The 55,308-nt window shown below is 59.9% G+C and carries 59 protein-coding genes and 3 pseudogenes (1 of these 62 cut by a window edge); 40 read left to right on the forward strand and 22 right to left on the reverse strand.

What is annotated here, in order from left to right:
* Window positions 1–243: the 5' end (the start) of a sterol desaturase family protein gene (locus HJB91_RS16250; protein ID WP_221155419.1), read on the reverse strand. It extends 720 nt beyond the left edge of the window; the window shows 243 of its 963 coding nt (coding positions 1–243); it begins with the start codon at window positions 241–243; its stop codon lies off the left edge, out of view.
* Window positions 244–881: 638 nt separating this feature from the next.
* Here HJB91_RS16250 and HJB91_RS31270 point away from each other — a divergent pair.
* The 3 genes and pseudogenes from HJB91_RS31270 (at window position 882) to HJB91_RS30785 (ending at window position 2,254) form a co-directional block, all read left to right on the forward strand.
* Window positions 882–1,118: a hypothetical protein gene (locus HJB91_RS31270; protein WP_405048791.1), complete on the forward strand. Its 237-nt coding sequence runs from the start codon at window positions 882–884 to the stop codon at window positions 1,116–1,118.
* A 327-nt stretch (window positions 1,119–1,445) separates the two neighbouring features.
* Window positions 1,446–1,817, forward strand: coding sequence for a hypothetical protein (locus tag HJB91_RS16260; RefSeq protein ID WP_210628775.1), 372 nt, complete (start codon window positions 1,446–1,448; stop codon window positions 1,815–1,817).
* Window positions 1,818–1,937: 120 nt separating this feature from the next.
* Window positions 1,938–2,254: pseudogene (locus HJB91_RS30785) on the forward strand (succinoglycan biosynthesis protein exoi).
* A 92-nt stretch (window positions 2,255–2,346) separates the two neighbouring features.
* Here the strand turns inward: HJB91_RS30785 and HJB91_RS16265 are convergent.
* The 3 genes from HJB91_RS16265 to HJB91_RS16275 form a co-directional block, all read right to left on the reverse strand.
* Window positions 2,347–2,595 carry a hypothetical protein gene (locus HJB91_RS16265; protein ID WP_210628774.1) on the reverse strand — a complete coding sequence of 83 codons (249 nt, stop codon included), beginning with the start codon at window positions 2,593–2,595 and terminating at the stop codon, window positions 2,347–2,349.
* Between the two features lie 867 nt (window positions 2,596–3,462).
* A complete protein-coding gene (locus HJB91_RS16270; protein ID WP_210628773.1) occupies window positions 3,463–4,266 on the reverse strand; it encodes a heparin lyase I family protein in 804 nt (267 codons plus the stop codon).
* Window positions 4,267–4,395: 129 nt separating this feature from the next.
* Entirely contained in the window at window positions 4,396–9,726 is a 5,331-nt protein-coding gene (locus HJB91_RS16275; protein ID WP_221155421.1) for a DUF4082 domain-containing protein, read from the reverse strand.
* Window positions 9,727–10,346: 620 nt separating this feature from the next.
* Here HJB91_RS16275 and HJB91_RS16280 point away from each other — a divergent pair.
* A complete protein-coding gene (locus HJB91_RS16280; RefSeq protein WP_221146793.1) occupies window positions 10,347–10,697 on the forward strand; it encodes an ethanolamine utilization protein in 351 nt (116 codons plus the stop codon).
* 170 nt (window positions 10,698–10,867) lie between these two features.
* The gene (locus HJB91_RS16285) at window positions 10,868–11,206 is read left to right on the forward strand and encodes an antibiotic biosynthesis monooxygenase (RefSeq protein ID WP_221146794.1); all 339 of its coding nucleotides are present in this window, start codon (window positions 10,868–10,870) and stop codon (window positions 11,204–11,206) included.
* Here HJB91_RS16285 and HJB91_RS16290 read toward each other — a convergent pair.
* The 7 genes from HJB91_RS16290 to HJB91_RS16320 all read right to left on the reverse strand — a co-directional run bounded on the left by HJB91_RS16290 (window position 11,176) and on the right by HJB91_RS16320 (window position 15,134).
* Window positions 11,176–12,072 (reverse strand): alpha/beta hydrolase, encoded by an 897-nt coding sequence (locus tag HJB91_RS16290; RefSeq protein WP_210628769.1) that lies wholly within the window; start codon window positions 12,070–12,072, stop codon window positions 11,176–11,178. The genes HJB91_RS16285 and HJB91_RS16290 overlap by 31 nt on opposite strands.
* Window positions 12,073–12,273: 201 nt before the next feature.
* Window positions 12,274–12,894 carry a glutathione S-transferase family protein gene (locus tag HJB91_RS16295; RefSeq protein ID WP_221155423.1) on the reverse strand — a complete coding sequence of 207 codons (621 nt, stop codon included), beginning with the start codon at window positions 12,892–12,894 and terminating at the stop codon, window positions 12,274–12,276.
* On the reverse strand, window positions 12,887–13,369 hold the full coding sequence (locus HJB91_RS16300) for an SRPBCC domain-containing protein (protein ID WP_210628767.1): 483 nt from the start codon (window positions 13,367–13,369) through the stop codon (window positions 12,887–12,889). The genes HJB91_RS16295 and HJB91_RS16300 overlap by 8 nt, the downstream gene beginning before the upstream one ends.
* Window positions 13,366–13,695 (reverse strand): helix-turn-helix transcriptional regulator, encoded by a 330-nt coding sequence (locus HJB91_RS16305; RefSeq protein WP_210628766.1) that lies wholly within the window; start codon window positions 13,693–13,695, stop codon window positions 13,366–13,368. Before HJB91_RS16305 ends, HJB91_RS16300 begins: the two co-directional genes overlap by 4 nt.
* A 190-nt stretch (window positions 13,696–13,885) precedes the next feature.
* Entirely contained in the window at window positions 13,886–14,302 is a 417-nt protein-coding gene (locus HJB91_RS16310; RefSeq protein WP_221155424.1) for a GFA family protein, read from the reverse strand.
* A gap of 41 nt (window positions 14,303–14,343) precedes the next feature.
* The gene (locus tag HJB91_RS16315; RefSeq protein ID WP_221155435.1) at window positions 14,344–14,808 is read right to left on the reverse strand and encodes an SRPBCC domain-containing protein; all 465 of its coding nucleotides are present in this window, start codon (window positions 14,806–14,808) and stop codon (window positions 14,344–14,346) included.
* Window positions 14,805–15,134, reverse strand: coding sequence for a helix-turn-helix transcriptional regulator (locus HJB91_RS16320; protein WP_210628764.1), 330 nt, complete (start codon window positions 15,132–15,134; stop codon window positions 14,805–14,807). Before HJB91_RS16320 ends, HJB91_RS16315 begins: the two co-directional genes overlap by 4 nt.
* Window positions 15,135–15,424: 290 nt before the next feature.
* Here HJB91_RS16320 and HJB91_RS16325 point away from each other — a divergent pair, with 290 nt between their 5' ends.
* From HJB91_RS16325 to HJB91_RS16360, 8 genes are all read left to right on the forward strand, one after another.
* Window positions 15,425–15,727, forward strand: a complete 303-nt coding sequence (locus HJB91_RS16325) for a hypothetical protein (RefSeq protein ID WP_210628763.1) — start codon at window positions 15,425–15,427, stop codon at window positions 15,725–15,727.
* 14 nt (window positions 15,728–15,741) lie between these two features.
* On the forward strand, window positions 15,742–16,875 hold the full coding sequence (locus tag HJB91_RS16330) for a sialidase family protein (protein WP_221155436.1): 1,134 nt from the start codon (window positions 15,742–15,744) through the stop codon (window positions 16,873–16,875).
* Window positions 16,876–16,978: 103 nt separating this feature from the next.
* Window positions 16,979–17,545 carry a nutrient deprivation-induced protein gene (locus HJB91_RS16335; RefSeq protein WP_221155438.1) on the forward strand — a complete coding sequence of 189 codons (567 nt, stop codon included), beginning with the start codon at window positions 16,979–16,981 and terminating at the stop codon, window positions 17,543–17,545.
* The gene (locus HJB91_RS16340) at window positions 17,538–17,954 is read left to right on the forward strand and encodes a phage holin family protein (RefSeq protein ID WP_221155440.1); all 417 of its coding nucleotides are present in this window, start codon (window positions 17,538–17,540) and stop codon (window positions 17,952–17,954) included. The genes HJB91_RS16335 and HJB91_RS16340 overlap by 8 nt, the downstream gene beginning before the upstream one ends.
* A complete protein-coding gene (locus HJB91_RS16345) occupies window positions 17,954–18,964 on the forward strand; it encodes a YtxH domain-containing protein (RefSeq protein WP_221155442.1) in 1,011 nt (336 codons plus the stop codon). The genes HJB91_RS16340 and HJB91_RS16345 overlap by 1 nt, the downstream gene beginning before the upstream one ends.
* Before the next feature lie 330 nt (window positions 18,965–19,294).
* Window positions 19,295–20,098, forward strand: a complete 804-nt coding sequence (gene aac(3), locus HJB91_RS16350) for an aminoglycoside 3-N-acetyltransferase (protein WP_221155444.1) — start codon at window positions 19,295–19,297, stop codon at window positions 20,096–20,098.
* Between the two features lie 133 nt (window positions 20,099–20,231).
* Window positions 20,232–20,573 carry a hypothetical protein gene (locus tag HJB91_RS16355; RefSeq protein WP_168302381.1) on the forward strand — a complete coding sequence of 114 codons (342 nt, stop codon included), beginning with the start codon at window positions 20,232–20,234 and terminating at the stop codon, window positions 20,571–20,573.
* 140 nt (window positions 20,574–20,713) lie between these two features.
* A complete protein-coding gene (locus HJB91_RS16360) occupies window positions 20,714–21,244 on the forward strand; it encodes a YidB family protein (RefSeq protein WP_221146800.1) in 531 nt (176 codons plus the stop codon).
* 286 nt (window positions 21,245–21,530) lie between these two features.
* On the opposite strand, the gene HJB91_RS16365 is transcribed toward HJB91_RS16360, so the two are convergent.
* Entirely contained in the window at window positions 21,531–22,376 is an 846-nt protein-coding gene (locus HJB91_RS16365) for a dienelactone hydrolase family protein (RefSeq protein ID WP_405048816.1), read from the reverse strand.
* Between the two features lie 971 nt (window positions 22,377–23,347).
* Here HJB91_RS16365 and HJB91_RS16370 point away from each other — a divergent pair.
* From HJB91_RS16370 to HJB91_RS16445, 16 genes are all read left to right on the forward strand, one after another.
* Entirely contained in the window at window positions 23,348–23,584 is a 237-nt protein-coding gene (locus HJB91_RS16370; protein ID WP_210628754.1) for a hypothetical protein, read from the forward strand.
* 17 nt (window positions 23,585–23,601) lie between these two features.
* A complete protein-coding gene (locus HJB91_RS16375) occupies window positions 23,602–24,072 on the forward strand; it encodes a terminase small subunit protein (RefSeq protein WP_221155446.1) in 471 nt (156 codons plus the stop codon).
* Entirely contained in the window at window positions 24,038–25,609 is a 1,572-nt protein-coding gene (locus tag HJB91_RS16380; RefSeq protein ID WP_221155447.1) for a terminase, read from the forward strand. The genes HJB91_RS16375 and HJB91_RS16380 overlap by 35 nt, the downstream gene beginning before the upstream one ends.
* Complete coding sequence (locus HJB91_RS16385) at window positions 25,609–27,705, forward strand: hypothetical protein (RefSeq protein WP_221155448.1); 2,097 nt, start codon at window positions 25,609–25,611, stop codon at window positions 27,703–27,705. Before HJB91_RS16380 ends, HJB91_RS16385 begins: the two co-directional genes overlap by 1 nt.
* Window positions 27,706–27,721: 16 nt before the next feature.
* Entirely contained in the window at window positions 27,722–28,033 is a 312-nt protein-coding gene (locus tag HJB91_RS16390) for a hypothetical protein (RefSeq protein ID WP_210628750.1), read from the forward strand.
* Window positions 28,034–28,073: 40 nt separating this feature from the next.
* Window positions 28,074–29,102: a hypothetical protein gene (locus HJB91_RS16395; protein ID WP_221155449.1), complete on the forward strand. Its 1,029-nt coding sequence runs from the start codon at window positions 28,074–28,076 to the stop codon at window positions 29,100–29,102.
* Window positions 29,103–29,117: 15 nt separating this feature from the next.
* Complete coding sequence (locus HJB91_RS16400) at window positions 29,118–30,092, forward strand: phage major capsid protein (RefSeq protein WP_064817688.1); 975 nt, start codon at window positions 29,118–29,120, stop codon at window positions 30,090–30,092.
* Window positions 30,093–30,114: 22 nt separating this feature from the next.
* Window positions 30,115–30,900 (forward strand): hypothetical protein, encoded by a 786-nt coding sequence (locus HJB91_RS16405; protein WP_221124254.1) that lies wholly within the window; start codon window positions 30,115–30,117, stop codon window positions 30,898–30,900.
* 181 nt (window positions 30,901–31,081) lie between these two features.
* The gene (locus HJB91_RS16410; protein WP_221122605.1) at window positions 31,082–31,645 is read left to right on the forward strand and encodes a hypothetical protein; all 564 of its coding nucleotides are present in this window, start codon (window positions 31,082–31,084) and stop codon (window positions 31,643–31,645) included.
* Window positions 31,646–31,680: 35 nt separating this feature from the next.
* Window positions 31,681–32,385, forward strand: coding sequence for a hypothetical protein (locus HJB91_RS16415; RefSeq protein WP_221155450.1), 705 nt, complete (start codon window positions 31,681–31,683; stop codon window positions 32,383–32,385).
* Window positions 32,382–34,205: a hypothetical protein gene (locus HJB91_RS16420; RefSeq protein WP_221155451.1), complete on the forward strand. Its 1,824-nt coding sequence runs from the start codon at window positions 32,382–32,384 to the stop codon at window positions 34,203–34,205. The genes HJB91_RS16415 and HJB91_RS16420 overlap by 4 nt, the downstream gene beginning before the upstream one ends.
* Window positions 34,202–34,618, forward strand: coding sequence for a GNAT family N-acetyltransferase (locus HJB91_RS16425; protein ID WP_210628743.1), 417 nt, complete (start codon window positions 34,202–34,204; stop codon window positions 34,616–34,618). The genes HJB91_RS16420 and HJB91_RS16425 overlap by 4 nt, the downstream gene beginning before the upstream one ends.
* Window positions 34,584–35,588, forward strand: coding sequence for a tail fiber domain-containing protein (locus HJB91_RS16430; RefSeq protein ID WP_221155452.1), 1,005 nt, complete (start codon window positions 34,584–34,586; stop codon window positions 35,586–35,588). Before HJB91_RS16425 ends, HJB91_RS16430 begins: the two co-directional genes overlap by 35 nt.
* Window positions 35,585–36,286 (forward strand): hypothetical protein, encoded by a 702-nt coding sequence (locus HJB91_RS30790; protein ID WP_259669905.1) that lies wholly within the window; start codon window positions 35,585–35,587, stop codon window positions 36,284–36,286. The genes HJB91_RS16430 and HJB91_RS30790 overlap by 4 nt, the downstream gene beginning before the upstream one ends.
* Window positions 36,287–36,445: 159 nt before the next feature.
* Window positions 36,446–37,804, forward strand: a complete 1,359-nt coding sequence (locus tag HJB91_RS16440; RefSeq protein WP_221122609.1) for a hypothetical protein — start codon at window positions 36,446–36,448, stop codon at window positions 37,802–37,804.
* Window positions 37,805–37,854: 50 nt separating this feature from the next.
* The gene (locus HJB91_RS16445; protein WP_221122610.1) at window positions 37,855–38,415 is read left to right on the forward strand and encodes a DapH/DapD/GlmU-related protein; all 561 of its coding nucleotides are present in this window, start codon (window positions 37,855–37,857) and stop codon (window positions 38,413–38,415) included.
* A gap of 74 nt (window positions 38,416–38,489) precedes the next feature.
* On the opposite strand, the gene HJB91_RS16450 is transcribed toward HJB91_RS16445, so the two are convergent.
* Genes HJB91_RS16450 through HJB91_RS16475 form a run of 6 tightly spaced genes read right to left on the reverse strand, consistent with a single transcriptional unit; the run spans window position 38,490 to window position 44,965 of the window.
* Window positions 38,490–40,187, reverse strand: coding sequence for a hypothetical protein (locus HJB91_RS16450; protein ID WP_221122611.1), 1,698 nt, complete (start codon window positions 40,185–40,187; stop codon window positions 38,490–38,492).
* A gap of 59 nt (window positions 40,188–40,246) precedes the next feature.
* Complete coding sequence (locus tag HJB91_RS16455) at window positions 40,247–41,092, reverse strand: FkbM family methyltransferase (RefSeq protein ID WP_221122612.1); 846 nt, start codon at window positions 41,090–41,092, stop codon at window positions 40,247–40,249.
* A 28-nt stretch (window positions 41,093–41,120) separates the two neighbouring features.
* The gene (locus tag HJB91_RS16460; RefSeq protein ID WP_221122613.1) at window positions 41,121–41,861 is read right to left on the reverse strand and encodes an FkbM family methyltransferase; all 741 of its coding nucleotides are present in this window, start codon (window positions 41,859–41,861) and stop codon (window positions 41,121–41,123) included.
* Between the two features lie 5 nt (window positions 41,862–41,866).
* The gene (locus HJB91_RS16465; RefSeq protein ID WP_221122614.1) at window positions 41,867–42,643 is read right to left on the reverse strand and encodes a bifunctional 2-polyprenyl-6-hydroxyphenol methylase/3-demethylubiquinol 3-O-methyltransferase UbiG; all 777 of its coding nucleotides are present in this window, start codon (window positions 42,641–42,643) and stop codon (window positions 41,867–41,869) included.
* A 1-nt stretch (window position 42,644) separates the two neighbouring features.
* On the reverse strand, window positions 42,645–43,973 hold the full coding sequence (locus HJB91_RS16470) for a glycosyltransferase family 2 protein (RefSeq protein ID WP_221122615.1): 1,329 nt from the start codon (window positions 43,971–43,973) through the stop codon (window positions 42,645–42,647).
* Window positions 43,974–43,978: 5 nt separating this feature from the next.
* Window positions 43,979–44,965, reverse strand: coding sequence for a lysylphosphatidylglycerol synthase transmembrane domain-containing protein (locus HJB91_RS16475; RefSeq protein ID WP_221155453.1), 987 nt, complete (start codon window positions 44,963–44,965; stop codon window positions 43,979–43,981).
* A gap of 266 nt (window positions 44,966–45,231) precedes the next feature.
* Here HJB91_RS16475 and HJB91_RS16480 point away from each other — a divergent pair, with 266 nt between their 5' ends.
* The 4 genes and pseudogenes from HJB91_RS16480 (at window position 45,232) to HJB91_RS16495 (ending at window position 47,232) form a co-directional block, all read left to right on the forward strand.
* Window positions 45,232–45,486 carry a hypothetical protein gene (locus HJB91_RS16480; protein ID WP_221122617.1) on the forward strand — a complete coding sequence of 85 codons (255 nt, stop codon included), beginning with the start codon at window positions 45,232–45,234 and terminating at the stop codon, window positions 45,484–45,486.
* Window positions 45,461–45,607: pseudogene (locus HJB91_RS16485) on the forward strand (lysozyme); the annotation flags it as partial. The gene HJB91_RS16480 and the pseudogene HJB91_RS16485, both read left to right, overlap by 26 nt.
* Window positions 45,593–46,876: an acyltransferase gene (locus HJB91_RS16490; RefSeq protein ID WP_311044444.1), complete on the forward strand. Its 1,284-nt coding sequence runs from the start codon at window positions 45,593–45,595 to the stop codon at window positions 46,874–46,876. The pseudogene HJB91_RS16485 and the gene HJB91_RS16490, both read left to right, overlap by 15 nt.
* Before the next feature lie 155 nt (window positions 46,877–47,031).
* Window positions 47,032–47,232, forward strand: coding sequence for a hypothetical protein (locus tag HJB91_RS16495; protein ID WP_221122645.1), 201 nt, complete (start codon window positions 47,032–47,034; stop codon window positions 47,230–47,232).
* A gap of 61 nt (window positions 47,233–47,293) precedes the next feature.
* On the opposite strand, the gene HJB91_RS16500 is transcribed toward HJB91_RS16495, so the two are convergent.
* Window positions 47,294–47,977, reverse strand: a complete 684-nt coding sequence (locus tag HJB91_RS16500) for an isoprenylcysteine carboxylmethyltransferase family protein (protein ID WP_210628730.1) — start codon at window positions 47,975–47,977, stop codon at window positions 47,294–47,296.
* A 127-nt stretch (window positions 47,978–48,104) separates the two neighbouring features.
* Entirely contained in the window at window positions 48,105–48,641 is a 537-nt protein-coding gene (locus HJB91_RS16505; protein WP_210628729.1) for a hypothetical protein, read from the reverse strand.
* Window positions 48,642–48,843: 202 nt separating this feature from the next.
* On the opposite strand from HJB91_RS16505, the pseudogene HJB91_RS30795 reads away from it, so the two are divergent.
* From HJB91_RS30795 to HJB91_RS16535, 7 genes and pseudogenes are all read left to right on the forward strand, one after another.
* Window positions 48,844–49,046, forward strand: a pseudogene (locus tag HJB91_RS30795) (hypothetical protein).
* Window positions 49,021–49,485, forward strand: coding sequence for a lysozyme (locus HJB91_RS16510; protein ID WP_221146808.1), 465 nt, complete (start codon window positions 49,021–49,023; stop codon window positions 49,483–49,485). The pseudogene HJB91_RS30795 and the gene HJB91_RS16510 overlap by 26 nt, the downstream one beginning before the upstream one ends.
* A complete protein-coding gene (locus tag HJB91_RS16515; RefSeq protein ID WP_210628727.1) occupies window positions 49,485–49,847 on the forward strand; it encodes a hypothetical protein in 363 nt (120 codons plus the stop codon). Before HJB91_RS16510 ends, HJB91_RS16515 begins: the two co-directional genes overlap by 1 nt.
* A gap of 4 nt (window positions 49,848–49,851) precedes the next feature.
* Window positions 49,852–50,079: a hypothetical protein gene (locus HJB91_RS16520; RefSeq protein ID WP_210631674.1), complete on the forward strand. Its 228-nt coding sequence runs from the start codon at window positions 49,852–49,854 to the stop codon at window positions 50,077–50,079.
* Window positions 50,076–51,932 carry a hypothetical protein gene (locus HJB91_RS16525; protein WP_221155454.1) on the forward strand — a complete coding sequence of 619 codons (1,857 nt, stop codon included), beginning with the start codon at window positions 50,076–50,078 and terminating at the stop codon, window positions 51,930–51,932. Before HJB91_RS16520 ends, HJB91_RS16525 begins: the two co-directional genes overlap by 4 nt.
* 12 nt (window positions 51,933–51,944) lie before the next feature.
* Complete coding sequence (locus HJB91_RS16530) at window positions 51,945–52,373, forward strand: DUF1515 domain-containing protein (protein WP_221155455.1); 429 nt, start codon at window positions 51,945–51,947, stop codon at window positions 52,371–52,373.
* Window positions 52,374–52,555: 182 nt separating this feature from the next.
* Window positions 52,556–52,741, forward strand: coding sequence for a hypothetical protein (locus tag HJB91_RS16535; RefSeq protein ID WP_082240273.1), 186 nt, complete (start codon window positions 52,556–52,558; stop codon window positions 52,739–52,741).
* 164 nt (window positions 52,742–52,905) lie between these two features.
* On the opposite strand, the gene HJB91_RS16540 is transcribed toward HJB91_RS16535, so the two are convergent.
* Together HJB91_RS16540 and HJB91_RS16545 are read right to left on the reverse strand one after the other, a co-directional pair.
* Entirely contained in the window at window positions 52,906–53,106 is a 201-nt protein-coding gene (locus HJB91_RS16540) for a hypothetical protein (protein WP_210628724.1), read from the reverse strand.
* A gap of 403 nt (window positions 53,107–53,509) precedes the next feature.
* Complete coding sequence (locus HJB91_RS16545; protein WP_221155456.1) at window positions 53,510–55,009, reverse strand: DegQ family serine endoprotease; 1,500 nt, start codon at window positions 55,007–55,009, stop codon at window positions 53,510–53,512.
* Between the last annotated feature and the right edge of the window lie 299 nt (window positions 55,010–55,308).

Consider the following 55,308-nt stretch of genomic DNA (forward strand, 5'->3'; position numbering starts at 1 on the left):
AATCATTCCCGTCGCCTGAAGGACGAAATAGACGATGTCGGTGATTGTGGATTTGCTGCGTTCGAAGAAAACCCGACGGAACCCGGAATTGCCGAACCCCACATAGGTGAGTTCCACCGCGAAGACCGTCAGAACCAGGCCAATGGAAATGGCGAAACTGAGCGCCATTGCCTTACCATTCAGATAATAAGTGTTGTAAAAAAAGCTTCCAAGCTTGTGCAGGCAGTATTCGACCAGCACCATGGCACTGCTCCAAACACGAACCCTTACAGCTTGGTCCTGACGATGCGCTTTTGCCACATTGCTCAAAGGACGATCGGGGCGTCCTTTTGATGTATTACCGGCGGTGGAAGTGCAGTGCCGGGAGGCATGCAGGAGGGTCGAGGAGCACTCCGAAAAACTTCTGGAATTACATGGTCGGCCGACAGGCTCATGAAAAGAACTTAGGACGGGAACAATAATAGGCAGCGCCGTCGTAGGACCTTAGGCCGTGGTGAGATTTGTTCCACAGCAGCCTCTCGACACTTCGATGTGCGGCCCAGCGCAACCCATAACTGGCCCCGCCCTACCGAAGGCGGGGTTTTTTGGCATTGGAGTTTTGGCCGAAATGGTCCATTGATCCGGCATCGACTTTCCAGGAGGTTGGATGAGCGACAGCGGCAAGCCGGCGCTGACCAATTCGCCCCAGATGGCGACCACATGGAATGAATTGAGGAAACGGAGCTCCTCGAGATGATTGCTGGGCTGATCATCTGCGCCTCTCTGACGGCGGTCGACTGCGACACCGTGAAATGGGATGGGCAGAACATGAGACTGCTGGGGAAGGAGTTCCGTTCGTCTCCGGCATCGAGAGGCCGGAGATCGGGAGCCATGCCGAATGCATGAAGGAATGGAAGCTGGCCCTGATCGCCAAGGGCAGGTTAAAAGAGCTTTTGGCTGAAAAGGGTCTGAGGGTGGTGTTCAGCGGCTCGGTCGACAAGACGCCATCGCATCGGCCGCTCATCAACATCTACCGTACGAATGGTGAAGAAATCGGCAAGAAGCTGCTTCGGAAGGTTTCGCCAGGACGTGGAGCCCGAAGCAGCGAAATGATTGGTGCGACTGACGTCGGCTGCTGATTTGACGCCCGCCAAAAGGATGAGCCTCGGGAACCTTCATCGCGGCCCTACGTTAGTCCTGAGCGTGCGCTAGGCGCCCTCAACCGCCTTGCCATGCACGCTCACTGGCCCCGCGAGCCGCGCGGGGCTTTTTTTAAACGCGGGGTTCATCAGTTAATCTTGAGCCAATGCCGCAGCCAGGCTACAGCCCCGTCGCTCATCCACACAAGACAAATCCGAATCTGCATCGCCGTCAGTTAGATCACGGAACCGCCACCTCGCCGGAGCGTTTCTTGCTCACATCGGACCCTGCCAGATCCCGCTGGCACTCCCGAACTGGAGGTATTCATGAAAACGCTGATCGTCTCCATGGGCCTGTTGGCTGCGACTGTCTTTTCGGCTTTTGCAGCGGAACCGGCCAAAATGGTCGACACGAAGATGGGTAAGATCCTGGCAAACGCCAAAGGTATGACACTCTATACGTTCGACAAAGACGCCATGGGCAAATCAAACTGCGACGAGGCCTGCTTGAAGAAATGGCCGGCCTTCCACGCCGCCGCCAAGGCCAAGGCCGAAGGCGAATGGTCACTTGTCAAGGCGGCCGACGGCAAGGAGATGTGGGCTTACCAAGGAAAGCCGCTTTACACCTTCGCCGGAGACAAGAAGCCTGGCGATATGACCGGCGATGGCGTCGGCGGAGTTTGGCATGTCGCCAAGTAGTCCGGCGTACTGGAACCTTCAGGGCCGCTCAGCCCAAGCAGGTCCAGATAAGCCTTTTGGATAGATATTCGCCATGCTCTAGCGCGGCTACAATCCTCGCGCGAATGACGGGGATGCGGCATGCGTCAGGAGTATCGCGTTCCGCAGAAGAAATCGGTGCTGTTCAGGGCGCCGGGTTTGGTCATCGGCGCGGTCGCGTTTGGTGCAGCCGGCGGCTGGACCGCAAGCGACATGCTGGCCTCCTGGGGCGCTTCTGGCGGCTCCGGTCTATCGTGCAGGATCAAGGGCAACATCTCCATCGAGACTGGCGAGCGCATCTTCCATGTGCCGGGGCAGCGATACGACGAGCAGACGAAGATCAGCCCCACGTATGGAGAACGATGGTTCTGCTCGGAATTTAAGCTTGGGCCGCCGGCTGGCGGAAAGCGAAATCGTAATGAGCGGAGATGGCCTGAATTGGAAAGGCCGCTTGCGTGGCGACCCTGTCGGTCACCTGCCGGCGCTCGGCATTCATGGCCGATATCACTGGTCAATGATGAGATGTGGACGTCGGCGCGTTGACCTGCAGCGAATGACTGCTATCAAACTTCATGATCAGCAGCGTGACCAGCTCCTCGCGCGTCTTATGTCCTTCATTAAATAGGTCGACTGCCGAGCTGCAAAGAAGCTGCATTGATTGTTCCGTCGGCGCGGCGTGATTGTGCCGGAACCAAGTACGAACAGCATCCGAAATCACGTTCACGTCTTCCAGCTGAAGTAAGAGATTGAAGTCCGCCATATCATCCTCCCTAAGCGTCGCAACAGTTCGCTCGGAGCGCGATAAGAAAACCGTAGTGCATCAGCCTTCTAAGACCAACCGTCAGTGCGGTTTCGCACATTTATGCATTCGACCCTAAGTCAAAGTGATAAAGTCGTACTTATTGCAGTAAAGAAAACATCGTTGAGAATAGTTGTGCAGCGCCTAGGTGCGCAAAGCCAAAAAAAACCCCAATCTGCTAATCCCCGCTGAGCTGCGGGGCTTTTTTGCGTCATGCTTGAACAGCACTACAAAACCATGGCGCCCAATGCCCGACTTAAGTCCGTCTTTTTCTTGGTAAGAGTCGAGCTAGATTTTATTCATCCTTGTCAAGAGGACGCCAGGGAGGTTTAGCAATGTTGCTGTATCCAGTCAGAACCTCCCTGGCGAGACAAATAACGCCTTCTTCAAGTGCTCAATGAGAAGATGAAGCTGCGTTCTACTATGTCCAACACCGTATCGGAACATAGCCAGTCCCCTCTTTCGTTGAAGCAACAGGAAAGCACGGGTGTTCCTCCTGTGCGATCCGTGTTGTCAAGACTTGCCCCGTTACGGCGGGGCTTTTTTGTCGGCATCCTACCGGAGCCGCTCTACGCCCGATCATCTCGCCGCTGATTGAGGAAGCGATCGACAAGCTGATCGATCTTGACGAGACTGCCCGAGCCCATTTCCAGGAGAATTCGAAAGAAATCGCCGAGTGATGTTCAGTCGAGCTCATCCTCGGATCGTATCAAGGTGAGGGGTTCTAACACCCGCGGCCTTATGGCGCCGCCCACCTCCCTCCGTGCACTTCGGCTCCGCAAACTTCGTTGTTCGCGGAGCCGCCCCATCGCCGTCGATCCTGCTGAACTACTTCCAAACGAGAGCCTCACGCGACTTCGCCATGCTGACGTAGCGATAGTAGACCGTCGCGGGCACCACCAATTTGGTGCCAGTCGTGCAACACAGGTAGTTGCCGAAAAGAAAGTAATTTAGCTTATCGCATGAAAAACAGGTAACGCCGTGATAGTCCACGACCTGCTTCCCATCCAGAAACATCATGAAGCGTCCGTCGCCTTCCCTGGTCCATCGAACAAGGAGTTCGAAACGGTGCCAAGCGCCCGCCAGTTCGCTGATGGGCGCGACGCGCATGTCAAAAAGGTCAATACAGTCACCGCCGAACTGGGTCATCTGCTTCCCGCTTGGCTTTTCCATACTCCATGAAAGGAATTGGTCGTTGCTATGGGGATTGGTGGTCAGGGCCACGAGTTGGCATTGGTCCTGATCCTTGAATTCGACGAATATCTCGTGACCTCTGACCTGCTTCGAACCAATCGGAAAGTCGGGCACGAAATACATGTCCCAACCATACCATGCCTCCTTGGGTTGCTTGGCCTTGCGTCCCTGCTGAACCGTCGCGCGAGCCGACTGTTGCTCGCAGTCGTCCCGTACGCACGGACCTGGGTTGATCGAAAATTTGAACACCTTGGCCGCGTTGTACTGATCCAGCGGGTCTTTCACCATTGTAAAGCCGCCCGGCTGATTGCGCTCCGTCGTAACTCTAAACGGGTGGGTGAAGCCAGGAAGTTTAAATGTCCTTTCCGCACCGAATGAAAGATTTGCTGAAAGAACTGGCAGAAGTACTGCTACCAGGATTTTGCGGAGGAAGTTCAATATCCCAATATTCTTGAACCCTGAGCTTGACCGATTAGCTCTCGGCGGCATCGCCAGCCTCCCTCATTGTCTCGGCATCGCCTGTTACGCGTTCAATACTGCATAAGGGGGCTGCCGATGTGCTACGGCTCAAGTCGGTGCCAACAGGTTCCCGCCGGTCGGCACATTGGGGTCTGCCCAGCGACGGATGGTGCCGGTGCCCAAATCAGCACCGTAAAGCCAGCCGTCCGGTCCCTTCGCGATGTCTACCAGGTAGGGGACGCCGGTGTCGAAGACCTGTACGTTCGTGATCTGCCTGCTTGCGTTCATTGTTGCGGTGTACACATTTCCATTGACAAGATCCGCAAACATCAGGGTATCGTTGTTGTAGAAATCCCCGACCGTGATCGCGGAGGCGCCGTCAGGCGCGCCGTGGCTTCTCGATAGCAGCGGAAAAACAGCAGCCTGATCGGAAGGACTGTTTCGGTTCCCATTGTTGTAGAAGCTGATCGCCTGAGGGAGATCCTGGTAGCCGCCCGTTCGGCCGGGACCTTCCAGATACGGCCAACCGAAATTCGATCCGGCGGGACCGGTATTTATTTCCTCCCAACTGTTCCAGCCGACATCTCCGAGCACGGGCAGGTTGGTCACCGGATCGAAGGTGAAGCGATAGGCGTTGCGCACGCCGGAATAGAAGACCTTGGACTGATTGCTGTTGGGATCTGCGGGGTCATAGAAGGGGTTCCCCGGAACGCCCGCGCCGGTCATCGGATCTATCCTCAGGACTTTGCCGGACAGATTGTGAACGTCTTGAGCGCGAACCGTGCGAGGGTCCATGAAATTGTAAGACGTGCCGTCTCCGTTGCTGAAGTACAGCATGCCGTCAGGCCCGAAATGGAGAGCTCCATTGGAATGGGAGTCACTGTCCGTCGCCAGATAGTCCCGAATATTCTGGTTCTGGATTCCGGCGCGATCTGGATCGTTGTCCTGCGTTCCCACCTCGATCTGGCTTGCAGGGGCGGTAATGGTGGTGCCGTTAACGATGCCCGATGGCGGTATGTTCACAGCGCCGGTACTGTCGAGATCCGGACGGCTGGTGTATGCCCAGGTGCTATTGGTACCGGCCAGCACGACCATGCTGGCCGGATCGGCGATCATCGTGTTGGGGTTGACCGTAAGCCGAACGAGACGCGAAGGACGGTTCCCTTTGGTATCAGGTCCCGCCAGGCCGGTTCCATTCGCAGTTTCCGGCGGGTCGTAAGTGTAGAGCAGATAGACGTATGGATTTGCCGCGAAGTTCGGATGAATTGCCAGCCCCAGCATCCCCCGATCTCCGGGCGTATAGTTGACCTGGCTGGACAAATCGACAAGCGGCGTCGATCTCAACGTGCCGTTGTCCACCACCCGCACAACGCCATTCTGTTGCGCGACAACCATATAGCGGCCATCGGGCGTCCAATCCAGGGTCGTTGGCTCGGTCAAGCCGGACACCACGGTCTGGCGGACCAGATTGCCGAGGTTGCTGTCGTCGTCCAGGATGTTGACGGTCGCGGTCGTTTGGCTCCCCAGGACAGCGCCTGTCGGGTTGCTCAAGGTTACAGTGAAGCTTTCGTTGCTCTCGGCCGTCGTGTTGTTGAGCAGCGGAACAGAAATGGTCTGGATCGCCTGCCCGGCGGCAAATGTGAGCACGCCCGTTGTTGTCGTATAATCGGAGCCCGCGATCGCGCTGCCATTGCTCGTAGCATATGCAACAGTGGCCGCGGCATCGATGTTTCCACTGCGCTGAACCGTGATCGTGGCGGCGACCGCCGCCTCCGACAAGGTGATGACCGGATTGCTCACGGAGATGGTCGGTGCGGAGTCGTCGTCGACGATCGAGACCAGAACAGTCCGCGGCGCTGCCAGCGAGCCACCAGGCCCGGGATTCTGGATGCCGACGGAAAATGTCTCGGTCCCTTCGGCATCGGGGTCATTGACGATCGGGATTGCAAACGTCTTGCTGCTCTCGCCGTCCGCGAAAACAACTTGCCCGGTATTGGCTCGGCCATTGAAGGTCGGCGGCGTATAGTCCGCTCCAGCCTGTGCCGCTCCGGCTCCGCCGATCTCGTTGGTCGTGTACTCCAGTGTCAGCGGCCCGCTCGTGCTGCCTGTGCGAACGACGGTGATTGTTGCGGCGCCCGCTGTTTCACTGACGAAGATGGTGTTGTTGTCCCGCAAGGCAACGCTTGATCCAGCAGAAAACACGACATCGCGGAAGTAGTTTTCATTCTGGTAGACCAGGGTCGGAAACGTGCCGATGGTATCGTTGTAGACGCCGGCGCCGACCGGGGCGGTCAATCCGCCATTGCTGATCGGGTTGGCAAAGCCGTTCGAGGTCAGCGAATAGTAGCTGTTGGCATTGACCGAGACGACATAGGTGGTGCCCGCATTGATGACCAGCGGGCTTGCCAAAGTCTGCTGCTGCCATCCTGAGGCGGTCTCGTTGGTGAAGGTGACGCTTGCCAGTTGCTGCCCGGTAGCCGACCAGATGCGGCCGACATGCGTGCCGGTCTCGCTGGGGGCCTTGTAATAGCGGACCGCCTGGATCGAACCGGTATTGCTGCTGACGAAGCGCATCCCGACTTCCCAGTCCACTCCAGGCCCGTCGGTGAAGTTGGGTTGGGCCGGTGTCTGGGTGGTGAAGAGGCTGACGGGGCTGGAACTTACGGATGTAATCGGGGCAGTCGCCGCGCTCACGACGGTCTCGCCAGTGCCAAGCAGGTCGGTATAAGTGGCATTGACCCGCACGCGCTTGCCGACGAGACTGCTGCCCAGTGTCAGGCTTTGCCCGCCCGCGACGTCACTCCACGTCGTGCCGTTGTCGCTGCTCTGCCACAGATAGCTGACGCTTGCCGGCAGGCCATCGATGTCACTGAGGCTGGCGGTCAAGGTCTGGCCCTGGCTCGCTATGCCAGTGATCGAGATCACGCCGGGATCATTGACATTGGCGACTGCCGAGGGCGTCGCCGGGCTGGTGACATTTTCGCTGTTGCCCAGGTTGTCGATGTAACTGGCTGTTGCCCGCACGAAATTGCCGACCTGGGCCTGCTGCAGGGTCAGCGTCTTGGCAGTCGCTCCACCGATATTGCTCCAGGTGGTGCCGTTGCTGCTCTGCTGCCACTGATAGGTCACCGATCCCGGCACACCGTCCGCGTCGGTGACAGCGGCCGTCAACACCTGACCTTGCGTCGCGGTGCCGCTGATGCCAAGCACACCCGGGTGGTTGTCGGGATTCGCCGCCGCGGCAGAAAACACGACATCGCGGAAGTAGTTTTCATTCTGGTAGACCAGGGTCGGAAACGTGCCGATGGTATCGTTGTAGACGCCGGCGCCGACCGGGGCGGTCAATCCGCCATTGCTGATCGGGTTGGCGAAGCCGTTCGAGGTCAGCGAATAGTAGCTGTTGGCATTGACCGAGACGACATAGGTGGTGCCCGCATTGATGACCAGCGGGCTTGCCAAAGTCTGCTGCTGCCATCCTGAGGCGGTCTCGTTGGTGAAGGTGACGCTTGCCAGTTGCTGCCCGGTAGCCGACCAGATGCGGCCGACATGCGTGTCGGTCTCGCTGGGGGCCTTGTAATAGCGGACCGCCTGGATCGAACCGGTATTGCTGCTGACGAAGCGCATCCCGACTTCCCAGTCCACTCCAGGCCCGTCGGTGAAGTTGGGTTGGGCCGGTGTCTGGGTGGTGAAGAGGCTGACGGGGCTGGAACTTACGGATGTAATCGGGGCAGTCGCCGCGCTCACGACGGTCTCGCCAGTGCCAAGCAGGTCGGTATAAGTGGCATTGACCCGCACGCGCTTGCCGACGAGACTGCTGCCCAGTGTCAGGCTTTGCCCGCCCGCGACGTCACTCCACGTCGTGCCGTTGTCGCTGCTCTGCCACAGATAGCTGACGCTTGCCGGCAGGCCATCGATGTCACTGAGGCTGGCGGTCAAGGTCTGGCCTTGGCTCGCTATGCCAGTGATCGAGATCACGCCGGGATCATTGACATTGGCGACTGCCGAGGGCGTCGCCGGGCTGGTGACATTCTCGCTGTTGCCCAGGTTGTCGATGTAACTGGCCGTTGCCCGCACGAAATTGCCGACCTGGGCCTGCTGCAGGGTCAGCGTCTTGGCAGTCGCTCCACCGATATTGCTCCAGGTGGTGCCGTTGCTGCTCTGCTGCCACTGATAGGTCACCGATCCCGGCACACCGTCCGCGTCGGTGACAGCGGCCGTCAACACCTGACCTTGCGTCGCGGTGCCGCTGATGCCAAGCACACCCGGGTGGTTGTTGGCACTGACAATGGCTGCGGTCGGCGTGCTCGCCCGGTTGGCTTCGACACCACCCAGCTGATCGGTGTAAGTGGTCCTGACACGAACTTGCCTGCCCACCTGCGCCGCCTGGAGTGTCCAGTTCGGACCGGTGGCTCCGGCGATATCGGTCCAGGTCGTCCCGATCAACTGCTGCCAGCGATAGGTGATCGACACGTTGGCGAGCCCATCGAGGTCGGTAACGGCCGCAGTCAGGGCTTGTCCTTGAACGGGCGTACCGGTGATCGTCGCCACGCCTGCGTCGTTCAAGTTGGCGACTGCCGTCGTCGGACCGCTGGCGACCGTCTCGTTGTTGCCAAGGGCATCGGTGTACGTGGCGGTCGCTCGAACCTGCTCCCCAACCAGTGCTTGCTGCAGGCTGAGTGTTTTCGCAGTGGCGCCGGCAATGTTGCTCCACGTGCCGCCGCCATTGCTGCTTTGCTGCCATTGGTAGGCGACGATGGTCCCGGCCGGGAGCCCGTCAACATCGGTAACACCAGCCGCGATCGTCCGATTTTGAGTTGCGGCCCCGATGATGGAGACGATGCCAATGTCGTTGCCGGCAGGATTACTCGCGACGATCGGGGATGTGGCCAGGCTGGTTCGATTGTTTTCGGTTCCTCCCGACTGATCGGTATAGGTTACCTGGACGCGGACCTGCCTGCCGACCTGCGCTGCCTGAAGCGTCCACGTTGAACCGTTGGCGTTCGCGATGTTGCTCCAGGTGGTTCCGATCAGTTGCTGCCAACGATAGGTGATCGCCACGTTGGCGAGCCCATCCAGATCCGAGATCGCGGCGGCCAGGGCCTGGCCTTGTACGGGTGTACCGGTGATCGCGACTACGCCTATGTCGCTCACGTTGGCGACAGCGGTATTGGTGGTGCTGGCAACCAGTTCCTGGTTGCCCAAAGCATCGGTGTAAGCAGCGGTTGCCCGCACCCGCTTTCCGACCTGAGCCTGCTGCAAGGTCAGGGCGGCTGTGGCTGCACCTGTTATGTTGCTCCAGGTGGCACCGTTATCGCTGCTCTGCTGCCACTGATAGGTAATGACCGTCCCTGACGGTAACCCGTCAACATCGGTGACATTTGCCGCCAAAGTCTGATTCTGAGTCAGAGTCCCGCTGAGAGAAACGACGCCCTGCGCCATCACGCTACCTCCGCATCAACCTGTCAATGTTGCCTGCTAAGTCGTCGAGGCGTGGCCGCAGGAGTCCTGTGTCCCGCTTTTCCCACGCGCGCTGAACCCCACTGGGCGGACTATGCTCCGATCCTTTGGACTTTCCAATTAGCTCTTTCTTGGTAGAACTCTGTCAATCATCACACGCCTTGGATGCGCTGGAGCTCAGTTGCAGGTTGGCAAATGGATGCTGACGACGCGGCTTCTGCCGCTCCATGCGCCGATGAAGTCGAGGCTTTCGTGGCTCTGCGGCGTGGCCGGCAAGCGCCATGTCGATCCGATACGCAGGGCAGGGCGGCGCCTTTCGTTGTCGTTCGCCCAGGATCCGCGGCGCGTGATGGGCCAAGGCCATGGATTCCAGGCTCAAGGCCTGGAATGACGGAGAGCGGGGGTGCATTCCCACTCAACTCGCCGCCGGCGCAGCGTATCGCGCCGCTGGACCGGCGTCAGAGCACTTCGTTTCGGCGCGCCTTCGTTTGCTGGCGAGGCCTTCCGTCGCAGATCATTCCAATGGCGGGATATCGCGCCACGCTGAGGACTTGGCGCGGGAGATTTCCGCGTTACCTAAGCCGGCGGCATGGAGGTAGACAATGAAGATGCAGAAATTCGCGATCGCCGACGCTTCGCTGAAGCGTTCCCCGGGGCAGGAGGCAGACATTCTCGTCGGCAATCTCGTCGATGAGCGGCATGGCGGGCCGATCACCATCGGTTACGGACGCTACGCCCCTGGCCAGAGCCTGACCGAAACCATGGCGGTCGACGACGTGATGATCGTTCTGGAAGGGCGGCTTTCGATTTCGGCAGAGGCGGGAACGGTCAGCGCCGGGCCGGGCGAGATCGTCTACATGCCGAAGGGCGAGACCGTGACGATCCGCTCGCATGAGGAGGGCGCCGTCACCGCCTATGTCACCTATCCCCACTGGCGTCCGGCGCATGCGTAAGTCCCACGGCAACGAGATGCTTTTCCGCGGCCGCCTCGATTGATTTCCACGGCAGCTTGGGGTCGGGGACGGCGAAGGGGGCTGACGTAGCCTGTGCCGGTATTGGGTTGCGAATTGACCGCACGACGGATGGTTGCAAAGATGTCCACTCGTCGCAACGAGGTTTTGGCATGTCTATCGCGACCTTACCTGCACCGCCCTATTACGTCGTCTGCTTCTCGTCGCAACGAACGGAGGTCGAGGACGGCTACGGTGACGTCGGCGCTGCGATGGTGGAACTGGCAAAGCAGCAGCCCGGATTTCTGGGTTTCGAAAGCGCCCGCCGTGCTGATGGGTTCGGCATCATCAACTCTTATTGGAGGGACGAAGAAAGCATCCGGGCCTGGAAAGCGGTCGTCGATCACGTCGAAGCGCAACGCCGGGGCCGGGCAGACTGGTATACGCGTTATGAAATCCGTGTGGCGCTCGTTGAAAGAGCTTATGGATTCGAAGCCGAACCACCGCGATGATCTTCGCCCTCAGACCGGGTCTCGCCGAGAACCGGCTCCCGTTCGTGACGGGATCCAGGACCGTTTCCTTTCAGCGCTTCCACGAAACGGATGACGTCACCGACCAGGCCATCGCTGAAGATATCGTTGTGACCCGCGCGGTCATAGATCAGCATCCGCTTGGGCTCGGGTGCGATCTCGTACAGCGCCTGCCCTGAAGACAGTGGGATGCTGTCATCAAGCCGGCCGTGGAGGAACAACTTCGGTTGTCTGACCTTGCCTATGTTGAGGTCCGATCGAAACGGATCCTTGAGAAGAATTTCAGCCGGGAGGTACGGATAGCGCGCCTGCGCAACCGACAGAACCGACAGGTACGGAGACACGAGGATGACGCCCCCGGCCGGCCTGTTCGCGGCCGTGTTCACAGCAACGCCGGTGCCAAGTGACCGGCCGAGCACAACAATCTCGCTTCCGGCATGTGCTGAAAGCCAGTCGAACGCGGCGATGCCGTCCGTCAGCAGGCCCTGCTCGCTGGGTGAGCCGGTCGAGCCGGGATAGCCGCGATAGGAAATCGCCAGCAATCCAATCCTGCGTGCAGCCAGCGCCTGTGCGAGAAACGCGTAATTGTCGACGCGGTCGCCGTTGCCGAAAAAGAGGAGCACGCAGGGCTTGTCGCTGTCGCCCTGGCTGTACAGTCCCTGAAGCTTCTCCCCGTCGGGCGTTCTAATGTTGACCGACTCGCCCCAACGCGCATCCTCGGCACCAGATGCGGCGCCGGCTCCGGGATAAAGCAGGCTTCGCTGCGAAAAATAGACCAGAGCCACGATCGCCATGTAGGCCACGACCGCCATCAGCGGCAAGATCAGCAAGTATCTTGTGGTGCTCACGACAGAATCCACCCGCCGGTTTGGCAATTCCCAGGACGCCTTGCGGCGACCGCGGCCGGTTGCGGCGTGACGTTCTCGGCGAAGGGTCAATATATGCACAAAGCGTTGTTGAAGAGAAGATATCGAAATACGAAGATAAACTTCAATATTACCTCTGCGGTAACGCCTCTCAGGCTCGCAATAACCCTTCGCTCGCGCTTCTCAGGCTGGAAAAGGGTTTTGCCACGCATCCAGTTCTTCAAGCCGTCCGTACCATTTTTGCATATGCCGGAATTCGGCGAGCGGGATGTCGGCAGCGGTTGCATAAGGAAGTGCAGCTGCCAGTGCGAAATCCGCCACGGTCAGTGTCTTCCCGACGGCGACGCTGTTGGCGGCCAGATGATCGTCGAGCACCCGGCCATGGAGCCGAAAGTTCGTCTTCGCATCCTCGATCAGGGCGAGGTCAGGCTTCCCGCCGAACAACGGCTTGATCAAGCTTTCAAACCACAGCGTTGCCCCGTGCCGGGTGAAATGGCTGGCATCCCAGCTCAACCAGCGCAGCACGTCGATCTGCCGATGGTCATGCGGCCAGAAATCCGACGCGACTGCGTCAGACAACCGGCACATGATGGCGTTCGCTTCCCATAAGGTTCCGGCATCATCCTGCAGCACCGGGACCTTTCCGTTCGGGTTCAGCGCCAGGAATTCCGCGGTGCGCTGCTCTCCGCTGGCCAGGTCAACCCTGACGAACTCGACGTCGGCTTGAAGAAAACGCGCGGCGGCGCAGGCCTTCCGCGGATTGAGCGTCTCGCAATAGTAGAGCTTCATCGTCGCCTTACCCATGATTTTGCCCTTCGGCGGTTCCCAGAAAAGAGTTCAATCGCTCGAAACTTTGCGACCAACCGGATTCATGACCCTCAAGTGAGGATGCGCTTGCAAATCCGCTCTGCCGAAAAGTCATTTCCGTGCCTCCATCGCTTTCCCTGAAGGTGATGGTGACGATGGTTTCGGGGCTGGTTTCGCCGGTTCCGGTCTCCCAGGCATGTGTGAACACAAGCCTGTGCGGCGGCTCGACCTCCAGATATTTTCCGCCGACCCAATGCTCCTCTCCATCCGGGGCAATCAGACAGGCGCGGTGTTTGCCGCCGGGCCAGGCTTCCAGCCTGTCGCCCACTGCCTTGAAACCGTGAGGCCCACACCATTGCGCCAAGGCTTTCGGGTCGGTCCATGCCCTGAAAACGAGATCGCAGGGCGCATCGAACTTTCGCACGAGAACCAGGTCATGGCTGTTGTCTGTTGCGGTCTCTGGATTGGTCATTTTTCGTTTCCTTGTACCTTGGACAGATAGTCATCGAGACGATCAAAGCTTTCATCCCAGAAGCGCCTGTAATCGGCGATCCAATCTGCAATTGTCTTCAAGGCTGCCGGCTCGAGAATGCGGGGACGCGAATTCGCTTCCCGGCCGGAGCGGATCAACCCGGCCTGTTCCAGGACCTTGAGGTGCTTCGAGATGGCGGGCTGAGACAGTTCGAACGGATCGGCAAGCTCGGCCACCGTCGCCTTGCCGTTGGCAAGCCGCGCCAGAATTGCTCTCCGTGTGGGGTCGGAGAGGGCGGAAAAAATCGCATCAAGCCTGTCGTCCATGCATCACCAATTAGCTATATAGCCAAATGGTTATATTCTGTGCGACGGAATGTCAAAGGCAATTTATGCTGGATCGGCAATGACAGGAAGAAACTCGACCCCTGTTGGGCAAGCGACGATGTCGTGAGCGGCCCCTTCCCCGCTCGCGACCAAGCACCCGAGAGCACCATTTTGAGGCGCTACGCCAGCCTCACATCGGCGGCATCTTTTCGAAGTTCGGCACATCGGGGTCGACCCGATCCCAGGCGAGGCCGCGCACGGTGTAGGTTGCCATTTGCGGCCGATATCGCTCCGGCTCGTCGAGGCTGGCGGCGTGGATGGTGAAGAAATCGGGCATGTAGGAGAAGGTCAGATAAACAGGCGCGCCGCAGGCCGGGCAGAAGCCGCGCGTTTTAACGTTGCCGTTGTCGGCGACCATCTGCCAGTGGCTGGCCTCGCCTTCAAGCTTTACCGCCTGGCGGCTCGGGAAGGTCAGATAGGATCCGTGGCCGGTGCCGCTCGTCCTCTGGCAGTCGCGGCACTGGCAGTCGTTCATCGCAATCGGCTCGGCCGAGATCTCGTAATGAATGGCGCCGCAGGCGCAGCCGCCGGTATAGGGCTTGCTCATCGCTTTCTCCTGAACAATTTGGTGATGTGGCTGGCGCCGGATCAGTCGTCACCGCCGGCGAGGGTGCCGATATTCTTCACGACCTTCTTCCAGCCTTCGCCCATTTTCCGGTAGGCGGTGTCATTCTCAGGCAGCACGAAGCCGGAATGGATGAGGCGCAGACGCGTGCCGTTTTCGGCTCGGGAAAGAATGAAGGTGACGACGGTATCGAGCCGTGAGCCATATCCGACATTCTCCGCATGTCCGCCTTTCCAGGCATAGGAGAGACGCTCGTTCGGCTTCACCTCCAGCACCTCACAGTGAATGGTGCCGTCCCAGGCGCCGGCCGGCGTCGTCTGGTAGGTGAAGCGCTTGCCCTCGATCGGCTCGAATCCTTCAGGCATCATCAGCCAGCGGCCCATCAGCTCGGCTGACGTCAGCGTTTTCCAGATCGTTTCCGGCGCGTGCGGAAACAGCTCGTCGACGACGATCTCCTGCGTGTCGGGCTTCAATGCAGTCTCGGTCATGGATCGATTTCCTTCAGCAAGGTTCTGAGATCGGCAAAGCGCTCGCGCCAGAAGGTGCCGTAGTGGCTCATCCAGTCGACAAGCGGCGCAAGCCCCTCCGGCTCGGCGCGGTAATAGACATTGCGGCCCTCGGGGCGCTCGGCCACCAGGCCCGCCTGCTTCAGCGCCTTCAGGTGCTGCGAGACGGCGCCCTGGGTGACGGTGCTCGCCCGTGTCAGTTCGACGACGGTGATCTCCTTGGAGAGGACGATCTGCTCGAACACCGCCCGCCGGGTAGGATCGGCAAGGGCGCGCATGACGCTCGTAATTGGGGTGGTCTCGATCATGCAAACACAATAGCCGTGACTAATTGATGAGTCAAGACTAATTGGTATCTGTCTTCGGGATCTGAAAAGGGATGCTTGATCAGCCCTGTGACTGCACATTGCGTCTGGGCTCGCCACCGCGGCCGGAGCACCTTGCACGACGGCGACCACCGCCTGCTGCCGCTTTCCTTGTTGTCCGACGGATATCGGCGATTTCGGAGCGGAGCCGACACCATGACATCGCACCAGATTTAGAGCCGGGCTGGAACCTCGTCAGACCTGCGAAGTTTGCGAGACGAGGAGAATTCCACATGCATTTGATTCAGTTGTTTATTCCGGCAGCGCCGCAAGCGACGGTCGACATCGGAGACATTATCGCGACAATTCAGCGCGAGATGACGGAGCGCCATGGCGGTGTGACGGCCTATCTCAATTCCCCCGCAAAAGGGCTTTGGTCCAATGACGAGGGCACTGAAGAAGATACCGTCATCGTGATCGAAGTCATGGTGGGCAGTCTCGATCGGGCGTGGTGGCGCCAATACCGTCGCGAACTCGAACGGCTGCTCGGCCAGGATGAACTGCTCGTGCGCGCACTTCCAGTCGAGACCCTATGACAGCGGAAGCCTCCATGGACATGCAATTCCGCCATATTGAAATCTACAGGAGACAGGGCGAGTTCGCAGCCTGGCCGGCAAATTATGGTTTCTGGTCCTGGGGTGAGGAAATCGTTGTCGTCTTCGCGCGCGGCAAACTCGGAGCGAAGGGGGAATTGCACGAACTGGACCGTGATTATCCATTCGTCCCCTGGCAGGCACGCAGCCTGGACGGCGGACTGACATGGATGGACGAGCCGTTCTGCGGCCGGGTGCCCGGTGGGCTCTCGCTTTCGGCCGATGAGCACCTGAACGCCGATCTCAAGATCCGTCCGCATCTGTCGGTTGGTGATGACCTCGGCCGTCTGGATGAACCCATAGACTTTCTCGATCCCGAGACGATCGTCATGTGCGCCAGAACCGATGTAGAGGGCGACGCGGTCAGCTGGTTCTATGTCAGCCGGGATCGATGCCTGACATGGCAGGGTCCGTATCGTTTCACCGGTTTGCACCTTCCGATCTCGGCGCGCACCGATATCGTGCCTCTTGGCAGGGAACATGCGCTCTTCATGCTCAGCACCTCCAAAGAGGACGGTTCGGAAGGCAGGGTGTTCTGCGCGCGCACTGCGGACGGCGGGCGCAGCTTCGTCCTTCAAGGCTTTGTCGGCCCGGAACCTGAGGGCTATTCGATCATGCCGGCATCGGTGGCGCTTTCCGGTGGCGCCATGCTGACCTTGACGCGCTGCATGGGGAGGGGCGGTGGCAAGGGTTGGATAGAAGCCTTCACCTCCGACGACGAAGGGAAGACCTGGACACGGAAAGGCTGCATTGTCGGCGACACCGGCAGCAATGGCAACCCGCCAGCGCTCGGACGCATCGAAGGCATGCTGCTGCTCGTCTACGGCTATCGTGATCCGCCATTTGGTATCCGGATGCGCATGAGTTTCGATGACGGCGAGACATGGGGCGCCGAGAAGGTCATCCGCAGCGACGGCGGCACGGCTGATCTCGGTTATCCCAGAATGGTAAAACGCGGGGAGGGATCCCTGCTCGCCGTCTACTACTTCAACGATGGCGACAGGGAGGAGCGTTACGTCGCAGCGTCCATTGTCACGCCTGCCAAGGATCAAGAAGGAGCCGAGGACGGCGCGGCTTCATTGCAGTCGTAGATCTGAGCCATGCCGAAGCGGAACGTTTGGCATTCGCGGAACAAAGCGGGGCACCCGTGGTTCGGGGCTGCGGCAGTCGCCGCCACGACATGGGAGGTTAGACATGCAAAACGATTTCACAGATCCGGCAGGAAGAAGCGCAACGGCGCAGACACCGTCCTCATCCCCAGCTTTTGGTTCTTCGCCGGGAATGCGCACGTCCGTTTCCGATCTGGAAGCGAAGGTGAGCGAAGACATTTCCACCGCCAAGGAAGCGATCAAGGAAGGCGCCGACACGGCCGTCGAGAAAGCCAAGGAAGTCATTTCCGAACGCACCAGCTTCGCTGCTCGCCAGGTTGGCGGCGTTGCAACGGCACTTGAGAAAGCTGGCGCCGAAATGGAAAGCTCCGGTCAGGCTGAGGTCGGGCGATACGCCAGGCAAATCGGGCGGAGCGTGCAGACCGTCGCTCGGCGGATGGAAGGCAAGGACATCGGCGAAATCGCCACCATGGCCGAGGATTTCGGGCGCAAGCAACCGCTCGCCTTTCTCGGGATCGCCGCACTTGCGGGCCTGGCGGCAAGCCGCTTCCTGACGGCCTCCGCGAAAAGGCAAACAGTTGCCGCGCCGCGCGAACCGTCGATTGGCCTGCGCCCCGGCGCCGCGACGACCGGAGGCGAGAACAATGGCTAAAACTTCAGAGAACACACCCCTCTCCGAGCTCGTCAGTGGCCTCGTGGGTGATGTCACGGGCCTGCTCCGCAAGGAAATCGACCTTGCCAAGACGGAAGCCTCGGAAAAACTTTCGCAGGCGCTCAGCGGCGTGGAAATTCTCCTATTCGGATTGGTCCTGGCGATCGGGGCAGTCGGCGTCCTGCTGAGTGCGCTTGTCGGCGGTCTCGCGGCCTTCCTCGTGACACAGGGTTTTACCCAAACCACTGCAGGTGCGCTCGCCTCTCTAATCGTCGGCATCATCATTGCCGGGATCGCTTGGGGCTTGGTCTCCCGGGGCCTCGCCGCGCTTCGCGCCAACAACATGAAACTGGATCGTACTGCGACTTCGCTTCGCCGCGACGTTGATGTTGTGAAGGACAAAATCTGATGGAAAATTCAACGGAAAAATCATCGGCCGAGCTTCAGTGGGAGATCGACCAAGACCGCCGCCGCATAGGAGATCGGATTGACGCGATTCAGGAACGGATGTCGCCGGGCCAGCTCATCGATGAGGTCATCGCATATGCCAAGGGAAGCGGCGGCGCAGAGTATGTCAGCAATCTTGGCCACGCCCTCAAGGCGAACCCTTTGCCGGTCGCGCTGATGGGCGTGAGCCTCGCCTGGCTCATGGCAAAAGGCAGTCCTTCATCAGGCGACACGGCGACCTGGAGCAAGGATCCTGAATACCCGCTTTACCCGGCGACTGGACGGGTTCGCCGGATTGGTCCGCCGGCAATGGAAAACGGAGCCCGTTACAGCCATTTTGCCGATGAATCCGGCAAGAGGTTGAAAGCGTTGACAGACGAAACAGGAGGTCGTGCCGGCCATTTCATGGACGAGGCGGGCAAGACCTATCGTGGCTTCGCCGACGCTAGCGGAAAGCAGATCAATCAGATCGCCGACGAGACTGGTGCAATGCTCGACGCGGCAACCGGCTGGGCGACGGAGAAATGGGAGCAGGCGAAAAGCGCCGCGAGCGACCTCAGCGCCCGCGCGTCTGACGCGGCGAGCTCGCTGTCGAGCCGGTCCTCTTCGGCGGCGACCAGTCTTCAAGAGCAAACGAGCAAACTCAACGAGGCGATCCTCACCCATTTCCGCGACCAGCCGCTCGTCGGCGGTGCCCTGGCTTTCGCGGTCGGTGCGGCGATCGGCGCGGCGCTGCCCCACACCGACACCGAGGATGAGTTGGTCGGCGAAGCCGCAGATAGCACGAGAGATAGCCTCAGCCATCAGGCCCAGGACGTCCTCGCGCAGGGTAAAGAGGTAGCGTCGGAAGTCTATCACAAGGCCGTGGACGTTGCGTCCGACGCTCATGATGTCATCAAGGAACGCGTGGTGGATGAAGCAGAAGCTTTCATAGATCGCAAGGATGGCCTCGGCGGAACCGATCGGCGGTAGAGGATCCATACCGGTCGGCCCCAGGAAGGCTCCACGGACCGTCATCGATGACCATCAGCTTCATGTCGTTGAAAGCGGTGGTTCACGAAATGGAGTCCTCGTTGTGGATCTGCATGGCTGCGACAGTCTGGCGGAAGAGATGCTGCTTCCTCTCGAAAATAGCCAGCAGCGACCGATTGCGATCGTCCCGGCTACGGTTGGAGTTCCGCGCTTTCACCGCGGCGCGGAGGCAGGAGGCGCGTGAGCGGCAGCAGGGCGTCGCGAGCAAGGGTGTCCTGAAGTCCGCCCGGGAGCATTGACACCGGGCCACGTCCTGATGATCGTTGGCCGATGACCGCTCCGCACTTTCACACCCGTCTCTCGCTCAGCCAGGATCTGGAGAAGCTCGGACTTCACGCCGGCGACATGGTAATGGTTCATGCCGCCATGAGCAGGCTGGGGCGATTGCTGAACGGCACCGACATGTTCATCGATGCGCTACGCGATGTCGTCGGCCCGTCGGGCACCATCGCCGCCTATACGGACTGGAACGGCGCCTATGACGAACTGCTCGACGAGAACGGCCGCGTTCCTTTCGAATGGCGCGACCATATCGCGCCTTTCGACCCCACGACCTCCCGGGCGATCCGCGATAACGGCATATTCCCGGAATTCCTTCGAACGACGCCAGGCGCGCGGCGCAGCGGCAATCCCGGCGCCTCGGTCGCGGCGATCGGCGCCAGGGCCGACTGGCTCACCGCCGACCACCCGCTCGATTACGGCTATGGCGAGGGCTCGCCGCTCGCCAAACTCGTGGCGGCCGGCGGCAAGGTCCTCATGGCCGGAGCCCCGCTCGACACGATGACACTTCTCCACCATGCCGAGCACCTGGCTGAGATCCCGAACAAGCGCCTGCGCCGCTATGAGGTGCCCTTTGCCACGCCGGCCGGCGTGGTGTGGCGCATGCTCGAGGAATTCGACACCGGCGATCCCGTCGTGGCCGGCTTCGAAAGCGATTACTTCGCCGGGATCGTCAGTGCCTTTCTTGCCGGCGGGCAGGGCGCGCAGGGCCTGGTTGGAGACGCGCCATCGGTGCTGGTCGATGCGGCTTCAATCTGCAGCTTCGCTGTCGCCTGGCTGGAGCATCAAGCCTGATCACGATGAGCGGCTCCGCGCTGCCGTGCAGGCTCTTGCTTCTCCCCTGGGCCCGCTCCTCCAACCTTACGGAACAAAATCCCGACGGCGATGTTGGTATGGCGATAAGCAATAAAGGCCATGGGAGGAATCCATGCATAAGTCTCTTCAGTTCGTGTTGATTGGCCTGGCCTCGATGACCGGCCTGACGATCGCACCGACGATTGCCGCCGCCCAGGATATGGAACTGCGCATCGGTCCCGGCGGCGTCGGCGTCTATGACCGGAATCGCGATTACGACCGCTACGACCGTTACGACCGTCGGGGCCCGCGCCGCTGCGATCCCGACGATGCGCTTGACATCGCCCGCAGCGAAGGCCTGCGCCGGGCCCACATCGTCCGCATCTCGTCTCGCAGCATCGTCGTCGAGGGGATGACGCGCCGCGGGCCGGACCGGATGATCTTCGCCAACCAGCGCGGCTGCCCGGAACTCTGAGCCGGCCTTGAGACAGTCGTGAATGCCGCCGGCACGGGGCCTTGCGCCCGCCGGCGGGAGCTTTCCACGATAGTGAACATTGCGCCCATTCAGCGCTCCGGCTGGCGTGAACCCACGGAGCACCACAGGAGGATTTCATCATGATGAGCGGTCAAATGAAGGCGCTTCTCGCCGTTCTTGCCGTTGCCGGTTACCAGAACAGGGACAAGATCCGGGAGCTCCTGCGGGGCTTCCAGAACCCGCAGCAGGCCGGCGCCGGAGGCCAGCCATCAGGCGGCCTCGGCGGCATCCTCGGCGGACTGGCCGGCTCCGGGGGTCTCGGTGGTCTTCTCGGCGGCTTGACCTCCGGCAGCATCGTCAGCGGCGGCCTCGGCGACCTCCTGAAAACCTTTCAGCAGAACGGCCAGGGCGACAAGATGGAATCCTGGGTGCGCCGCGGGCAGAATGCCGACATCAATGACGGCGAACTTGCCACAGCCCTCGGCCCGGATGTCCTGGACGAGATCGCCAGGAATACCGGCCTCTCGCATCAGGAGATCCTCGGCCGGCTGAGCCGCGATCTTCCCAAGGCCGTCGACGATCTGACGCCGGAGGGGAAAGTGCCGAGCGCCGAGGAGGCGTTCATGTCCTCGGCGAGCCAGGCGACGTCAGGGCGGCCGAGCGACATTTAGGCTGCGATGTGGAGGGGCGCCCGGCCGGCAGACAGCTGGCGCATGTTTGCTGGAACGATCGATCGGGAGGCGCCCTGTCCTCATTCCGGAGACGTCGCCGGATTTCCCATGGAACTCAACCCACGCTCCGTCCTCCTCGGGCTTGACCCGAGAATCCACCACGCGGACATCGACCGGCGGCGGCCGTGGATTCCAGGCTCAAGGCCTAGAATGACAGAGATTGGGGGTGTGCGTTGGCGCCAAACTCGGGCTAGCGGATGAGCAGAGGCAGATCGCCAGTCAACCTCTACTCGGAGAGGTACTTGCGAAGAAAGGCGTAGACGCTGCGCATGGACTTCGCCGCGGCGTCGGGGTCGTATTTTTCGATATGACCCAGCACCCTCTTGCCCATTGTGAACTCCGGGGCGTCGAAATCGTGATAAGCGCCTTTGTAGACGTTGAGCTCAACGGATGGGCCATCGTCGCCAAGGCGGGCAAGGCTCTTCTGGCATCGGTCGGCCCGGCTCCAATTGTCCCGTTCGCCAATCAGGATCAAGGTCGGTGCTGACGGAGCGCCCCGATTTGCGTCGCAGGCGGGATAATAGGCGACTGCCGTCTTGAACTTGTGCTCCATAAGCTGCTCGTTTCCCTCGGTTTTTGTTGCGTCGAGCGTCGCGGTGGCGCCCGTCGAAAAGCCCATCAAGGCGACGCGGCTGATATCGACGGAGCTCGATTTCGACAAGAAATCCAGAGCGCCATAGGCATCGAAGACCCGCTCGGGAAGAGCGATTCGACAGTCATCGTCGAGCTTGCGGGTGGTGAAGCTGTCGACGACAAGCACGACATAGCCCCATTTGACCAGCCGTTTCGGCCAAAGCTCCTTGACGCTCAAACGCAGGTGATCGCAACCATGCAGAAGGACCACCGCCGGGAAGGGGCCGTCGCCGTCAGGGCGGGACAAATAGCCGAGCAGCGGCGTGCCCGGCGATTGGGAGAGAATTTCTCCCTGTTCGAGGGCCTTGCGGATGCGAAACGGGCTGAGCTTCACCGGTGCGCTTTCGAACCGCACCACTTCCTCGGCATCGGCCGGGGCCGCACAGAAGGGAACGCCGAGAAAAGTGACGAGGCAAAGAAGAAGTCCTGCAGTTTTCACCGACGCCTCCATCGGGTGATCGACAGGCTGCTATTTGTACGCCGAAGCTGACGCTTGGCAAAGCGGGGGCGGTCTGCTGCTATCAATTGGTCGGGGAGGCGTGATTTTCAAAAGTGGCCTGCACCACCTACGGAGGGTGGAGGGACGTTTTCGCCAAACGCTTGACGAATTCGGAACCGGCGTCGAAGTGAATTTCTACGCTTGAAAGTCCTTGATCACCCCCCGGCGGATCGTTTAGTCCTACCGTAAATCCAAGCTGCGAGATTTGAATGCAAAGGTGATCCGACGGTGAAGGCCGGCGACGCTTCGATTGCATGTGTCATTCGCCAGGGCTTTCCGGCCAGCGGCATCGAATATCACCGTGGGTTTTGCACAGCGCTCACCTCTTGCTCCGTCCTCCTCGGGCTTGACCCGAGGATCCACGCTGGTCTCCACCAGTCGCGGCCATGGATCCCAGGGGTCAAGCCTGGTCAAGCCCTGGGATGACGGAGGGTGGAGGGACGTTCGGCCCAACGTTTGACCAATTTTTCTCCGCCAATTCCGAGCCGGCGTCGAAGGCAATTTCTGCGCTACAAAGTCCTTGATCACCCCCCAGCGGATCATTTAATCCTACCGTAAATCCAAGCTGCGAGATTTGAATTCAGAGGTGATGCCGGCGGTGAAGGGCGGCGACGCTTCGATGGCGTGCGTCATTCGGCAGGGCTTTCCGGCCGGCGTCATCGACCACGCGGCTTGGCACAGCGCTCACTCCTTGCTCCGTCCTCCTCGGGCTTGACCCGAGGATCGGGCTTGACCCGAGGATCGGGCTTGACCCTGGTATCCACGGCTGGGCTCCACCAGCGGCGGGCATGGATCCCCGAGTCAAGCCCTCGGATGACGGAGGGTGGGGGGCGCGCTTGGCCAAATCTAGCTAAGCAGCGCTCGACGCGGCCGCGTCGGCAGGACATCCATCCCTCACAAGGAGAATTGCAATGGACCCCTCGATTGCTCCGGCCTCGCGGGCCGCTGTGGTGACGCCGAACGATACCGCCATTGTCGGCGCCCGTGCGCTCTATATCGGCACGGCCGGCGATGTGGCGATTGCGCCGCGGCGGGATGTGGATCCGGTCGTCTTCAAGAGCGTGCCGGCCGGGACGATCCTGCCGGTTCATGCGGCGATCGTGGCGCTGACCGGGACCACGGCCTCCAACATTATCGCCTTGTTCTGAGCGTCAGACACGGATCGATGGGCAGACCGAGCAAGTTCAGCCAGGCGCTGGCGGAAAAAATCTGTGCGCGCATCGCCGACCGGGAGAGCCTGCGCTCGATCTGCCGGGATGAGGACATGCCGGCGAAATCGACGGTGCTCTCCTGGCTGGCGGATGAGGACAAGGCGGCGTTCCGGGCGCGATATGCGCTGGCGCGCGAGATCATGGCCGACAGCTTCGTCGACGAGATGGTCGAGATCGCCGACAATAGCAGCGACGACTGGATCGAAAAGAAGAATGCGGCCGGCGAGACCACCGGCTGGCAGGAGAACGGCGAGGCGATAAGGCGCTCGCAGCTGCGCATCGCCACCCGTCAATGGGTCGCCGAGAAGCTCAGGCCGAAGAAATACGGCGCCAAGGTCGAAGCCGAACAGAGCGTGAGCGGCGAAGTCTCGCAATTGCTGGAGGCGGTCAATGGCAGGACGCGCGGACTTCCAAGCGGCGGTTGACCAGTTTTCCGACTGGCGCTGGCGGCTGAACAATCTTTACTGGATCACCGACAAGGCGGGCAGGCGCGTCCGGTTCGAGATGAACCTGATGCAGACGAGCTTCTTCGACGAGATGCATTATCTCAACGTGCTCTTGAAAGCCCGCCAGCTTGGGCTGACCACCTTCATCCAGATCTTCATGCTCGACGCCTGCGTCTTCAACCGGGATATCAGGGCCGGCACCATCGCCCATACGCTCGGCGACGTGCAGACGATCTTTCGGGACAAGATCAAATATCCCTATGACAATCTGCCCGAAGGCATCCGCAACGCCGTACCTGTCGTCAGGACCAACCAGAGCGAACTGCTGCTCTCCAATAATTCGAGCATCCGCGTCGGCACGTCGCTGCGCTCGGGCACGCTGCAATATCTGCATATTTCCGAATATGGAAAGCTCTGCGCCAAATATCCCGACAAGGCGCGGGAAGTCAGGACCGGCGCCCTGAACACGGTGCAGGCCGGCCAGATGGTCTTCGTCGAAAGCACGGCGGAAGGTCAGGAGGGGCATTTCTATTCACTCTGCGAGGATGCCCAGGTCAAGCAGCGCCAGGCGCTTGAGCTGACCGAGCTCGACTTCAAGTTCCACTTCTTTCCATGGTGGAAGGAACCGCAATATTCGATCGCCCCTGAGGGTGTCATCATCAGCGACGTTTTCGTCAAATATTTTCGTCAGCTTGCCGAGCAGGGGATCACGCTGACGGCGGGGCAGAAGGCCTGGTACGTCAAGAAGGCCGAGATCCAGCTCGGCGATATGAAGCGCGAATATCCCTCGACGCCTGATGAAGCTTTCGAGGCGAGCGTCGAAGGCGCCTATTATGCCGACCAGATGGCGATCGCCGACGCCGAGGAGCGTATCGGTGTCTTCCCGCATGTGGAAGGTTATCCCGTCCACACAATCTCCGACATCGGCATGGACGACACCAACAGCGTTTGGCTGTTCCAGGTACTGCCCGGCCGCGTCAGGATGATCGGCTATTTCGAGCATACCGGCACCGGCATGGACGGCATGCTCGATGAACTGGAGCGCCGTAGCGCCGAACATGGCTACGTCTACGGCGTCCACAACATGCCGCACGACATCAAGGTCAGGGAATGGACGCGCGGCGGCATGACCCGCATCGAGATCATGTTGAAGGAGGTCAAGGCCCGTGGTCTCGGCACGGTGCGCAAGGTCGAGCGCGCCTATGTCCACGACCGCATCAACGGCACGCGGCGCATCCTGGCAAAGGTCGAGTTCGACCAGGCCGGCTGCGCCCAAGGCATCAAATGCCTGCGCAACTATCGCAAGGACTGGGACGAGGATCTCGGCGTCTTCCGCGACGAGCCGCTGCACAACTGGGCTTCACATGGGGCGGATGCTTTCGGCGGTCTCGCCATCATCTTCACTGGCCTGGCGCCCGAACAGTTGAAGCCCGAGCGTAAGCCGCTGCCGACATTCCAGACGATGACTTTCAACGAATTTGCCGATTCCACCCCGAGACAGAGCGAGCGTGTTTGATGGAAGACGAGACGATGGCTTTGGAAAGCGGGCTGCACTTGGATCCGGCAAAGGTCGGCGTCCATTGGCAGCAGGAGCTCGAACGCGCCCAGCGTTATTTCAAGTCCTGGCACGACCGCTGCGTCAAGATCGAGAAGATCTATCTCGACCAGCAATCGGACCAGACGAGCGCCGCGAAGCGCCGCTTCCCGATGCTCTGGGCCAATACCGCGGTGCTGCAGCCGGCCGTCTATGCCCGCGTGCCGCAGCCGGTCGTCGAGCGCCGCTTCAAGGACGCCGACCCCGTCGCGCGCATCGCCTCGGAAATCGTCGAGCGCAATCTCGCCTATGCTGGCGACGAGGCCGATCTCGACTCCATCATGCGGGCGGTGCGCGACGATTTCCTGCTCTGCGCCCGCGGCACGGTGTGGCTGCGTTATGAGGCCGATTTCGAGCCGCTCGACATGGGCGTCGCGCCCTCGGACCCGGCGGCGGAAAACGGCTTGCCCGGCGGATTGGGCGCAACCCTCGAAACGATTGCCGACGAGCGCGTCTGCATCGACTATGTCCACTGGTCGGATTTCCTGTATTCGCCGGCCCGCCGCTGGAAGGATGTCACCTGGGTGGCGCGGCGCGTGCCGATGAGCGGCGAGGAGATGGAAAAGCGCTTCGGCCGTGAGGCGATGGCGTCAGGCGCGGCCCAGGCTGCCGGTGCCCGCAAGGGCGAAAGCCAGGCCGAGCGCGCCGAAAACGAAGGCAGGACCCATGTCTGGGAGATCTGGTGCAAGAGCGAGAACTATACCATCTGGATCGCTGACGGTTCGCCCGTCGCGCTCGAAGTTTCCGAGCCGCCGCTGGAGCTGACGCATTTCTGGCCTTGCCCGCGCCCGGCCTATGGCACGATGTCGACGAGCTCGCTGATCCCGGTTCCCGACTATGTTTATTATCAGCAGCAATGCGATGAAATCGATCTTCTGACCCGGCGCATCAACAAGCTGACCGATCAGCTGCGGCTGAAAGTCTTCTATCCCTCCGGCGACGGCGCCATCTCGCCGGCGATCGAGAAGGCGATGCGGCCCGACAACGACATGGTGATGGTGCCGATCCCGGAATGGGCTGCCTTCACCGACAAGGGCGGCTCGAAAGCTGTCGTGACGCTGCCGATCGACGAGGTGCAGAAGGTGATCGTCGCCTGCATGGCGGCGCGCAAGCAGCTGATCGAGGACGTCTACCAGATCACCGGCATATCGGACATCGTGCGCGGCGACACCCAAGCCTCGGAGACTGCGACGGCGCAGCGCATCAAGAGCCAGTGGGGCTCGATCCGCATTCGCGACCGCCAGGCCGAGCTCGCCCGCTTTGCCCGCGACATTATCCGCCTTGCCGGCGAAATCATCTGCGACCAGTTCCAGCCGGAAACGCTGATGCTGGTCAGCGGCATCAAGCTGCCGAGCATGGCGGAGAAACAGCAGGTGCAGATGCAGCTGCAGCAGATGCAGATGGCGGCCGGGCAGGCGGCCATGCGGGCGCAGCAGATGGGTCAGCCGGCGCAGGCGCCCCCCGCAATGACGCCGCCGGAACTGCCGCCGCAGCTGCAACGGATGATGGGCCAGCCGACGATCGACGAGGTGGTGCAGCTCTTGCGCAACGACAGCATTCGCGGCTTCCAGATCGACATCGAGACGGATTCGACGATCGAGCCCGACGAGGACGCCGAAAAGCAGCGGCGCATGGAATTCGTCCAGATGGTCGGCGGCTTCATCCAGCAGGCGGGCGCGATGGCGCAGCAGAACCCGATGCTCGTCCCCGTCATGGTCGAGACGCTGCTCTTTGCCGCCCGCGGCTTCCGGGCCGGCCGTCAGCTGGAAAGCACGCTGGAGCAGGTGGGCGCCCAGCTTTCCCAGGCTGCGACCGCGCCGAAACCGGAACCGCAGCCGCAGCCTTCGCCCGCCGAGATGCTCAAGCTGAAGACGGCTGAGGTGAAGGCCGGTGCCGAACAGCGGAAAGCCGACCTTGGCGTGGCGCAAGCCGAGATCGAGCATCGCGCCATGCTGGAACAGGCGCGCGGCGAGGCGGCGGCGCAGGCGATCGACCAGATGCGCGCGAGCTATCAATAAGCCCGGGAGCAACAGCATGAGAGAACGTTATTGCCGCGTCTGCGGCGGCTGGCACGCGCTCGACGCCTGGCCGCACAATTGCATGCCGGTGAAAAACCTCGCGCGGTCGGACCTGCCCGCGCCGCATTTCGTCAGCGACAACATCGAGATCCAGTCGATGCATGACGGCCGGCATTACACTTCGAAAGCCAAGCTGCGCTCCGCCTATCAGGCGGCCGGCGTCGTCGAGATCGGCAATGAGAAGCCGCAGCCGATCGAAAAGCCGAAGACGGACCGAAAGGCGATCCGCAACGAATTGCGGCGGGTCTACGCCGAATACAACGCCTGAACCTGAACGGGCATCAATCCCCGAAATAGGAAATCCCAAGATGGATATGGAAGACCTGAACGAGGCCGGCAACGGCAGCGAAGATTTTGGCTCGGAAAAGCCGGTCAGCGTCCGCGACAGCCTGAAGGCGGCGATCGACACTGTCGAAGGCGGGCCGGGCGATCTGCCGGGCCAGCCGCGCGACGGCGAAAATGGCCGCTTCCTGCCCAAGGGGCAGGAGCAGGCCGCTGCTGCCCGGACAGGGCAGGCGGCCCCGGGGGCTCGTGGCCCACAGCAGACAGGCGAGATTGACAGTCGCCAGCAGTCCGCCGTCCCCGGTAACCGGGTGCCGCCCGGCTGGTCGGCGGAGGCCAAAGCGCAGTTTTCAAGCCTGCCCGGCGAAGTGCAGGCGGCGATCGCCAAACGCGAGCAGGAGGTCGATCGCGGCTTCCGCGTCCTCCAGGATTACAAGGGGCTCGAGGAGTTCACCCCGATCGTGCGCCAGGCCGGCATGACCCATGCCGATGTTATGCGCCGGGCGATCGAGTGGGAAAACGCGCTGATCCGCGATCCCGTCAACACCGTGCTTCACGTCGCCAAGGTGGCCGGCGTCAATCTTCACGCCCTGGTCAACGGCCGGGCAGGGGAGGCGATGCAACGCCATGAGCAGGGCCAGACCGGGCCGATCAATGTCGAGGCCACGGTCGAACATGTTTTGAGGAAGAGGGACACCGAAACTCAGGTCGATGCCTTTCTTTCCGATCCGGCAAATGCCCATGCCGAAGACGTTCTCGACGACATGGTCGCCCTCATCAATTCGGGGCGAGCATCGACACTTCAGGACGCCTACGACGCCGCATGCTGGATGCGTCCGGACATCCGCCAGCAGTTGATCAGCCAGACTGCGCCGGCTTTCGTCCACCAGCAGCAAGCCCAGAGGGCCGCAGCGGCAGATCAAGCCCGCCGGGCCTCGCGATCCATCTCTGGATCTTCCGCTCCGGGCCCGACCCGCGATGCGGCAAGAGGCCAGCCCACGTCAATCCGAGACTCGCTTCGCGACGCCATGCGTTCCGCGCGCGGTCAAGTCTGATCAAAGGAATGATCAATGCCCATTTCGCCCAACCTCTCTGAAATCGTCACCACGACGCTGCGCAACCGCAGCGGCACGGTCGCCGACGACGTGACCAAGAACAACGGTCTTCTCACCCGTCTCAACAGCCGCGGCCGCAAGAAGCCCGTCTCCGGCGGTCGCACCATCGTCCAGGAGCTGCAGTATCAGGAAAACAGCACCTTCAAGCGCTATTCCGGCTACGACATCCTCAACGTCCAGCCCTCCGACGTCATCACCGCCGCCGAATACGACCTGAAGCAGGCCGCGGTTGCCGTCTCCATGTCCGGCCTCGAACAGCTGCAGAACTCCGGCGAGGATGCGATCCTCGATCTGCTCGAGCAGCGCATCGAGAATGCCGAGACGACGCTGAAGAACAATATCGCGCTCGACTGCTATTCCGACGGCACGGCCGATGGCGGTCGGCAGATCGGCGGCCTGCAGCTCCTGATCTCGACCTCGCCGACCTCCGGCACGGTCGGCGGCATCTCGCGCGCCACCTGGGGTTTCTGGCGCAACCAGAAATTCTCCGCCTCCGCCGATGGTGGTGCGGCCGCCACCAATGCCAACATCCAGAGCTACATGAACCGGCTCTACATGTCCTGCGTGCGCGGCTCCGACGCGCCCGATCTCGTCGTTGCCGACAACAACTTCTTCCGCCTCTACTGGGAATCGCTGCAGGCGATCCAGCGCATCACCTCGGCCGACAAGGGCATGGCCGGCTTCCAGTCGCTGCAATATATGGGCGCCGACGTGATCTTCGACGGCGGCTTCGGCGGCGGTGCGCCTCTCAACCAGATGTTCTTCCTCAACACCAAATACCTGTTCTACCGGCCGCACCGCGACCGCGACATGGCGCCGATCGGTGACGAACGCATGAACACCAACCAGGATGCCTTCGTGCAGCTGATGGGCTTTGCCGGCAACCTCACCATGAACAACGCCTTCCTGCAGGGCGTGCTGTTCGCCTGATCGAACGAAAGGATCAACATCCATGACCATCGCAACTTCCCAGACCGATCGTCTTGGCGCGAACCCGTTCGTCGTCGAAGGCCCGATCGTCGCCGGCTCCGGCATTCCGGGACCGAACTTCGCCCTCGGCGCGATCGCCGGCGGCGACCGTGAATCCGAATGGGTCTATTGCCAGCTGGTGCTGGCCTCTCAGACGACCCTGCAGCCCGGCCAATGGTTTCAGTGGAGCCGGGACTATGTCGCCGCGCTGCTGACCACGGCCGCCGCCGTCGTCGGCCAGCGCTGCGGCGTTTTCTCCGGTGCGGCCCAGCCGCCGACGCTGACGGGCGGGCCGGTTGGCGCCGTGACGCTTCAGCCCGGCACCTATTATGTCTGGCTGCAGCGCAACGGCCAGGCGCCGGCCCAGGTGGCGAGTGCAACGGCGGCCCTCGTCGTTGCCGAAACGACCACCACGGCGGGCCAGGCAAGCGCGCCTGCCTCGGCGACCGTCGGCACCAAGGCGATTGCCAACGTCAACTTTGCTGCCGCCAACCAGACGTTTGCGGCAACGACGGTCAACGGTTCTCCCGTGCTGACGAATCTCTCCGGCCTCAATGCCGGGTCCGGTCCGTTCATCGGCGCGGCCGTTGCCGGCACCGGAATTCCGGGCGGCACGACGATTGCGGGCATCACCTACGGCCCGAACGGCGTCGTCCAGAGCATCACGCTCTCGGCCAACGCCACCGCCAACGGCACCGGCATCACCATCACGGCGACCGGCGTGCTGGAGGCGACGCTGATGCGGCCGTTCCTGTCGAAGGTGAACTAAACCACGTCAGTCAATGGGCGCTTCGGCGCCTGTTGAGACTGCTGCTCCGACCTCTCTTTCGTCATGCTCGGGCTTGTCCCGAGCATCTGCAGCAGATCCTCGGCACAAGGCCGAGGATGACGAGGAGGGGCGCTCCCACCGTCCATCCAAATCTCCCCGCCATCAACAGCGAGCAAGCACCATGCCCGAAAGCCATACCGGAATTTATGCCTCCTTCAGCCTCGAGCCGGTCGAGCAGACCTTTCTGACCGAGAAGGAGGGCCGGCCGATCTTTGCCGACAAGGAATTCGTCCGCATCTTCATCGCAGGCGACAAGCACACCGAGGTCTATCGCGAGGTCACCGACAACGACAAACAGCGTTTTGCCGACGCCTATAAGCGTTTCAAGGACGGCGCCGCCGCTCGCGAGCAGCTGACCGGCACGCCGCTTGCGCAATGGCCCTATCTGAAGCCGAGCCAGATCAAGGAGCTGGAGGCGATTAACATCTACACCGTCGAGCAGCTCGCCGCCCTCTCCGACACGGCCAAACAGAAGGTCGGCATGGGCGCCAACGAGCTGACCGCGGCTGCTCGCGCCTATCTTGCAACGGCCGAGAACTCCAGCGCCGCTTCCGCCTTTGCCGCCGAAAACGAAAGGTTGAAGGGCGAGGTCGGCCGGCTGCAGGAGCAGATGAAGGAAATGGCCTTGCGCTTCGAGGCGCTCGAAAGGGAAGGCGAGGGCAAGGGCCGCAGCCGCGCCGCCTGAACCAGCATTCGAAACCTCAACCGGAGATCGCCCGCATGTCGCTGCTGACCATCATTCAGAACGTCTGCGCGGAGATCGACCTCGATCCGCCGACGGCCGTCATGTCGTCGGCGGATCCGCAGATCATGCAGCTGCGCATCCTCTCCACCCGCGCCGGCCGCGACCTGATGCGGGCCCATGACTGGTCGGCGCTGATGGTGCGGCGGCAATTCCAAGCGACCGGTACCGCCCCCGAGCCGGCCGAGCCCCCTTCCGACTGGGATCGCTTCGCCGCCAATGCGCGGATCTGGAACGTCTCTCGCCTCTCAGCGCTGAACGGCCCGGTGGAGCCGCAGACCTGGCAGCGCCAGACCATCCTCAATGCCAACCCGGTGCCGCAGATCTGGCGCATGGCGGCGGGCAGGCTCGACATCTACCCGAATGTTGCGGGTGAGACGATCGAATATGCCTATGTCTCCGGCTTCTGGGTGGCGGTGAACGGCGGCGCGGCCACTGCCGCCAACTGGGCTAACGACACCGACACGGCGCTCTTTCCCGAAGAGCTGCTCGAACTCTCGCTGATCTGGCGCTGGAAGCGGGCGAAGGGCCTCGATTACGGCGAGGAGCTTGCCTCTTTCGAACGAGCCAAGGAAGCCGCCATCGGCGCCGATCGTGCCGCAGGCCCTGTCGACCTTTCGCTGCCGGCGAGGGGACAGGCATTCGAGAATTATTGGCCCGGCACGATCACGGTGACGCCATGACCCGCAGACCTGTCCCTCCGAACGGCCGCACCCGCCGCGTTTCGCCAGGCAAAGACTGGATCGCGCCGATCGGCGGCTGGCGAACCGATGTCGAGATGGCCGATATGCCCGAAGACGCAGCCTTCCAGCTCGACAATTTCTTTCCCGAGGCCAACCGCGTCCGCGCCCGCTACGGCTTCCTCGCCTTCGCCACCGGCCTTGGCGCCGACGTGCAGACGGTCATTCCCTATTCCGGCGTGAGCAACAGGCTCTTTGCCGCCGCCGGCGACAAGATCTTCGACGTCACGGCAGGCGGTGCGGCCGGCGCGCCTGTCGTCTCCGGCCTCGCAAGCGCCCATTGGTCGGTGCAGCAATATACCAACCCGGCCGGCCAGGAATTCCTGCGTCTCGTCAACGGCCTCGACACGCCGCTGATCTTCAACGGCACCTCCTGGACCAACAATTTCCTGGTCGGCACGGCGGCACTCGCCACCCAGAATGTCGCCGTGCGCAACACCGCCTATACGCTGAGCTTCTTCGGCACCGGCTCGGTGACCCTCTCCGGCGCTTTCGCCGGCACGCTGAACGGAACCGGCGCCGGCAACCGGGTGTCGCTCACCTTTACGCCGGCGGCCGGCACGCTCACCGTCACCGTCACCGGAACTGTGACCAATGCCCAGCTGGAAAAGGGCGTGGCCGCCACGCCCTATGTCGCCTCGACGATGATCACGGGCATTCCGGACGCCTCGCTGCTTTGCGCCGTCACCGCCTATCGCTCGCGACTGTGGTTCATCGAAAAGAACTCGACCAATGTCTGGTACCTCGCCACCGACGCCGTCAGCGGCGCGGCGACGGCGCTGCCGGTCGGCGGCAACATGAAATATGGCGGCACGCTTGTTGCGATCAACGTCTGGACGATCCCGGTGTCGACGGGCCTGCAGCAATGCCTGGTGCTGATCTCCTCGGAAGGCGAGGTGATCGTCTTCCAGGGCTCCGATCCTTCCAGTGCTGCCAATTGGGGCCTGATCGGCACCTTCAAGCTCGGCCGGCCACTCGGCACCGATCGGTGCCTGCTGTCGGTCGGCGCCGATCTCGCGATCATGACCACCGATGGCATCGTGCCGATCACCAAGGCGGTGCAGCTCGATCGCGGCGCCGCCAGCCTCGGCGCCATTACCGCCAGGATCGGCCCGACATGGCGCGCGACCGTCGCGGCGACCGGTACGACCTCGCAGGAATGGCAGCTTTCGAGCTTTCCGGCGCGGCAAATGGCGATCGTCAACCTGCCGTCTTCCTTCGGCCCCTATCAATATGTGATGAACACCGAGACCGGTGCCTGGTGCCGCTTCGTCGGCATGCCCGCTTCCTGCTGGGCGAGCTGGCAGGACCGGCTGTTCTTCGGCGCCGCCGACGGCACGCTTTACGAGGCCGAAGTCGGCGCCAACGACAATGGCGCGGCGATCGACGCGCTGATGGTCGGCGCCTGGAGCCGCTTCGGCGACGGGCTCTCGACCAAGCTTTCGAAGCTGATCGGGGTGACGGCCGAGATCGGCGTGTCCACGCTGATGTATGGCGGCATCTCGGTCGACTATCAGACGAAAGTGCCGACAGCGCTTCTGTCGTCGGTCGAGAACAATGCAGCGGCGAAATGGGGAACGGCAATCTGGGGTATTTCGAAATTCCCTGGCCTTTCGCTGGTGCGCAAATTCGCCTCCGCCGGCGGCGCCGGTTCGGCGCTTGCGCCCACCATCCGGGCGCTGATCTCGGGCTCGTCAGGCTCGGTCTCGGAAGCCGCTGTCGTCGGCGGCTCGCTGCTTTACGAGAGGGGCGCGCCGATTTGATCGTCTGCGAACCCAGTGCCGAGATCGCCGCCTGGGTCGGCGCCAGGATCGGCGTCACCTTCCACCCGCCCTACACCACGCTTGCCCATGTCGAGCGCGGCCGGATCATCGCCGGCTTCGTCTTCAACGTCTGGACCGAGCACGATATCGAGATCTCGCTCGCCGCCGACCGGCTGTCGCTGACGCTGATGCGCGCCGTCTTCGACTATGTCTTCAATCAGCTCGGCTGCCGCCGCGCCACCTGCCGCACCCGCGCCGACAACATCAGCGCCCAGAGGCTGCTCGCCAGAGTGGGCGCTGAGCCGGAAGGCCGCCAGCGCGGCTATTTCGGCGATTGCGACGGCCTGCTTTACGCCATCATGAAGGAGGATTTTCCCCATGGTCTCCACGCCAAAGGCCCCCAAGGCGCCTGATCCGACCCAGACCGCCGCGGCGCAGACCGCCACCAACGTCGACACCGCCATCGCCAATGCGGGCCTCAGCCACACCAACCAGTACACGCCCGACGGCTCGCTGGAATACAGGGTCAGCGGCTATCAGACGATGACCGACCAGAACGGCAAGACCTACAGGCTGCCGACCTATTCCGCCTATCAGACCTATTCGCCCGAGAACCAGGCGATCTACGACCAGACGCAGCAGACGCAGCTCGGCCTTGCCAGGCTCGCCAACGACCAGACCGCCAAGGTCTCCGGCATCCTCGGCACCAATGTCGACCTCAGCGCCGGCAATGTCGACAAATATGTCAACGATCACTGGCGCTCCGGCTTCGACAACCAGTGGAACCGCGACCGGGCGAGCCTCGAGCAGAGCCTCGCCGACAAGGGCATCGCGATGGGCTCGGCGGCTTACGACAACGCCATGCGCGATTTCTCCACCCGCAAGCAGGCCGCCTCCGACCAATATCTCGGCGACATGTATTCCAATGCGCAGAATTCGATCCTGACCGAGCGCAACCAGCCGCTGAACGAGATCTCGGCGCTGATGTCCGGCTCGCAGGTGCACCAGCCGAGCTACGTCAACACGCCGGCCACCCAGCTGCCGACGGTCGACCAGGCCGGCCTGATCAACGAGAACTTCAATCAGAAGATGGGCCTCTACAACCAGCAGCTCGCCCAATCGAACGCCGCCATGGGCGGCCTCTTCGGTCTCGGCGGCTCGCTGCTCGGCGGCTGGGCGAAATCCGACCGGCGGCTAAAGGAAGACATCCGCCGCGTCGGCACGCTGGACAACGGCCTGCCGGTCTACGCCTTCCGCTACAAAGAGGGCGGTCCGATGCAGATCGGCCTGATGTCAGACGATGTGCGCGAGATTCACCCCGACGCAGTGTTCGAACATGCAGACGGCTTCGACCGTGTCAACTACGAAAGGGCAGTGGCATGAGGGGTTTCCTCTTTGGTGGCGATACCGGCAAGAAGCAAAATGAGATCAGCGACGAGCGCAAGCGGCTGGCCCATGCCATGCTGCAGCAGGGAATGGATGCGAGCCCGGTGCAATCTCCGTGGCAGGGCGCGGCGCGCCTTGTCCAGGCCCTGATGGGAGGGCTGGCGATGCGCCGGCAAGAGCAGGAGATGGGGGCTGATGAACCCGGCAACGACAATTTCGCACCGCTGCCCGGCAACCCGCCTGTTCCCGGTGATAGACCCCTCTATGCCCCACTTCCAGCGGCGAGCGATGGCCGTCAGCAGCCCGCGGCGGCGCCTGCCGCCCAGAAGGGCGAAAAGCCAGGTGAGATCAGCCCGCAGACGCAGGCCGAATTCTTCCTGCAGGAGGATCCTCGTCTGATCGCCAGACTAAACGCCGCCAAATCGCTCGAGGAAGCGCAACGCCTGATGAACAGAGCCTGGGCTTTTAAAGGCTACGATGAGCCGGGGAACGAGGAGGTCGCCCACCGGCTCACCAGAGCCCGGAGCTTCATGCCACAGTTTCAGACGCAAGGCGCGGCCGATCCCTTCGCTCTGCCCGACACCCCGCCCATTCCGACGCCCCGGCCGGCTTCCGGCAATCCGCGGGAGACGATGAACAGAGGCCGCGAAGGGGCAGGGGCCGCGCTCGTGAATGCGCTCCTGGCGCGGCTGTAAAATGGCCGGTGACAGGCGCGATTCAGGCTTTCAAGGGCAGCAACTCGTGAAAGCTCGCTCGGCGCCGGGAGCAGCCACCATGGCGCCGCCGGCAATTTGACTACTGCACAACTTTGGGCCTCGTAATCTCGGGGCCTCTTCCTTTCGGAGCAAGGTAAAATGCCCAGAAACCCATCAACCGGCGTCTATTCGAAACCCGCCGGCACGACACCCTCCGTCGGCCAGGTCATCGATCCCGCGCCATGGAACGCGTTGACCGTCGACCTTGGCAACGAAGTCACCAACTCGCTGCCGCGCGACGGCTCGGCGCCGATGACAGCGCCACTCAAGGCGGCAAGCGGCACGGTTTCGGCGCCCGGCATCGGCTTCGCCACCAACCCGCAAACTGGCCTTTATCTGAAGGGTGGCGGGCTCTTAGGGTTCACGCAGAACGGCGTCGACGTCGGCTTCGACAAGGCGTTGGTCTATGCGGCGAAGTCGGGCGATTACACGGCGGTGGCCTCCGACGACAATGCGGTCCATCGCTTTACCCAAGCCGTGACGCTCACCCTCAACGCAGCGGCAACGCTCGGCGCAAACTGGCGCTATTGCGTCATTGCCGATGGCGGCGACGTGACGATTGATCCCTCCGGCTCGGAGACGATCGATGGTGCGGCAACGCTTGTTCTCAAGAACGGCTATAGCGTCAACATCACAAGTTCGGGTGCCGCCTTTTTCACCGATAAGCTTTCCACCAGGATCGGGAGTAAAGCCGATAGTTCGGCTGTAGGGGATTTCGTCGTCGGCCTCATCCCTTCCAACAACGGTAGCAGCCCGAACACCCATATCGACTTCACCCCCGGCTCGGCCAGGTCGGGGTCGAGTTTCGTTTCCAGCGCGGCGTCGTTCACCAAAAGGGTGACGGGAACATTTGCGGCAGGAACGGGCGCGGGCGGCCTCGATGCCGGCGCCGTCGCAGCAAATGCGACATACTTCGCCTATGCCTTGCGCAAGGACGCCGACCTGTCTTTCGACGTGGTTTTCTCGACCTCAGCGACGATCGGCGGCATCACCACGACACTGCTCACCGGCTATACCATCGTCAAATGCATCGGCGTCGTGCTGACCGATGGAAGTTCGAATATTCGGCCGTTTGTCCTGTATCCACGTGACGAATATACGTTCGTGATGCCGGTCAAGGATGCGATCGGTGCTGCTATCTCTACGACTTCGGCACTCCTGGCGCTGACAGTGCCAAATGGGGTTAAGGTCAAGGCGAAGCTGCGCTTCGAGTTCACATCGTCGGCAACGACCAACGCGGCTCTGCTATCAGACCCTGCACAAGGTGCCCTTGTAGCCGGCGCTGGCAGTGACGGCGCCAACGTCGGCTCTATCCAGGTAGCGAGCGGTTTTGCAGTGGGATCGCAGGAGATATGGACAAATACGAGTCGGCAAATTCGTATGACGTTGGGCGGGTCAACCGGTAGCATCTGGATCTGGACCGATGGCTTTCATCTCCCTTGCGGAAGGAGCTCTTGAATAAGCTCCACGCCTGTGTTTGACATGCTGCTATCACGCCGGGAGTAGAAATGGCACAGGTCGACAAGGCATCGTATCGCAATCGAGGCGGCATAATCCAACGGCTCGTTACTGCTTATAAGCGCTTCCGCTATTTCACCGCGGCCGGCGAGAATCTCGTGGTGAAGCCCAGCGCTGAGTTTCGCCTGGTCGGTCATGCCATCTTCAAAGTTGGCGATAACGTCACGATCCAAGACCAGTCGTTCTTTCAACTTACAATGCCAGAGCCCAAAGTCTTTATCGGCAACAACACCGTAATCGGCCGGCGCAACATCATTACGGCGAAAAACCGGATATCAATCGGCAATGATGTCCTAATCGGCTCTGATGTCCAGATCATCGATCACGGCCACGGCATGAGGCGCGATACGCCAATCAGGCTTCAGAAGGCCGAAATCGGTTTTGTCGAAATTGGTAACGATGTTTGGATTGGCGCTGGCGCCAAAATATTGATGAACGTTACGATAGGGACTGGAGCGGTAATCGGGGCAAATTCCGTGGTAACTACGGACATCCCGGACTATGCAATTGCAGTTGGTTCACCGGCGAAGGTCATTAAATACCGCAGCTAAATCGGTCCGGCCAATAACAAAGAGCGGTAGTGAGGAAATGCCGGCGTCTCGGCGTCTCACACACCGCTATACTGTCAAAGTGCTCGCAGCGTCACATTTACCAAGCCACTTAAGTGGGCTTTCAACTCGCTAGATTTGATAAAGCGAAAATATAGATACTCGTATGCGAGAGATGCGTTATCCCACGAGATTTTTTTGGATGATATTTCAAGCTCAGCTTGCGGTCCACTCAGATCGATATCTTTTGCGCTGGCCCAGGCGTCGCAGAAAAAAGCGATACGAGCGGGGTTCGTCGAATGAACTGGCTTTACGCCTGGCGCCGAGTCGATGCCGAAGAACTCTATGTGATGAGGCGTAAATGCCATCCTGGTCTGTCCGCCCCAAATGATGTGAAATTTCGAGGTATAATCAGCAAACCCATATTCCGAGGCCTCGCCCGGCATCGGAAACTTGTCGGTGATCCAATAGTTCGAAAAAGTCGACCATTGTGGATTATCAATAAGATATTGCGAGACCGCCAAGTCTTTTGCCGCTCGTGCCTGCCAAGCTGCGTAACTTCCCCACCACCGATTTGTAAATAATGTAAGAACGACCAGAAGTAACACGAACGAAGCTCTCTTGCCCTGCAAGCTAGGCGTTTTTCGCTCCAGAAATCGCAAAACACCGACCGCGATCACGGCCAGGGGAAGGGGCATCAGAATCCCATTTCTCATCAACACCCCAAGCTCCGGACTCTTTCCGACAAGGATATAGGGAAGAGTTCCGCAAAGAAGTGAGAAGAGCCCAAAGCTTACTATCTTAAGGCCGCCGTCTGGTCTCCGATTGTCGATATCCGGATTCCCGGCGGGTGGCGTTCTCAGGAGGAAAAATAAAGTGACAAAGAACATCGAATATATGAAAACAGCAAAAAATACATAAAAATTAAACTCAAACCAAATTGCAATAGGTCTAAACGCAACAGGCTTTACAATTCCGTTAACCACGAATCGGTAAGCATTATATGCGATGCTCGGGAGATTTATATCAAAGCTGTTATAATTCTTGTAAAGACCAGTTTTCTCATAATAAAATCCCTTATACGCCCAATATGCGATAGGAAGAGCTGCAAAATCTAGTTTTGATCTGCAGAATGAAAAAAATGTGGATATGAACCCTCGTAAGCCAACCCGCCGGGCCGCGTCGTTACTGTGGACGAGGTATGCAAGGAGGAAAGCAGCGGCGTAAAGTACAAGCAAAGAATTAAGCGTAAATGACGCAAAGTAAATAAGGAGGGATGCCCCTCTGGAGAGGTAGTGAAGGCCTCCACGAATCCGTTCAACTGAGATAAATAGGTACGTCGCCACCAAGAATAACGCATAGGCGTTGAAGTAAGTTGAGTATGTGATTATTACTGTAACGGTAGTTATTGGTAGCAGGTTCGAAAAAAGCGCAATATAAAAAGATTCTCGTTCATTGAGAAACCCGCTTCTTAAGGCGATAAGATAAGAAAAAATAACAGCGACGTATACGCCGAAAATTACTACAGATTTAAGCAGAAAAACATTTGGAATATAAGATAGAGGCCAAACGTAATATGTGAACATTGGTACAGCTGCGGACGAATACATGTTCATGATTGCGTTCCAGTCTCTAAAAAATAGTGACGAGAACAGGCCGGCGTCTTCCGCAAATATCCCTTCATTCAAGAAGGCCATCCAGTGCGTGCACAAAACTGAAATAGTCAGCAGAACCAAGCTGCTGATCCTGGGCACGCGTTGAATGTAGTCGCTCATGATGTCTCCTGAGATTCCAAATTCCCCAAAAAGTGGCTGCGGAAATGCTTTACGCGGTATCAATCTCTAGTGGCGAGCACGTTCAATCCTCCGCCTGTGGGGATGACCGATCTAACAAAGTCCGGGTTTCGCGGTAGTTTTCGATTTCTGGCAACATCGGATATCTCATATCCCATGCTCCAGAGTGAATTCAGAATCGCGTCAAATTTTTCTGGCTGCGATTTGTATACGTACGGCGCAAGCTCCAATAGAATTTTAGGCTGGTACTTTTCTATTGTTGCCTTGGAGCCAAGCAACACATCGCTTTCGTTTCCGTCAACGTCCAACTTAACGAAATCAATGCGATCGATCCCGTTTGCTGCAACAAATTCATCAAGTGTACTCATAGCCGCGCCAACTGTACCCATCAGGCGGCCGTGATGTTCAACATGCAGATCGCCTGTAGTTTCTAGCGGCCAACTCGAATACACCGCGTCAGGCAATTTAGTGTCAGTTGTTGCCATGAGCATCATCTGATGGGCGCTGATACGCGGCGATAACATTGGATTGAGTGCGATATTCGCCTTCTGTTTTCGGAATGCAAAAGCGGTCGGTTCAAAGGAAAACACCTTGCCGCGTGCTCCGACAAGTTGTGCCAACGGCAAGGTATGTGCTCCGATGTTTGCGCCGATATCGAGAACGACATCGCCTTCGTTCACTAGCCGCGCATAGAGCTTCAGAGTTTGCACCTCAAAACCACCCAGGACGTAGATTGCCAGATCTATCCCTTCCTTGAGGTCGATAGACCAAGTCACTCCCCTCCGCACGGCGATAAGCTCTGACGGAAGGTGAAAAAGACCGCGCCCCCAAAGAATTGCCGTCGAAATAGAGCGCGCAATCCTGATTTTGTTGCTGGTCGATAGCATGTGTTTTCGTCCTAAGTTGTTGGTGGCCTCACGGACGCGAGCGTTTGCTGAGGATCAGATTGCAGTATTGGCTGGCGTCCTGCGGGTCAAACTGAGCGCCGTCAAAATTATGCAAAGCAGCACCGCGGATCATTTGTATTTCCAGATCAAGTCGATCGATAAAGGTGAGGAGAGCTGCCGCATCCACGCCGGCCTTTGAGAGGCCGTAAGGCCAATACTCCATCAAAATCTTGATATTCACGTTTTCCTGCAGCACGCGCTCAGCGCCCCGCAACACGCTGAGTTCGTAGCCTTGGACATCGATTTTAATCAGATCTACGCGCGTTCCGCTTGGGAAATACTGATCGAGGCTCATGACTGGGACACTGATTGCCTGTCGACCGTCACCGCTGTCAAAGGTACGATGATCGACATTTAACTCGTCAGATATGAAGAGTTTGATAGCTCCGCTTCGCTCCCCAACCGCAGCATGATTAAATCGAACATTGCCCAGGTTCCGCAAATTTTCTCTTAGTCTATGATAGTTCGCGGGGGCGGGCTCAAAGGCATGCACAATCCCACGGCTGCCGACAAGGCCTGACAGAAAGCGAGTGTAAACCCCGATATTTGCACCCACATCCACAATCGTCATGTCAGGCCCAACAAGCTCTCGTAGTAGCGCTCGCTCAGTCCGATCTGAATAGCTCTTCCATACGCGATAGATTGGGTGGTAGAGCGGAAAACAATACCTATACAGCAGATTGGCGATGGAGATGATCGTTGTGTTCATCGTTGTTACTTTGCGATCAAGTGCGCGCTAAAGAACGACGCGAACAGTCTGGGAAACGTACGGGCAAGCCGCCTATCAAGCGGGAGATAGAGCCGATAAAGCCAGTGTGGTACCGGAAATACTCTGGATATGCCTCCAGTCGCCATGTAGGCGATACTCGTAAAATAACCTAGTTTGGTCGCCTTTAAATCGTATTGATTTGACAATGGTGCTAGCCAATCGTGACGCGAAAAGAACATCATATAGGGCATTGCCTGGTTTGAAGACGATAGGGGACCTTCAATCGTGTCTAGAACGGGTTGCGAAATTTGGAAATTAACCGGTTCATGATGGAAGAACTTAAGCAAGGGAAAGGAAACGGCAGAGAAAAAAGGTTCAACGAGTACCAGCTGCCCCCCTTTCTTAAGCTTTCGGCTTGCGCCGCTTAGAAAGAAAATAGGATCACGCAGGTGATGTAGTACATTTGTCATGGTGATCACATCAATACTGCGGTCCGGGATATCCTGTAAGTCTGCGATGTTATGACAATCAAAAACGATGTCTAAATATTCGAGATTGAGGACGTCTGTAGTTGTTACATGCGGCTGGAATATTTTCAGTGGTGATGTGCCGCTACCTATCTCTAGTACCTTTTTCTGAGAAAAGTTTGGGATATCGTCGAACAACTGTGAGTACAGTTCGCGATACCAAAGCATTAGATTGCGATTGCTTTGAAGTCGGTTACGATTCTCCAAAGTCGTTGCTAGGTCATGATCGTAAAGTTCTGTATTCTCGATCTTCATCTCAGATGAACTTTATTCGCCGAGCAGAAAAGGCGAGCATCGCCAATAGGATAACGCCGTGGCGCCAACGAGAAATATTTGTTTCTCCATAAAGCCTTTGGCGATAGCAGATTGGAACCTCAACTATCTTGAGGCCCATTCTTGCCGCGCCGAAAATTAGATCGAAATCTCCAAATGGATCGAAATCGCCGAAGTAGGAACGATTTCTGGCGAGCTTCAGATAATTGGACCTACTGATAACCTTTGTTCCGCAGAGGGTGTCTTTGAACCGTTGGCCGAGAACAAACGAGAAGGCCATAGCAAAAAACTTGTTCCCTAGTAGGTTGAAGAAGCGCATCGCTTTCTTCTCCATTGGATACACAAGCCGGGTTCCGTTGATGAATTCGCCCTTGTTGTCCTTAATCGCAGCGTAGAATTTTGGAAGATCCTCGGGTGGAACGGTCATATCTGCATCAAGAATCATAAGGATTTCATTCGAAGCAAGGCGGAATCCCTTTCGAACAGCGTCCCCTTTTCCCTTTCCTTCTTGCTGGTCAATTAGAATTCTACGCTCTGATCCATAGCGGGCTTGTGCGGCCTGGATCGCACTCCAGGTCTCATCCGTTGAATTGCCCTCGACGAAGATAATTTCGTCTTTGGGCCCCATGGGTGGAATGCGCCTGACAATTGCGTCGATATTGCCGGCCTCATTTCGAGCGGGCACGATGATTGAGACGGATGGCGCGTCGACTTCTTTCATCGCTATAGGTCTTGCGACGGCGATGTTCAAAAGACAAAGATTTCTGAATACTGGCAGAGGGGCGATGTAACGGTTGATAAAGTTGCTGACGAGCGGAATATACAGCGGGACTAGGACTTTTTGATCTAAGCTGATCAACTCGAAATTTTCGAGTTCCAGCAGGTTACGAACGTCCTCATGCGCTAACCAGTTTGCCTCAGGTAAGTTGCCTCGCCAGCCCAGGGCCGACGCGAGATTAACCAAAGGTCGCCATAGGGCGCTATAATAGGTAAGAACGAGGCGGGTTTCCGGATGGCACGCCTTATGCAGATCGGCGAATAGCTTTTGAATGTCGCGTTCATAGTGGATAAGTCCACCGATCACTAAGTATTCGGCGCAGGTTTGCTTAAGCTGTTGATAAGGAAGCACTGCATTTTCTCGAAAGCTCTCAGCGGAGGGGCTTTCGCTAGACTCTGGACGGAACGCGACTCGACCTTGGGGCATCGCACCTATTAGAAGTGACGAAGCAGGATCGATTTCTACGACGGAATTTTGAGGAAGTATAAAAAGCTCCAGGTACTTCCGGAGAAGGGAATAGAAATATTCTCTCATTAGTTCTAACTTTGCAAGACGCGCGCCAAGCGCCACCGGCCGTAAAGGATCGCTGCCGGCAGGACATAAGCTGTGAAAAATAGGAGATGGATAGCTGTCGCTACAAGAAAGCCTTCAGTGGATGAGCGCCCCAGGAGAATGAATGCAGAAACTACTGAAGCATGAAAAGTTCCGATACCAGAGGGTGCAGCAGGAAGCATCAGGCCTAGAGCCCCTGCGAACAACACGACGAGCGCCTCTTCGTAGCTGAGTGCCACTCCCACAAATTGTGCGGCAAACACATACGAGAGAGCGTACGCTGACAACCACATTAACAATGTAAGAATGCTGGGAGAGAACAGGTTGTTGAGCGTCATTTGCTCACCCACGCTGCGTATTAGCACTGCGACATGTCTATTAAAGAAGGATTCATGCCCGAAATAAGTGAATACCGCGCGGGCCCATCTCAGGAGAAGCGCGTTAAAGTATTTCACTAGCACAATTGCACCGAATGCAAGTCCGAGAGCCGAAGATATTGAAACAAATAGTATGTCAGTGTGGGCGGAATCCATCGATAGTGTTAGGATTACAGCAGCTAATACGCCGACGGCAGCGATCGTAATCAGATCGATTACCTTTTCAACCATTAGACTGCCAAATACCTCGGCTTGAGCTATTCGGCCTACGACATGGCTGTAGTGGACTCGCAACAGATCTCCACCTCTTGCAGGGAGAAACATATTGCCGCCGAGGCAGAGAATGGAGGCTATAAGAGAGGTGCTCTTGTTAAGTTTTCCACCTATCAGCAGCTGCCAACGGCAACCGTATATCACGGCAATCAAAAGAGCCGTAATCGAAAATGGCCACAGAGATGCTGGGTGAACGCCTTCCTTAAGTATACGAATAGTATCTTGCCAGCTGATCGAGCTAACCAGGAACGCAAGCAGTGCGAGGCTCACAAGATAAGCGAAAAAAGTGCGAGCACTTATTTTTGAACGAGCTTGTGCGGCCATCTAATTCGATCTTCGAAACCTGAGAGTCTTGAAGGCTAGACAGGCCGTGACTCCTGCCACTGGCCCCGGCAAATCTGGGAACACGACATACAGAGCGGCACCGCTTTAGCCGTATTCCGGCCCTCGACTACCCTTAAGAGAAAACTTTAGCAATAGACAACGATTATTGTACTGAGCGGTACCTTTATTGGGTCGCCGCGGAGCCACAGTTCAACACTCGTCTCCGTTCGGGAGGCGGGTTTATCCACAGCCCTCCGGAGTTCCCGATGCTCGTCCACAACTGGCGCGCCGTGGTCAGGCACGCCTGGTCCGTCCGTCTGATGGCGCTGGCGCTGCTCTTCATAGTCCTTGAGCCCGTGATCAATTTCGTCGCCGCAACTTGGGTGTCGCGCAACCTCTACATCCAGATTGGCATGTCTACGGCATCGGGGCTCTTCGCTGCGGCGGCGATCGTCGCCCGCGTCTTCGTCCAGCAGAAAATCTCAGGAGAACTGAATGGCAAACCGCCTGCAGAAAGGTAGCGCCGCAGCCGCGATGGCAGTTGCATTGGTCGGAAGCTTCGAAGGGCTCCGGCAGCACGCCTATCCGGACCCGGCCACTCAAGGCCAGCCGTGGACGACCAACGGTGTGAAGCCGGGCGAGCAAGCGCGCCAACTGGGCCATCGTGACACCCCGCAAACAATAAACTCTGACGCGAGTAACCTTTGGGGGCGCTTCCAATCCCGGCATGATTGCGCTATTCCCGCCGAGAGACGGAGGGATTGGACGTTGGATGCTCTTGCACATCGGGAGTCGGAGATACAAGCGCGCGGTCGCATACGTGGATTGGATGGGCTTAGAGCAATATCATTGCTTTTGGTGCTGATGGCTCATTGGTCACCAATCCCTTATCTCAACAAAGTCGCCGAATGGGGGCGGGGCGGCCTATTAATATTCTTCGTGATCAGCGGGTTTTTGATCACGAGAATACTCATAGGCCTGGCTCGCCGAAGACCTCGGATTGAGGGGGTACAGCTTCTCAAAGGCTTCTATGGTCGGCGATTCTTCCGAATCCAGCCTATCTATTATCTGGCGCTCGCATTTGTCATTTGCATGGGATTGAATGGTGCTGTGCGGGAGGATGCGATTTATCACGTCTTCTTCGTGCAAAATCTTTCAAATGTGGTGCTCCGGAATGATATCGGAACTTACGGACCAGCCGCTCCGTGGTGGTCGCTTGCAGTTGAAGAGCAGTTTTACGTTTTCTGGGCCCCGATCGTTATCTTCTTCCGGCCGAATGCTTGGAAGCTTTCGCTATTCGGGGCATTTGCGGTCGCGATCGGCTGGCGTACTTTCGCCTGGTACGCCGATCTTGGCCAGGCGAACGTTCTGGTCACGCTCGGAAATCTGGATTCACTTGCTGCCGGCGCAGCGGTCGCCATCATCACCTCGACAGTTCGGATTACCCCAGCGGTGTCGCGCAGCTTCTCGGCGATGATGGTGGTTGGCATCGCGGCACTCTGCCTGCTGTCATATACAGAGATGAGCCAAGGAATATTCGCGTTTCGGAGTAGCCTTGTTGGAAAAGCGCTTGCCGATGTGCCGGTTTATATGATCGCCTCATCGCTTATATTTTTCTTCGCTGTTGGCGGCGCGAAAACCGCAGCGAAGGTGATGGAAAATCCCGTCCTAGTGTTCATAGGCAAGCGTAGCTACGGTGCCTATGTCTATCATCAGGTCGTGAACTACACGTTCTTTTTCGTCATTACACCGCTTTGGCTGGAGCCAAATTTTGGCATCCAACGTCAGTTGCATGGTTTCACTGAGTTTTGGGCTTTCACGTCGATCACGCTGCTGTTGGCGGCCTTGTCCTACAAATACATCGAGCAGCCGATATTCAGGGTTCGTGATCGGATCTATCCGACTACTTGATAGCGTTCATTGAACGTGTCGACCTTACTGAATGGCGAAAAACAGGTCGCCCGTCTCCTTTCGAGACGGGTGCTTTGCCGTATTCAAAATCTGGAGCCTCCCATGCTCTCGCCGACTGGCGCGCGGTGATCAAGCACGCCTGGTCCGTCCGTCTGATGGCGCTGGCGCTGCTCTTCATCGTCCTTGAGCCCGTCATCAATTTCGTCGCCGCAACCTGGGTGTCGCGCAACCTCTACATCCAGATCGCCCTTTCCACGGCATCGGGGCTCTTCGCTGCGGCGGCGATCGTCGCCCGCATTTTCGTCCAGCAGAAAATCTCCGGAGAACTGAATGACAAACAGTCTACGGAAAGGTAACGCCGCGACCGCGTCGACCGTCACCGAGGGCTGAGGGTCCGACGCGGCGGCGCGGTTCCCGTTATCCAATGGTCGTGGCGCGTTTGCCGCGCATGGGCAAAAACGGAATCACCCTGGGGACGCGCGAGGCATACGACCGGTAGTCTGGGAATGCCGCCCGGAGCACCGTCTCTTCGTTGCTCATTCGGCGAAGTTGCAGACACCAATGCACGATTCCGAGAAATACCGTCCACGGAGAAAAGCTGAACAGGATCATTCCGATAATGAATATCTCCTCGGTCAGATAGAGCGGGTGCCGGACGATGGAATATGGCCCCGTTGTGACCAGAGCTCTTGCGCCAGGTGCTATGCTGAAACTGCGGCCGAGGATCGCAAGCATATATGCCGATGAAAGGAAGCCGACGATCATCAGAACCATTGCGGCAAGGCGCACAGCATCTGGCAACGCCATTGGCGGAGGCAGGAAGGCGATCAGCAGGAAGAGGAAGGTGCCTCCCATCGCCGTCAGGTATGGTTCAACGCCGCGCGCAGACCGCACCTGGGGCATTCTCGTCAGGGTCACGACACACATCATGCCGATAAATAAGATCGCAGCGATCTCAGCTATCAGGAATACGACGCCTTGGGACGGATAGTCGCCGGTCGTCATCGTCCGAGCGATCTTGGTCCACACAACAAGTATTGAATAGGAGCAGATGCCAATCCTGCCGATGACATCTGCAATAATCAAGTGTCGATTGTTCATTGGTGCCCCCGCGTTGTTTGGACGCATCTTCGCACGGTTGCGGAAAGTGGCAATCGCAACCGTTTAAATTGGTGAATACCAACTATTAGGGATATGACTTACACGGACGCGCCGCCGGCGGTGTCCGTCAATGCAATGACACGCGATGCGCCAGCAGCCGGTCGATGCCGGCCCGGATGCGAATGCGGCGGATGATCTCGACGTGCGTGAAAACGCAGGCGAGCGCGGCCACGACGATCAACGCGGTTCCGATCAGCGCTGTCGGCAACGGCAGTGACCAGTCGATATAGCCATCGGGGAGTGACGCCCCACTGCGACCTGCTTCGGCTGTGCTTGCGGCGGCATTGGCAAGCACCAGCCCGAGCAGCGCAACATGCGCATGAACGAAGCGCGCCCTAAGAAACCGTTTCGGATGAAAAGCAAGATAGATGCCGAAAATCGTCATCGATGCAAACGCAGCGAGAAGTTCCCACGGTCCCATCCCTGCCGCGCTGAGTAACATGAGAGGCAGGCGCAGCACCGGCAGCAGCGTCAGGTAAAGCTCCCAAGCAAACGGGCGTGATGGATACATGGCCAGCAGTAGCATGCTGGCGGCAAATACCGCACCGATGGCATAGACCAAAGCAGGTCCGAGACGAACAAAAGTCAGAACCAAGATTCGCATTCGCTTTCCTCCTTCGGCAAGCTCTGGTTCCAGGCAGAATATTCGCAAATGCTTGAGCAAGGCTTATCGCTCGATCGGCGCGGCATGAATGACTCCGGCTGCGGCGATTTGCAACCTTCCACAAAACTTATCCACCTTAACGAGGCGATTTCATGAACATCGGTGGCGCGAGGTGCTGAAACACGCCTGGTTGGTGCGGCTGATGGCCCTTTCGCTGCCGCTCTGCATCGTCTTCAGGCCACACTACACCTCGTCGCCGCAACCTGGGTGTTGCGCAACCTCCACATCGAGCTCGCCATATCGGCCACGTCGGGTCTTTTCACCGCGGCGGCGATCGTCGCCCGCATCGTCTTCCAGCAGAAAATTTCAGGAGAACTGAATGGCAAACCGCCTGCAGAAAGGTAGCGCCGCGGCCGCGATGGCCGTTGCTTTGGTCGGAAGCTTCGAAGGGCTCCGGCAGCATGCCTATCCGGACCCTGCCACCCAGGGCCAGCCGTGGACGATCTGCTACGGCAGCACCAATGGCGTGAAGCCGGGCGACCATAAGACGGTGGGAGAGTGCAGGGCGCTGCTTTCGCTCGAGCTGCAGCGGTACGCCAATGGCATAGAGCAGTGCGTCACCGTCCCGCTTCCGGATGCCCGCTTCGTGGCGCTGACCTCGTTCGCCTACAATGTCGGCATCAGGGCGGCCTGCGGCTCGAGCGCGGTCAAGCTCATCAACCAGGGCAGGACGGCCGAGGGCTGCGAGGCGCTCCTCAAATGGAACCGCGCCGCCGGTATCACCTTTCCCGGCCTGACGCGCCGCCGGCAGAAGGAGCGCGCCTTCTGCCTGGAGGGCATCTGATGTTCGGCCTTCTCGACGCGCTGAAGATGGGCGCCGGCATCGCCGCCGGCCTTGCCATCTATCACCTCTATGCGGTCTCGATCGGCTACCCCTCTGCGGCGCGCCAGGCGCGCGCCGGTTACGTCCTCATGTCCGAAAAGACCGCGGCAGATGCACGGGCGGCCGAGATGGAACGCCAGCGCAACGCCGCGTCGCTCGCCAGCGAAGAGCACCGCAAGCGCCTTATGGCCGCGGAGGCCGCCGAGCAGGCCGCCAGTGACACACTCGAAACCGAGATCCAATCCTATGAACGTCAGCTTTCGCAAAAGAACCGTGCTTGCGCTGTCACTGCTGCTGATCGTGACTGGCTGCTCCGCCACTGAGCGCCTGAACAAGGCGGCGGTCGCGAGCGGGCAGGCCGCGGCCGGCATCGTGCTGCCGCCGCTGCCCGACGATCTCAGAAAGCAGGAAGCGCATGCGCCCGTGCGTGAAGGCGAGCCGCTGATTGCGATCCTCGCCCGCGAGCGCCAGGCGCTCGACCGCGCGAACGCCCGCCAGGAGCGCAGCGTCAAATTCTATGATGACCTCACCAGCCGATACGGAACACGCCGATGATGAATGCCATTTCGCTCGCCCTTGCCAATCCGATGCTGAACGGCGCGGGCGGGAGCGCCGGAGACCCCGACCGCTACATGTTCTTCGCCACCCGCAACCGCATGCCGTCGGGCGCGATCGTCACCGCCGCCTCCGGCACGAACTATGTCTGCACCAAGATCGTCGTCAACACGCCGCAATATAAGACGCGGACCTTCCGCTTTCATCTCTCCGGCTTCGCCTCGACGGAAGGCGGAAATTCGCCGCAGGAAACCGTCGTCACCGGCACGATCGGCACGCCGGGCAATTCCGTGGTCGCCGACGCCATGTTCGTCCGCGTCGCCGGCGTCTTCTACCCGTGCACCTTTGCCGGGGCGAACACGGTGACCGTTGCCGACCAGACGAACGGCGCCTGGACGGACGAGCTCACCATTCCCGACGTCGCGCCGGAAAGCGAAATCGAAATCTGGCTGTTTTATCACACCGCCGTCGGCGAGAAGATCTGGCCGGTCTATCGCATCCAGAAGCATCGCGGCGAACGCGTCTGGGGCGCCGGCGATCTCGCCACCCTTCTTGCCTTCAAGGACAGCCCGCTCGCCGACAGCACCGCCGCGCTCGATACCGGCTACGGCACCCAAGCGCAGCCGCAATATTGGGGAGCCGATTTCATGGTCGCCAAGGGCGATTGGGATGGTAGGCCCGTCGCGCTGGCTTTCGTCGACAGCATCGGCGAGGCGCGCCAGGAATATTCGTCCGCAGCCGATGCGCGCGGCAATCTCGGCTGGTTGCGCCGGTGGCTCGACAGGGACGGCGGCCCGGGCCGCATTCCCCATTGCCTGATCGGCATGCCGGGCGCCGGCTCCGTCCGCGAATATACCGGCAGCGGCTCCTCGATCGCCACCAGGCGCCGGGACATCATTCGCGAAATCATCGCCTTCAACGGCAATAAATGGCCGTTCACGGTCATAGCAAACCAGATGGGGCAGAACGACACGGCCTCGACCTATACGCAGTTCTTCACGACCAACTACCGCTCGCTGGTCACCCGCCTGCGCGGCGAATATGCCGGCGTCAGAATCGTCGCCTTCCCGCCGCTCGGGCGGACGACGATCACACGCACCGTCACGCTGACCTCGGTCGGCACGGTTGCCACGGCGACCATCGCAAGCGGCCTCAACGGACTTGCGACAGGCCAGACCGTCAGTATTTCGGGCGCCACGCCCACGGCCTATAACGGCAGCTATGTGATATCGGTCCTCGACGCCAACACCTTCACCTACAATTTCGCCGGCGGCACCTCGCCGGCGACCGGGACCATCACCTGCAACGATCTCGGTCTCAGGGCCGAGTATCAGGTCTATGGAACCAACAACAGCTGGCCGTCGGACGGAACGGACGCTTCGGGCAAATGGCGGCTTCGCGATGATATCCTTGCGCAGACATCGGCTTGCTGCGACGCGGCAATCGATACCTACGCAGCCTGGGTCTCCCCCTCCAGAGGCGGTGTCTGGCCCGGCATGCTCGAGCTTGCGAGCACGACATTGACCACCCAGGCCGGAACTGACGGCGTTACCACCTATAACCAGATCGTCGTCGCGGATGCGAGCATCTTCAGGCCCGAGCAGACGATGCACATCTATTCCGGTCCGGACGGCCTGGCTCGCCTGAGCACGCAGGTCGTCGCCAGCATCGCCGGCAACGTCATCACCTATCAAGGCGTGAGCGCGGTGGTCATGCCTGTAGGGTCGGTGGTGCGTCCGGCGCCGTCTGTCGGGGAGCTTTCGCCGATATCCTTCATCCACCCGCAGCCGATCATGATCGACCGGATTTCGAGCGGCATTGCACAGTCCGAAAAGCTGAAATTCAATTTCTGAGGTGGCCTCGCCATGACATCCAATGACGATATCCTGCGCGCTCTGGGGCGCGTCGAGGGCAGGCTGACCGGCATCGAGGAAAACGTCGCGCTGCTCCGCCAGGAGATGAGCGACGAAAAGGCCAATGCCCATGAGGGCCGCGCCGTGATCCACAAGCGGCTCGACGAACAGGCAAGGCAGATCGCCCATCTCGATACCAGGGTGGCGATGACAGGCGGAGCCGACGCGCAGATCCGCGCCGAGATCAGGGCGCTCAAGGAAACCGTCGAGAAGAACCAGGAGATGGTCGGCCCGGCGCTCGACGAGTGGAAACGGATGAAATCGATCGGCTATGGCATCTCAGGGCTGATCGCCTTCGCCGGGCTGACGACGGGCGGGGTCATCGCCTATGCCAGCGATGGCGCGGTGGCGGCACTCAGGCATTGGCTGAAGATCAGTTGAGCGGGCGCCAACTTTGCGCTGTTGGCGCCTGGCGACTGACGGCGAATGCCGGCAAGTCAAACGCAGCAAAACGGCGTCAGCTCGGCTGATATAGTGCCGTATTTCTCCCCTTGCTAAAATTAGACTTTGCTAACGAACCAAAATGCCTTTTGTTTGTTATCCTCTTCAAGGAGGAAACGGACATGAAGAGCATGAGCAACCGCCAAGTTCGCGTTCCCGGGCCCCGGGAGCATGACGTTGCCGAGCATTGCCGCAAGTTTGGGATTGGCCCGGCGGAGGAGAAGAAGCTGAAAAAGCTGCTCGGGTCTCACGCGCCGCTGCATGAGATCCGGGCCAATGCGCCGCCGCCCCAGCCGAAATGGCGATAGCGCCGGAGCCGGAACTTCCGGCAACTATCCGGCGTTTGGATCGCCGGGCCGCGCGGCTGGTCTCGTCTCCTGTACCCCTGCTACCCCGGCAGGCGCTGCGCGGTCCACTGATTCCCTTGTTCCCGGCGTGTCGGCGTGCGGATCTGCCCGCGCACGCCGAGCCGTCAATGCCGCAGCTCGCGCGATAGCATCAGGATATAGTCGTCGGCGATATCGGCGACCACCATGGCTGCTTCGGCCGGCCGATAGCCCCTGCCGACAGCCTCGGCGACAATCTTCATCACCTGCGGTTCAAGCGCCTCCCGACAGTCGGCCAGGCTTTTGTCGTCCGGGCATTTGGCACGAAATTCCAAGATGTTATTCATGGCATACCCCTCCGTTTGATGTTGCGCGCTGCCTGATGCATGAAGCCGGTCCCTCTCGGGAAAAGCGGGTCACCATTCCGGTGCGCCGTGCCGGAACAAATTAGCGATTGAAAATACGATGTCACAGGGCGGGATGTATTCAAGTCGATGCTGATATTAAGGTAAGCCAGTAGGGTTAATTGGTAAAGCGGCAGTTGACTGGCCGTCGGCGGACCTGTCAGGTAATGGCGCAACACCTTGGTTCCGTGTCGCTTTTCGGAACGAAAAACCGGCGGTCTGTTGCTTTTTCGAGGGGAAATGCCGCCATTTACCATATGCTGCGAGGGCCGGCGGCCGCAGCTCTGTGCCGCAGCCGGCAGCCGCAAATCGCGACGTCATTGCAGGCCTTGTGCCACGGCTGTCCTCAGGCGGCAAGTGGCACAGCAATGAAGGTCTTACTGCCGTCGCGTTCGACGAGCAGCAGCACGGATTTGCGGCCGGCCTTGCCGGCTTCGGCGATAGCGGCCTTGACGTCGCGGGCATTGTGCACCGGCCGGTCGTTGACCGCGACGATGACATCGCCCGATTGAATGCCGGCGGCAGCGGCCGATTTGTCCGGATTGACGCTGGCGACCAGCGCGCCGCTGACCGAGCGCGGCAGGTTGAGCTGCTGGCGCACATCGGGCGTCAGCTCGGCAAGGCCGATGCCGAGGCTCGGCTGGCCGGAGGCCTGGCCCTGCGCTTCCGGGCTTGCCGCTGAGGCCTGCTTCTGGCCGTCGGCATTGGCGCCGACGGTGACGTTGAGATCGATGGTCTTGCCGTCGCGCCAGACGCCGAGCGATTTCCGCGTGCCCGGCGAAAGATCGGCGACGAGGCGCGACAGGTCCTTCGGCGTCTTGACGGTCTCGCCGCCGACCGAGGTGACGATGTCGCCGGGCTTCAGGCCGGCATGGGCGGCCGGCGTATCGGCGGAGACGGCGGCCACCAGCGCGCCGCCGGTCTTGTCGAGGCCGACGGCATCGGCAACGTCTTTCGTCACCGGCTGGATCTGCACGCCGAGATAGCCGTGATTGATCGAACCGTCCTTCTCGAGCTTGGCGACGATCTCCTTGGCCTCGTCCGAGGGAATGGCGAAGCCGACGCCGACGCTGCCGCCGTTCGGCGAATAGATGGCGGTGTTGATGCCGACGACCTTGCCCTCACGATCGACGAGCGGACCGCCCGAATTGCCGTGGTTGATCGGCGCATCGATCTGGATGAAATCGTCATAGGGCCCGCTATGCAGGTCGCGGCCGCGGGCCGAGACGATGCCCGCCGTCACCGTGGTGCCGATGCCGAAGGGGTTGCCGATCGCCAGGATCTGGTCGCCGAGCTTCAGCCTGTCGGAATCACCCCAGGCGACGGTCTGCAGCGGCTTGCCCGCCTCGACCTTCAACACGGCCACATCGGATTTCGGATCGGTGCCGATCAGCTTGGCCGGAAGTTCCGTGCCGTCGTCGAGCGTCACCTTGATGTCGAGCGCATTGTCGATGACATGGTTGTTGGTGACGATCACGCCGTCGGCGCTGATGATGAAGCCGGAGCCGAGCGCCATCGCATGTTCCGAACCTCGATGCTGCGGCGCCGGGCGAGGCAGCGGAATGCCCTGATCCTCGAAGAACTGGCGGAACTGCTCGTCCATCGGCGATTGCTGATCGGCGCTGACATCCGTCGTCTTCATCGTCGTGGTGATGGTGACGACGGCAGGCTTGTCGGCGTCGACGACGGAGGCGAAGGAGCCGCTCGCGGCGAGAACGCCGCCGGTATCGGAAGGCGCGGCAAAGGCGTTGGACGAATTGAGGGTGAAGGGGAGGCTGGCGGCGCCGGCGATGACGGCGGCCCCGACAAGCGCTGCGGCGTAATGTTTGCGGTGGATGCGTGACATGGGGAGGGTCCCTTGCGAGAGCGTTGGATTGCGATGGCGTCGTGGTTCCGTGTCTTGGACCTGGCGTCGGGTGAGGTCGCGCCAATTCCTCCGTTCGCCGGCGCCGATCGCCGGGGAGGCGACGATCGGGGAGGGGAAGAAGAATTCGCGCTCGGCATAAATATGAGCGCGGCAGATGGCTTTACAAATTAAATATTGATCATGTTTATGTTGCCGATTTGTAAGAAATTACATGCGTTTAATCTTCGCTGCCAAGGCTTGGCGTCAATCGCTGCTCCCGCCCGGATCACAAGGGTTTC

Source organism: Rhizobium sp. NLR10b (genome assembly GCF_019685435.1).
In the GTDB taxonomy this organism is placed as follows: Bacteria; Pseudomonadota; Alphaproteobacteria; order Rhizobiales; family Rhizobiaceae; genus Rhizobium.

Excerpts from the sequence above, each read along its gene's own strand:
- HJB91_RS31270 (WP_405048791.1), top strand. The coding sequence starts at position 882 with ATGAAGGAATGGAAGCTGGCCCTGATCGCCAAGGGCAGGTTAAAAGAG.
- HJB91_RS16260 (WP_210628775.1), top strand. The coding sequence starts at position 1,446 with ATGAAAACGCTGATCGTCTCCATGGGCCTGTTGGCTGCGACTGTCTTT.
- HJB91_RS16265 (WP_210628774.1), bottom strand. The coding sequence starts at position 2,595 with ATGGCGGACTTCAATCTCTTACTTCAGCTGGAAGACGTGAACGTGATT.
- HJB91_RS16275 (WP_221155421.1), bottom strand. The coding sequence starts at position 9,726 with ATGGCGCAGGGCGTCGTTTCTCTCAGCGGGACTCTGACTCAGAATCAG.
- HJB91_RS16280 (WP_221146793.1), top strand. The coding sequence starts at position 10,347 with ATGAAGATGCAGAAATTCGCGATCGCCGACGCTTCGCTGAAGCGTTCC.
- HJB91_RS16285 (WP_221146794.1), top strand. The coding sequence starts at position 10,868 with ATGTCTATCGCGACCTTACCTGCACCGCCCTATTACGTCGTCTGCTTC.
- HJB91_RS16295 (WP_221155423.1), bottom strand. The coding sequence starts at position 12,894 with ATGGGTAAGGCGACGATGAAGCTCTACTATTGCGAGACGCTCAATCCG.
- HJB91_RS16300 (WP_210628767.1), bottom strand. The coding sequence starts at position 13,369 with ATGACCAATCCAGAGACCGCAACAGACAACAGCCATGACCTGGTTCTC.
- HJB91_RS16305 (WP_210628766.1), bottom strand. The coding sequence starts at position 13,695 with ATGGACGACAGGCTTGATGCGATTTTTTCCGCCCTCTCCGACCCCACA.
- HJB91_RS16310 (WP_221155424.1), bottom strand. The coding sequence starts at position 14,302 with ATGAGCAAGCCCTATACCGGCGGCTGCGCCTGCGGCGCCATTCATTAC.
- HJB91_RS16315 (WP_221155435.1), bottom strand. The coding sequence starts at position 14,808 with ATGACCGAGACTGCATTGAAGCCCGACACGCAGGAGATCGTCGTCGAC.
- HJB91_RS16320 (WP_210628764.1), bottom strand. The coding sequence starts at position 15,134 with ATGATCGAGACCACCCCAATTACGAGCGTCATGCGCGCCCTTGCCGAT.
- HJB91_RS16325 (WP_210628763.1), top strand. The coding sequence starts at position 15,425 with ATGCATTTGATTCAGTTGTTTATTCCGGCAGCGCCGCAAGCGACGGTC.
- HJB91_RS16330 (WP_221155436.1), top strand. The coding sequence starts at position 15,742 with ATGGACATGCAATTCCGCCATATTGAAATCTACAGGAGACAGGGCGAG.
- HJB91_RS16335 (WP_221155438.1), top strand. The coding sequence starts at position 16,979 with ATGCAAAACGATTTCACAGATCCGGCAGGAAGAAGCGCAACGGCGCAG.
- HJB91_RS16340 (WP_221155440.1), top strand. The coding sequence starts at position 17,538 with ATGGCTAAAACTTCAGAGAACACACCCCTCTCCGAGCTCGTCAGTGGC.
- HJB91_RS16345 (WP_221155442.1), top strand. The coding sequence starts at position 17,954 with ATGGAAAATTCAACGGAAAAATCATCGGCCGAGCTTCAGTGGGAGATC.
- HJB91_RS16355 (WP_168302381.1), top strand. The coding sequence starts at position 20,232 with ATGCATAAGTCTCTTCAGTTCGTGTTGATTGGCCTGGCCTCGATGACC.
- HJB91_RS16360 (WP_221146800.1), top strand. The coding sequence starts at position 20,714 with ATGATGAGCGGTCAAATGAAGGCGCTTCTCGCCGTTCTTGCCGTTGCC.
- HJB91_RS16370 (WP_210628754.1), top strand. The coding sequence starts at position 23,348 with ATGGACCCCTCGATTGCTCCGGCCTCGCGGGCCGCTGTGGTGACGCCG.
- HJB91_RS16375 (WP_221155446.1), top strand. The coding sequence starts at position 23,602 with ATGGGCAGACCGAGCAAGTTCAGCCAGGCGCTGGCGGAAAAAATCTGT.
- HJB91_RS16380 (WP_221155447.1), top strand. The coding sequence starts at position 24,038 with ATGGCAGGACGCGCGGACTTCCAAGCGGCGGTTGACCAGTTTTCCGAC.
- HJB91_RS16385 (WP_221155448.1), top strand. The coding sequence starts at position 25,609 with ATGGAAGACGAGACGATGGCTTTGGAAAGCGGGCTGCACTTGGATCCG.
- HJB91_RS16390 (WP_210628750.1), top strand. The coding sequence starts at position 27,722 with ATGAGAGAACGTTATTGCCGCGTCTGCGGCGGCTGGCACGCGCTCGAC.
- HJB91_RS16395 (WP_221155449.1), top strand. The coding sequence starts at position 28,074 with ATGGATATGGAAGACCTGAACGAGGCCGGCAACGGCAGCGAAGATTTT.
- HJB91_RS16400 (WP_064817688.1), top strand. The coding sequence starts at position 29,118 with ATGCCCATTTCGCCCAACCTCTCTGAAATCGTCACCACGACGCTGCGC.
- HJB91_RS16405 (WP_221124254.1), top strand. The coding sequence starts at position 30,115 with ATGACCATCGCAACTTCCCAGACCGATCGTCTTGGCGCGAACCCGTTC.
- HJB91_RS16410 (WP_221122605.1), top strand. The coding sequence starts at position 31,082 with ATGCCCGAAAGCCATACCGGAATTTATGCCTCCTTCAGCCTCGAGCCG.
- HJB91_RS16415 (WP_221155450.1), top strand. The coding sequence starts at position 31,681 with ATGTCGCTGCTGACCATCATTCAGAACGTCTGCGCGGAGATCGACCTC.
- HJB91_RS16420 (WP_221155451.1), top strand. The coding sequence starts at position 32,382 with ATGACCCGCAGACCTGTCCCTCCGAACGGCCGCACCCGCCGCGTTTCG.
- HJB91_RS16430 (WP_221155452.1), top strand. The coding sequence starts at position 34,584 with ATGGTCTCCACGCCAAAGGCCCCCAAGGCGCCTGATCCGACCCAGACC.
- HJB91_RS30790 (WP_259669905.1), top strand. The coding sequence starts at position 35,585 with ATGAGGGGTTTCCTCTTTGGTGGCGATACCGGCAAGAAGCAAAATGAG.
- HJB91_RS16440 (WP_221122609.1), top strand. The coding sequence starts at position 36,446 with ATGCCCAGAAACCCATCAACCGGCGTCTATTCGAAACCCGCCGGCACG.
- HJB91_RS16445 (WP_221122610.1), top strand. The coding sequence starts at position 37,855 with ATGGCACAGGTCGACAAGGCATCGTATCGCAATCGAGGCGGCATAATC.
- HJB91_RS16450 (WP_221122611.1), bottom strand. The coding sequence starts at position 40,187 with ATGAGCGACTACATTCAACGCGTGCCCAGGATCAGCAGCTTGGTTCTG.
- HJB91_RS16455 (WP_221122612.1), bottom strand. The coding sequence starts at position 41,092 with ATGCTATCGACCAGCAACAAAATCAGGATTGCGCGCTCTATTTCGACG.
- HJB91_RS16460 (WP_221122613.1), bottom strand. The coding sequence starts at position 41,861 with ATGAACACAACGATCATCTCCATCGCCAATCTGCTGTATAGGTATTGT.
- HJB91_RS16465 (WP_221122614.1), bottom strand. The coding sequence starts at position 42,643 with ATGAAGATCGAGAATACAGAACTTTACGATCATGACCTAGCAACGACT.
- HJB91_RS16470 (WP_221122615.1), bottom strand. The coding sequence starts at position 43,973 with ATGAGAGAATATTTCTATTCCCTTCTCCGGAAGTACCTGGAGCTTTTT.
- HJB91_RS16475 (WP_221155453.1), bottom strand. The coding sequence starts at position 44,965 with ATGGCCGCACAAGCTCGTTCAAAAATAAGTGCTCGCACTTTTTTCGCT.
- HJB91_RS16480 (WP_221122617.1), top strand. The coding sequence starts at position 45,232 with ATGCTCGTCCACAACTGGCGCGCCGTGGTCAGGCACGCCTGGTCCGTC.
- HJB91_RS16495 (WP_221122645.1), top strand. The coding sequence starts at position 47,032 with ATGGCGCTGGCGCTGCTCTTCATCGTCCTTGAGCCCGTCATCAATTTC.
- HJB91_RS16500 (WP_210628730.1), bottom strand. The coding sequence starts at position 47,977 with ATGAACAATCGACACTTGATTATTGCAGATGTCATCGGCAGGATTGGC.
- HJB91_RS16505 (WP_210628729.1), bottom strand. The coding sequence starts at position 48,641 with ATGCGAATCTTGGTTCTGACTTTTGTTCGTCTCGGACCTGCTTTGGTC.
- HJB91_RS16510 (WP_221146808.1), top strand. The coding sequence starts at position 49,021 with ATGGCAAACCGCCTGCAGAAAGGTAGCGCCGCGGCCGCGATGGCCGTT.
- HJB91_RS16515 (WP_210628727.1), top strand. The coding sequence starts at position 49,485 with ATGTTCGGCCTTCTCGACGCGCTGAAGATGGGCGCCGGCATCGCCGCC.
- HJB91_RS16525 (WP_221155454.1), top strand. The coding sequence starts at position 50,076 with ATGATGAATGCCATTTCGCTCGCCCTTGCCAATCCGATGCTGAACGGC.
- HJB91_RS16530 (WP_221155455.1), top strand. The coding sequence starts at position 51,945 with ATGACATCCAATGACGATATCCTGCGCGCTCTGGGGCGCGTCGAGGGC.
- HJB91_RS16535 (WP_082240273.1), top strand. The coding sequence starts at position 52,556 with ATGAAGAGCATGAGCAACCGCCAAGTTCGCGTTCCCGGGCCCCGGGAG.
- HJB91_RS16540 (WP_210628724.1), bottom strand. The coding sequence starts at position 53,106 with ATGAATAACATCTTGGAATTTCGTGCCAAATGCCCGGACGACAAAAGC.
- HJB91_RS16545 (WP_221155456.1), bottom strand. The coding sequence starts at position 55,009 with ATGTCACGCATCCACCGCAAACATTACGCCGCAGCGCTTGTCGGGGCC.